Raw genomic sequence first — 56,197 nt, 5'->3', positions numbered from 1 at the left:
CTCGGTCGGCTGGCGGCCGCCCTGCGCGCTGCACCCGCGGCTGCCGCGGCCTACGGCGACGTCGAGTACGGTCGCTGGCAAGCGCTCGAGTGGCAGCCCGAGCACCGCTTCGCTGCGCCCTTTGACCGCTGGCGTCTGCTGTTCGAGAACTACCTGCCCATCCACGCGGTGCTGTTCCGTCGCCTACCCGGGCTGCGCTTTGACGAAGGCTTCCCGGTCTTCGAGGACTGGGACTTCTGGCTGCAGCTGGCCGAGCGCGGGCCCTTCGAGCATGTGCCCGGCATTGGCGCGCGCTATGTGGCCGGCGCGACGCAGGGCTCCGGCGTGTTCGAGGCGCACAGCCGCAACGAGGCGCAGCGGCAGGCGCTGTACGCCAAGTGGCTGGCGCGCCTGAGTGCGGCCGAGGCCGGCGCCCTGCTGGCCTATGTGCGCGAGCTTTACCAGGCGCATGGGCAGTTGCAGGGTGAACTGGCCACGGCCACCGCCGGCCATGCGGCCACCCGCCGGGTGCTGCAGGCGCGCGAGGCCGAGTTGGCCGATCTGCAGCAGGCGCGCACGGACCTGCAGGCCGTGCTGACTGCCCGCGAGCAGGAGATCCGCAATGCGCTGGCCGAGCAGGACAGCCAGCGCGCCGTACGCGCCGCGCGCGAAACCGAGATCGCCGCACTGCACAGCCACGCCCAGGCGCTGCAGGCCGAACTGAACCAACTCAAGGCGCTCACGCCCTGGCAGTCCTTCCAGGCTGCGCGGCGCCGCGCCAAGCCTTCCTGATCCACCATGGCCGCTGCCACGACGCCGACCTGCGTCTTCACCATCGTCTCGAAGAACTACCTGCATTACGCCCTCAACCTGATGGAGAGCGTGGCGCAGCACCTGCCGGCCGCGCAGCGCGTGGTGGTGCTGTGCGACAGCACGGAGGGCCTGGAGTCGCCCCCCGCGGGCATCGAGTTCCTCGGCATCGAAGACCTGGGCATCGCCCAGGTCGATCGCATGCTGTTCCAGTACACCATCCTGGAGCTGAATACGGCCATCAAGCCCTTCGCGTTTCGCAAGCTGTTCGAGCGCGAAGCCCTGGGCTCGGTCATCTACTTCGACCCCGACATCCAGCTCTTCAGCAGCGGTGCGCCCCTGCTTGCGCGCCTGCAGCAGGCCGATGTGGTGCTCACGCCCCACCTGGGCGCGCCGCTCGACGATGACCGCCACCCCTCGGATCTGTCGATCCTGCAGAGCGGCACCTACAACCTCGGCTTCCTGGCCCTGCGCCGCAGTGCCGATGCGCGCACGCTGCTGGACTGGTGGAGCGAGAAGCTGCGCCGCGACTGCGTGGTCGACATCCCGCGCGGACTGTTCACCGACCAGAAGTGGATGGACCTGGTGCCGGGCTTCTTCGAGCGCGTCTGCATCGAACGCCACCCGGGCTGGAACGTCGCCTACTGGAACCTCCAGCATCGCGCGGTGACGCAGGACGGCGAAGGCTTCAAGGTCAATGGCGAGCCGCTGTTCTTCTTCCACTTCTCGGGCTACAGCATCGGCAGTCGCGCCATCAGCAAGCACCAGGACCGCTTCGAGCTGGCGCAGTGCAGCGCCGCCACTCAGCAGCTGTTCGCGCAGTATGTCGAGCGCCTGGACCGCTTCGGCCGCAGCCGCTATGCCGCCATGCCGTACGCCTTTGCGCGGCTGGCCAATGGCATCAGCCTGCCCGATGTGGCGCGCAAGGTGCTGCGCCTGGAACTGCTCGATCAGGTGCCGCTGCCGGACCTGCGCACCCCGGCCGGCGCCGAGGCGCTGTGCACCGCCCTGCTGGCACCGGTGGATGGGCTGCAGCCGCCGCTCTCGCGCGTGGCGCTGCAGCTGCACCGGGACCGGGCAGATCTGCAATCGGCTTTTCCGGATGTGCGCGGCGCGCACCGCCAGGCCTACCTGAGCTGGTTTGCCGAGCGTGCGCCCATCGAGGCCGGCCTGCCCGACGCCTGGGTGCAGCCGGCCCCCGGCAGCCCGGCCGCCGCGCCCCGGCCCGTCGCCCCGGCGCCGGGCCGGCAGGGCGCCACCCTGTTCCGCACCGCCTACCGCCTGGCTTGGCAGAGCCGCAACCTGCTGCGCCCCTTCACCACCCCGGCGCTGCGCCACAAGGTGCGCAGCTACCTGGTGGGCCGCGCCTTCCCGCCTGCTGCCACCGCTCCTGCGGCGGCAGCGGGCGTAGCCACTGCCGTGCCTGCGGGGCTGAACCTGATCGGCTACGTCAAGGCCGAGAGCGGCGTGGGCGAGTCGGCCCGGGCCACGCTGCGCGCGCTGCGCGCCGTGGATTTCCCGCTGGCCGTGCGCGACTTCCAGGCCGGCAATGTCTCGCGCATGGGCGAGCAGGTGGAGGAAACCGCCCCAGCCGATCAGCCCTTTGCGGCCAGCCTCTTCCATATCAATGCCGACCAGCTGCCGCTGGCCCGCACCGTGATTGGCGAAGCGCTCTTCCAGGTGCCGCGGCGCATCGGCTACTGGGCCTGGGAGCTGGAGAACTTCCCGGCCGAGTGGTGCAACGCCTTTGCCCATGTCGACGAAGTGTGGGTGCCTTCCACCTTCTGCCAGCAGGCCATTGCGCAGCGCGCGCCGGTGCCCGTGCTGGTGATGCCGCACGCCATCGAGATCCCGGCGCAAGTCCGGCCCGAGCGCGCCCGCTTTGGCTTGCGCGAGGGCAGCGTGGCCTTCCTGGCCATGGCCGATCTGCTCAGCAGCGCCGCGCGCAAGAACCCGCTGGGTGCCCTGGAGGTCTATGTGAAGGCCTTCGAGGGCCGGCAGGACGATGTGCAGCTGGTGCTCAAGGTCAGCAATGGCGAGCGGGACCCGGCGGCGATGGCCGCGCTGCGCGCCCTGGCCGCGCGCGCCCCGGGCGTGCAGCTGATCGAGGGCTATCTGGATCGCCCCAGTCTCAATGGCCTGATCGAGTCGGTCGACTGTTTTGTCTCGCTGCACCGCTCCGAGGGCTTTGGCCTGGTGCTGGCCGAAGCCATGGCGCGCGGCAAGGTGGTGCTGGCCACGGCCTGGTCCGGCAATATGGATTTCATGACGGCGGAAAACTCGCTGCCGGTGCGCTACGAACTGGTGCCGCTGCAGCAGGACGAAGGCCCCTACCGCCGGGGCGAGCGCTGGGCCGAGCCCGATCTGGATGACGCCGCGGCCAAGCTGCGCCAGGTGGCCGAGGACGCCGCACTGCGCCAGCGCCTGGGGGCTCAGGCGCGCGTGGATTGCGAGCGGCAGCTTGCACCGGCCGTGGTGGGCCGCCGCATGCAGCAGCGCTTGCAGCTGCTGCTGAACCTGGGCGAAGGAGCCTGAGCCGATGGTGGACGTGGATGTCCTGATCCGCAGCTGCGGCCGGCCCAGCCTGGCGCGGGCGGTGCAGTCGGCCCTGGAGCAGGGCGGCGTGCGCGTGCAGGTGCGGGTGGTTCCGGCCAGTGGTGAGCCGCTGCAGGGCCTGGCCGAGCACCCGCAGGTGCAGGTGCTGCCCGTGCAAGGGCGCCTGACTCGCTCCGCCGCCGCCAATGCGCTGCTGCAGGCCGTGGAGGCGCCGCTGGCGCTGTTCCTTGACGACGACGACTGGCTGCTGCCCGGGCATCTGCAGCGCCTCGCAGAAGCCCTGCACGCGCACCCCGAGGCGGTGGCCGCGCACACCGGGGTGGAGGTACTGAGCGGCGAACCGCCCAAGCGCGTGCATGTTTACGAGCAGCCGGTGGACCCCACCCGCATGCAGCTGCAGAATCAGCTGCCCATCCACGCCGTGCTGTTCCGGCGCGCGGCGCTGGAAGCGGCACCGCCGCTGCGTTTTGACGAGACCCTCGACCATTTCGAGGACTGGGACTTCTGGCTGCGCCTGCTGGCGCGCGGAGGCCTGGTGCATGTGCCCGGCGTCAGCGCCGTCTACTGGCTGGATGCGCAGCAGGGCTCGGGCCATGCCACGCAGGGCGCGCAGCGGGCCGCGCAGCTGGAGGCCTTTGCCGCACGCCAGCTGTCGCGCTGGTCGCCCGCGCAGCTGCGCGAGCTGATCGAATGGCAGGGCCAGCGGGACGCGCAGCTCAGCGCCACCGAGCAGCGCGGCCAGGCCCTGGGCGCGGAGCTGCAGGCGCTGGCACAAAGCAGCGCGGCCCGCATCGCCGAGCTGGATGCCGAGCGGGTCCATGCCAGCCACCGGGCCGACGAGGCGCTGGAGCTGCTGGACAGCGAGCGGCGCGAGCTCAGCGCCCACCGCCGCGAGCTGCAGACCCTGCAGACCCTGCGCGAACGTCAGCTGGCCGAGATTGCCGGGCTGAACCGTGAGCTGGGCCAGGTGCAGCAGCAGCGCGATGCCTTGCTGAATTCGACGTCCTGGCGCCTCACCCGGCCCCTGCGTGCTGTCGGCAAGACCTTGCACTGGCTGCGCAGCGGGCGCGCGCGCCACCTGCTCGGTGGCCTGCGCCAGCGCGCCGCCAGCGCCTGGCGTCGCCACGGGCTGTGGGGCAATCTGCGCCGCGCCCCGCATTACCTGCGCCTGCTGCCGCGCCTGGTGCGCGATTACTCGCAGCCCGCCGGCGTGGTGGCGGCCAACCCCTTTGCCGTGGCGGCCCCCGTGCGCCCGCCGCTGCGCCTGCACCCCCAGCTGGTGGCGGACGAGCGCGTGCTGGCGGAGGTGCGGGTCTCGGTGGTCATCCCGGTGCTCAACGGCGGGCCCGAGCTGCTGCTGCTGGTGCGCAAGCTGCTGGGGCAGCAAGGCCTGGGCGGCGTGGAAGTGGTGGTGGTCGATTCGGGCTCCAGCGATGGCATCCCGGAACGCATCGAGGCCCTGGGTGTGCGCCTGGTGCGCATCCGCCCCGAGGAGTTCAGCCACAGCTACGCGCGCAATCTCGGCGCCGAGCACGCCACCGGCACACATCTGTTCTTCATGGTGCAGGACGCCTATCCGATCGGCGACCGCTGGCTCTACGGCATCGTGCGCTACCTGCTGGACCATGCCGAGCAGGGCGTGGTGGCGGCCTCCTGCGCCGAGTACAGCCGCGCCGACAGCGATGCGATGTACGACTGCAGCGTCAACACGCACTACCGCTTCCTGGGCTGCCTGGACGAGGACCGCATCGGCCACTTCATCGGCGACGACCACATGAGCCTGCGGTCGATGGGGCAGCTCAGCGACGTGTCCTGCCTGATCCCGCGCTCGCTGTTCCAGCAGTACCGCTACCGCGGCGACTTCGCCGAGGACCTGGACCTGGGCATCCGCCTCATCAAGGCCGGGCACAAGGTGGCCATGCTGGCCTCGCTCAAGGTCGTGCATTCGCACAACCGCCCCGCCTGGTACTACCTGAAGCGCACCTTCGTGGACGTGGTCTTTCTGGTCGATCTGTTCGAGGACTTCGAGCGCCCCGGCTGCCGCTCCCTGCGCGGGCTCATCGAAGGGATCGAGCTCGTGGCCCAGCGCCTGGCGGCTTGGCTGCCCGAGCTGCACGGGCTGGCGGATGGCCAATCCCCCAGCGAGGCGCTGCGCACCTGGCTGCAGGGCGCCCGCCACTGGCTGCCGCGGCCGCAGCAGGATTGGCAGACCCTGGACGACGCGCGCGTGGATGGTTTCGTGCGCCAGCTGCTGGCCGAGCATCGCCAGCAGCCCGCCGTCAAGCAGGCGGACCGCGAGCGCCTGCAGGAGCGCCAGCGCTTCGTCGACATGTTCATGTCGCGGCTGGAGCACTTCGGCCACTTCGCCGCGCCCATCTACACCGCCGCCGACACCCGCGTGCGCGAGGAATACGCCGCCGCCGCACTCAAGACCTTTGCCGCGAGCGTGGGCGCCGCGCTGGCCTTCTGGGTGCTGGACCGCCGCGCGACGCCGGGCTCCGCCTCGGAAGCCGAATGCGCCTGGGCGGAGCAGCTTTTCACGCAGCTAAAGGCAGGCGTCTGATGCGCATCCTCTTCGTCCTGCACCAGTTCTTCCCCGAGTTCCAGGGCGGCACCGAACGCGTGGCCCTGAACCTGGCCCAGATGGCCCAGCGCGCCGGCCACCATGTGCAGGTGCTGGCCTGCCGGGTGGCGCCGGCGCAGGCCTCGCCCCATGCCGGGCTGCCAGGCGCGCAAGCGCTGGTGGTGGAGGGCGTGCCGGTGCTGCTGCTGGACCGCCGCCGCCTGCCGGCCACGGCCGACCATGGCTTCGAGGTGGACGAGCCCCTGTGCGCCGAGCTGCAGACCTGGCTGGCCGAGCAGCGCTTTGACCTCGTGCACGCCCTGCACGGCATGCGCATGGCCACCGCGCTGGCGGCGGTGCAGCGCTGTGGCCTGCCGCTGGTCTGGACGCTGACCGACTTCTTCCAGGCCTGCTACCGGGTCAATCTCATCGACGTGGAAGGGCGCCCTTGTACGACCGGCCCGCAGGGCGGCGCCGCCTGTGCCCAGCGCTGCGCCACGCCGGCCTGGACGCCCCAGGGCCTGGCCGACCGCCACGCCCGTGCGCACGCCCTGCTGGCCTATGCGCAGGTGCGCGTGCTGCCCTCGGCCTTCGTGCAGCGCCAGATCGCACAGGCCTTCCCGGGCCTGGAGTGCCTGGTGCTGCCACATGGCGTGGATCTGCTGGCCATGGCCCACACGCCGCCTGTGCCGCGGCACGATGAACGCTTCAGCCTGGGTTTCATTGGCAGCCTGCAAAAGCCCAAGGGCGTGCAGCTGCTGCTGGCGGCGCTGGCGCTGCGGCCGGATGCGCCGCTGCGCCTGAGCGTGGCCGGTGCCTTCCATGGCGATGCCGCGTTCGAGGCCGGCCTGCGCGCCCAGGCCGCGGCAGACCCGCGCATCGAATTGCTGGGCCCGCTGGACGCCAAGGGCGTGCGCCACCTGCTGCAGGAGCTCGATCTGCTGTGCCTGCCCTCGCTGGTGCCGGAGACCTACTCGCTGGTGCTGCATGAGGCCGCCGCGGCCGGTGTGCCGGCCCTGGTGTCGGACCGCGGGGCGCCGGCCGAGCTGGTGCGCGAGCAAGGCAGTGGCGCGGTGGTGGACTCTGACGAGCCGCATGCCTGGGCCGCCGCCTTCGATGCCTGCCTGACCGAACCCGAACGCCTGCCGGCGTGGCGGCGCGCGGTGCGCCTGCCCATGCGCATCGAGGAAGAGGCCTTCCTGTACGAATCCCTCTACCGTCAGGCGGCCGGGCGGGCCTGAGGACCGCTGCGGCCCGCCCAGGCCAGCGCCGCCACCATCAGCAGCGGCACGGCAAAGCGCCCGTCGCGCAGGATCACGTTGAAGAAGCCCGCCGCCGCCATCGCGGCCCAGACCAGCAGGGCGGCATGCGAGCCCGGGCCTGCGCGCCAGGCCTGGCGCAGCACCTGCCACCACCAGGCCAGCAGCAGCGCCAGGCCGAACACCCCGCCCTGGGCCAGCACCAGCAGGTAGTCGTTGTGCGGGGTGCTGTTCTCGATCAGCAGGTAATGGGTGTGCGGCACGCGCTGGAACCACTCGCCCTGCCAGCTGGCTAGGCCGTGCCCGAGCAGCGGCTTCTCGCGGATCATCGACACGCTGGTCTCGATCATCAGCACGCGCAGGCCCCAGCTGGTGGGGGCGGTGGGGTCGAGCTGGTAATGCTGCAGCTCGTGCAGGCCCTCGGCAAAGCGGGCCCTCACACCGGGAGCGGCCTGCCAGGCCAGGGTGCAGGCAGCCAGGAAGGCGGCCGCGAAGCCCAGGCGCAAGCGAAGGCTGGGCAGGCGCTGCCAGCCCAGCAGGCCCAGCAGCAGGGGCAGCACCACCATGCCGCTGCGGCGGTCTTGCAGCACCACACCCAGCAACGCCAGCAGCCCCGCCAGGCCCCAGGCCCAGCGCGCCCGTGGTGTGGCGCTGCACAGGGCCTGATCCAGCGCCAGCGCGCAGCCGATGGCCAACAGCAGCGAGGTCAGGATGCGTGCATTGCCGTCGGCTTCGAAGGTGGTGACCCAGATGCCGCTGCCGGCCCAGGGCATGCCGAACACGGTGCCCCAGGCCACGCAGGCGCCGAGCACGGCGCAGGCCGCGCACAGATGCGCCAGCACGCGGCGCGCCCAGGGCCTGGGCAGGCCGTGGGCCAGCACCGGGGCGAACAGCAGCAGGCTGTACTGCCCGAGCTGGTTGACGATCTGCTTCTGCGGAGCCGGGCTCCAGGCCGCGGAAACCAGGCAGCCCAGCCAGAACAGCAGGGCGGCCTGCAAGGGCCGGTCCTGGCGCAGCAACTGCAGCAGACCGGCAGCGCCCAGGCGCCAGACGGCCCCCCCCAGCAGGATCAGCAGCAGCGGGTACTTGAGCCCGATGGGCAGGAACAGCACCCAGGCCACCAGGCCGGCGCCCACCCCGCGGAGCAGGTCGGGCCTCATGCCAGCCGCCGGGAGAGCAGGCCGACGCCGCAGCCGCGCAGCAGCGCCCCCAGCTTGGCCAGCTTCTGCGGTTCGGCCATCAGGATGCCGACCGCCTCGTAGCCCAGGCGCAGCAGGCACAGCCAGGCAAAGCCGGGCTCCCGCCACAGGCTGTGCCGGGCCAGCCAGAGCGTGTTGCGGGCGATCAGGTAGCGGCGCGCCGGGGAATGCCCGCCCGCCTGCAACTGCACGCCTAAGAGCTTGTAGACCCGGCGCTCACCGATGCGATGACCGAAGCTGTGACCGCCGTGCAGCATCACCTTCAAGCTGGCACGGTGCGCGCGCAGGCAGTACTCGGTGTCCACATGGTCGATGCGCAGGCCTTCGTCGTAGGGCCCGAGGCGCTGCAGCGCGGCCATGCGCCAGACCGACATCGAGTTGATGACGAAGGCCACCGCATGCAGACCTTCGACCTCGCGCGGCAGGTAGCGCAGGCGCCAGCGGCTTTCGAACTGCAGGTGCTTGCCACGCAAGCCGGTGGCGCGGTCGCGGTAGGCCGGTGCCACGGCCGCCACCTGCTCGTCGGCCAGCAGCTCCCGCACTGCGGGGTCGGCCAGCAGGGCCGGCAGCACGTCAACCTCCGAGTCCTCATCCACGAAGACGATCTGCTGGATGTCCGGCCGTTCGGCCCGCAGGCGTTCGATGGCGCGGTTGTAGGCGCCGGCCAGGCCGCCGCGGTTGGCGTTGGCAATGCGCAGCAGATGGGGGTGCGCGGGTAGCAAGGCCAGGGCAGGGTGGCCGGCCGGCGCGTTGTCCACCAGCACCACGACACCCAGCTGGGCGAGCAGGCGCTCGACGATGGGCCCGGGCTGGCTTTGCAGGTGGTAGACGACGAGGACCGCGGCGGTCGCGCCGGCCACCGGATCCTTCACGGGATCAGAGGCGGTTGATCAGCGCGGCCAGCGTGATGCCGATGTTGCCGAGCCGGGTCTGGCGGTGGATGCCGCTGCGGCGCAGGCCGGCCAGGCGTGCACCGACCCAGCGCTTGCGCACGGCGATGAACTCATCGAGCACCTGCTGGTTCTCGGGCGTCATCAGATGGCGCACGCGCTCCAGCGCGACCAGATTGCAGTCCACCCAGCCGCGAAAGCGACCCTGCAGCAGCTGCTTGATGCGCTTGAGCTGGGCCTTCGGGCTGATGTTCGAGCCGAACTGGTTGCCGCCATGCTGACGGTAGCGCACCGTGGGGTGTTCGTCGTAATGCACCTGGCCGCCGCAGCTGCTCACCAGCATGTAGGCCCACCAGTCATGGGTCACCGCCTCGACGTTCTCACCCGCGGTGCGCAGCAGCTCGCGCGCGGCGCGGTTGAAGACCATGGTGTTGCCACCGGCAATGCTCTGCACCAGCGCGTTCTTGAAGCTGGGCGGGCGCTGGAACAGCGGCGAGTAGCCGATGTGCTGGTTGCGCGCATCCACCAGCAGGGTGCGCGAACCGTACAGCGCCGGGATGTGGTCGGGCACCGTCTTCAGCCAGGCCACCGCGCGCTCCAGCTTGTCGGCCTCCCAGATGTCGTCCTGGTCGGCGTAGGCGAAGTAGTCGGCCTCGATGTCGGCGCGGCAGGTCAGCGAGAGGAAGTTCGCCGTCGAGCCCTCGGCCGGGCCGGCGTGGATGGAGATGCGGTCCTCGCCCCAGTGCGACTGGTAGTACTCCAGGATGTCGTGCGTGTAGTCGTTCGAGCCGTCATCCGACGCCCAGATCGACCAGCTCGGGTGGCTCTGGGTGGCGATGGAGTTCAGCTGCTCGGCCAGAAAATGCTGCGCCTGCATGGTGCACAGCAGCACCGCGACCTTGGGGGCCGGGGGGTGCTGGCGGTGCAACAGGGATTTGAGCGATACGAGCGGGATGACGCGCCGGAACTCTTCCCACGGGGAGAGCAGCTCCGCGACGGTCTGGCGTCGCGCGGCGGCATCGGCTCGTTGCACCAACTCAGGCGCCCGAGTTTTTTCTACTTGCCCTGACATGGCGCGGGAGTTTAGCGGCAGGGCTGTCGGCCGATGTGATGGCCAACACAAACCGACGATTCTCCGAGTCTGGTTACGCCTTGATACCCCCGGGCCTGCGGGGCGGGAGGACAAAAGTCACGGGCTTTGCGGGCGGTTCAGCGCAGCAACTCGGCGTAGGCGGCAAACACCTGGCGCTCGTCGAATTCCTGTTCCACCAGGGTACGGCTGGCCTGGCCCAGGGCCTGCAGGCGCTCGGGCGGGCAGGCGAGGGCGTCGCGCAGGGCCTGCGTCAGGGCTGCGCTGTTGCGTGGCGCGCACAGCCAGCCGTTCAGGCCGGGCCGCACCACGTCCCGGCAGCCGGGTACATCGGTGGCCAGCAGGGGCTTGGCCATGGCGGCCGCCTCCAACAAGCTGCGCGGCACGCCCTCGCGGTAGGAGGGCAGCACCATGCAGTCCGCGCGCGCCAATTCGGGCCGCACGTCGTCCACCTGCTCGATGTGCTGCACCCAGCCGGCCTGCAGCCAGGCCTGCAGTTCGGCGGCTGGAACCGCCGTGGGGTTGGCGGCGCGCGAGGAACCCAGCAGCACGAACTCGCAATCGGGCCGTTCCTGCTTCAGCACACGGGCGGCGGCCACGAACTCGTGCACGCCCTTGTCGCGCAGCAGGCGCGCCACCATCAGGAAGCGCCGGGCCGGGCCGTGGCGCGGGGCGGGCTGGAAGTGCTGCAGGTCCACGCCCGAGCCCGGCAGGCGCCGTGTTCGCGCCAGTTCCACCAAGCCCAGCCCGACGAAGACCGCGCGGTCATCCTCGTTCTGAAACAGCACGCAGGCGGCCCGGCCTAGGGCCAGGCGATACAGGGGCTTGACGAGTTGTGTCAGCAGGCCGGGCTCGATGAAAAGCCGCCCCAGGCCCGAGACATTGGGTAGAAAGCGCGTGCAGCTCGGCAGCGCCAGGCCGCCGTACAGATTGCCCTTGGGTGTGTAGCTCAGCAGTGCCTGCACTTGCAGCCGGCGTAGCAGCCCGCGCAACTTCACCAGCGAGCGCAACTCCTGCAGCGGCCGCGTGCCGCCCGCCGCCAGCTGCCAGGGGTGGAAGGCGAAGCCGGCGTCGGTCAGCCGGGTCTCGTAGCCGTCGGCTGGGGCGATGAAGATGACCTCATGGCCCAGCTCACGCAGATGACGGGCCAAGCCCAGGCGGAAGTTCTGCAGGTACCAGGCCGAGTTCGCCAGGATCGCCAGCCTCATCGCATCCACCGCTCATGCCAGGCCTGGAACATCAGCACGTCCCAGAGCCGGTATTGCCAGTTGCGCCGGCCGCTCAGGTGCTCCTGCCAGTGGCGCTGCACCCGCTCGGCATCCAGCAGACCGGTATGGTGCAGCCGCGTCGGTTCCAGCAGGGCCTCCGCCCAGTCGCGCAGCGGGCCGCGCAGCCAGGCGTCCAGCGGCACGGCAAAGCCCTGCTTGGGTCGATCGATCAGCGTGCGCGGCACCTGGCGGTAGAGCAGCTGGCGCAGCACCCATTTGCTCTGGCCCTCGCGCAGCTTCAGGTCCAGCGGCAACTGCCAGGCGAACTCGACGATGCGGTGGTCCAGCAGGGGCACGCGGGTTTCGAGGCCCACGGCCATGGCGGCGCGGTCCACCTTGACGAGGATGTCGTCGGGCAGGTAGGTCATCTGGTCGGCCAGGGCCATGCGGTCCACCGCCTCGGGCAGGGCGGGCAGTCGACCGGGGTCCAACCAGCTCGCCCCTTCCTGCGCACCCAGCACCAGGGCGCCGGGGTCGGGCCAGTGCGAGACCAGGGCGCGGTACATGGCCATGGCGTCCACCGCCGGCAGCACGGCCTCGGCGGCCTTGTGGAGCCGGTCGCCCAGGTTCGCGCGGCCGATCCAACGTCCCAGGCGGTCCAGCCGCGCCGGCGGCTGGCTCAGCACGCAGCGTGCCGCCCAGCGCCGCAAGCCCAAGGGCAGGCGCGCCAGATGGCGCCAGACCTTCGCCGCCAGTACATAGCGGTTGTAGCCGGCGAAGAGTTCATCGCCGCCATCGCCCGAGAGCGCCACGCGCACCTCGCGCTGCGCCAGGCGCGCCACCAGATGGGTGGGGATCTGCGAGGAATCGGCAAAGGGTTCGTCATAGAGCTGGGGCAGCTGCGGAATCAGTGCCAGCGCGTCGGCGCTGCTCACATAGAACTCGGTGTGTCGCGTGCCCAGATGCGCGGCCACGGCCTGAGCGTGCTCGGCCTCGTTCAGGTGCGCCTGCTCGAAACCGATGGCGAAGCTGTGCACGGGCCGCTCGCTCAGGGCCTGCAGGCGCGCCACCACGGTGGAGGAATCGACGCCGCCCGAGAGAAAGGCGCCCAGCGGCACATCGGCCACGCGCTGGCCCCGCAGGGCCTGATCCAGCAACTCGCCCAGACGCTGTACAGCGTCCTCCGGAGCCCAGGCTCGTTGGCCGGCAGCGGCAATCGCCGGCAGGTCCCAATAGCAGCCGGTCTGCGGAGCCTGGCCGGCGCGCAGGCTCAGCCAATGTGCCGGCGCCAGCTTGTGCAGGCCTTGGTAAATGCAATGGGTGCCCGGCACGACGTTGTGGCGCATGTAGAGCGCCAGCGCGCTGCGGTCGACCGCAGCCTGCCAGTCCGGGTGCTCGCGCAGGGCCTTGAGTTCGGAGCCGAAGACGAAGTCGCCGCCGGGCAGCTGGCCGTAGTACAGCGGCTTCTCGCCCAGGCGGTCGCGCGCGAGCTGCAGGGTCTGCTGCTCACGGTCCCAGAGCGCGATGGCAAACATGCCCACCAGGCGCGGCAGCGTGCCCTGCAGGCCCCAGCGCGCCACGGCCGCGAGCAGGGTTTCGGTGTCCGAGTGGCCGCGCCAGTCTTGCGCCGGCAGCTCGCGGCGCAGTTCCAGGTGGTTGTAGATCTCGCCGTTGAAGGCCAGCACATAGCGCCCGCAGCGCGAGGCCATGGGTTGGTGCCCGGCAGGCGAGAGGTCGACGATGGCCAGGCGCCGGTGCCCCAGGGCCATGCCGCCTTCCAGCCACAGGCCCTCACTGTCGGGGCCGCGGTGGGTCAGCGTGGCGGTCATGCGCGCCAGCGCGGCGCGCAGCTCGGGCTGCGGGCGCGTTTGCTGGGTCAGGAAACCGGTCAGGCCGCACATGCGTCAAAGACTTTCGTAAAGCGCCAAATAGCGCGGCCACACGGCCTGCTGGGGGAAGCGCTCCGTCACCTCGGCGCGCAGGCGTTCGCCCAAGCGCTGGCGCGCCTGCGGCCCGGCCTGCGCCCAGCGCAGCAGGGCCTGGGCCAGGGCCTCGGGGTCTTGCGGCGGCACCAGGCATTCGGGCGGCAGCAGCTGGTCGGCATCGCCGCAGCGCGTGCTGACGCAGGCGCAGGCGCAGGCCATGGCTTCGCCCAGCACATTAGGAAAGCCCTCGGCGCGCGAGCTCAGGCAGAACAGGTCCAGGGCGGAGAGGATTGCAGGGATGTCAGCACGGTTGTCCAGGCGCAGCACGGGCAGCTTCAAGCGCTCAATCGCGACCCCCAGCGCGGCGTCTTGCGGGATCCCACTGCCCACCAGCACGAAGCGCGCCGCCGGCCAGGCTTGGTGCAGGCGGGCGGCGGCTTGCAGGAAGTTGGCATGGTCCTTTTGCGGGTCCAGCCGGGCCACCAGGCCAACCAGCAGCTCGCCGTCGGTCACGCGCCATTCCCGCCGCAAGGTCTGGCGTGCCTCGGCATCGGGACGGAACGTCTGGGTATCGAAGCCGTTCGGGATCCAGTGGAAGCGCGCGGCGCGGTAGCCCTGCGCGACGTGGACGGCGATGGCGCTGTGCGCGTTGGTGACGATCGCCGACGGCCGGCCGGAAAGCCAGGCGCAGAGCCGGACCACAAGCCGCGTGCCAGGGCGGATGTCGGCCACGCCCAGCCCGGTCTGGCGCACGTTCCACACCAGGCGCCGAATGCCGGCCGGCCGCGCCAGCAGGGCGCCGAGCAGGTCGGCGTGGTACATCCAGGTCTGCAGCAGCGCGCCCTGGCGGTGCGCGCGCAGCCAGCGCCACAGCCCCAGCAGGCGCAACGGCCGGCGGCCCGAGAGCCCGAGCGCCTGCACCGCGAAGCCGGCCGCGCGCAGGCGCTCGCCCACCGGCCCCAGCCCGCCCAGGGACAGCACCTCCTGCGCGATCTCCGGGCTCTGTGCCCGCGCGCTGTGCAGCAGGCGCTCCAGCGCGGCTTCAGCACCGCCCTGGCCCAGGCCGCTGATGAGGTGCAGCACCCGCTCAACGCGCGCCATGGGCCTCCCTCAGCGCGGCCAGCAGCGCCGGGCCGATGCGCTCGCGCGAGTAATGCTGCTCGGCCACCTGGCGGCCCATTCGCCCCAGCGCGGCGCGCTGCTCGGCATCGCGCAGCAGGCCGTCCAGCGCCTGCACCCATTCGTCCGCATGGCGCGGCCCGAGGCCCAGCGCGCCCAGCGCCAGCACCTCGGCATTCATGCCCACCGGCGACACCACCACCGGCAGGCCGCAGGCCATGTAGCTCAGCATCTTGAAGCTGCACTTGCCGCGCGCCCAGGGGCTGTCGTCCAGCGGCATCAGGCCGATGTGGATGCCCTGCAGCTCCGCCACCTCGGTGGCGGCGTTCCAGCGCCGGAACTCCACCTGCTCGGGCGGCAGCGTGCGCCAGGGCGGCGGGGCATCGGCCACCACGCGCAGGCGGGCCTCGGGGTGGCGGCGCAGCACCTGGCCCAGCGCCCCTTCCAGCGCCAGCAGGTAGGCAAAGCCGCTGGAGCTGCCGCTCCAGCCGATCACCAGCGGGCCCTCGGCCGGCGGCGCCGGGCAAAAGCGCGTGGTGTCGATGGCGGTGGGCAGCACCCGCACCGGACCGAAGGATGCGAAATGCTCGGCCAGGAAGGCGTTGCCGCACAGGGTCAGCGCGGCGCGGCGGGCGATGGCGTTGGCGCTCTCTCCGCGCGGGCCCAGAAAGATCGCATCGTCAACGTCGAACACATAGGGCAGTCGCAGGGCGCGTTCGGTAGTGTGCAGGGTGGCGATCAGATGGCGCTGCAAGAAGCACAGGTCCACGTCACGCGTTTGGCGCACGCGCTGCCAGGAATCGGCCCACGCGCGCAGGCCCCAGGCCGGGCGGCGCCAGGCTTGCGGTGGCGGGTAGGCGCCATGGCGGGCGGGCAGCTCATGGGCCTCCAGACCCTGCGCGCGCAACCAGGCTTCATGCTGGCGCCAGCGGAAGCGCGAGCTGGGCACCTCCTGGCCCTGCGTCAGCGCGAGAACCGTCCTCAAGCCGGACATGGCTGCTCCTGCCGCCCGCCGAGCAGCCGTGGCAGTGCCCAGGCCACCAGGGCCAGCTTGGCCAGGAAGTTCAGCTGCGGCAGGAAGTTGTCCAGGAAGACCGAGAGCACCACGGCGGCGGCCAGATTGGCCCCCATGAGCTGCTGCAGCAGGCTGCCGCCCTGGCGGGCACGCTGATGGTGCTGGCCGGCCCACAGCCCGTAGGCCCAGAGCCCGGCCAGCGCGCCCGCCCAGCCGTAGCCCGGCAGCCAGGAGAAGTAGATCGAGTACACATTGCCCAGGCGTTCGCCCTCGCCGAAGGGCAGGTACTCCTGGTGCAGCGGGCCGGCCTCGCACCAGCCCAGGGGTTGCAACGCCAGGCAGGGCACGCGCAGCGGGTCCCAGCTGGGTACCAGCAGCTGCGGCTGCTCCCACCAGGCCGAAAAGAGGATGGGCCCCTGCAGCAGGTAGTCCGCCAGGTTCTTGCCCACGAGCGCGGCAATCTCGGCCGGGTCGCCGGCGAGGTCGATGCCTTCCTTGCCCACCAGCACCGCACCGGCGGCAAACAGGGTCAGGCCGATGCCCACGAGTACCAGCAGGCCGCGCAAACGCAAGCGCTCGGGCTGCAGCAGGCGCAGGTACAGCAGCACCAGCACCAGCAGCACCAGCGGCGCGCGCCCATTGGCCAGCAGATTGCCCGCCACCCAGGGCAGGGCGAGCAGGGCCACGCAGGTCCAGCTCAAGGCCCGCTGCAGCGCGCCCAGGGCCAGCAGGGGGATCAGGATCAGGCCCAGCACCAGGTAATTGCCGGCCACCGGGCCCAGCGTGGCCTCGCCGCTGACGGCCTGAACGCGCAGCTGGAAGGCCAGGGCGAGCAGGTCGTTGCTGCCGCCCATTGCGCCAATTGCCTGCATCTCGGCCCAGGCCAGCGGCAGGCCCAGGGCGTGCAGGGCCAGGCACAGCCAGGCCAGCCGGCGCCAGAACGTGGGCGCCAGCGGTGCGGGGGGAGCCTGCGCCGGTACCACCGCCGCGCCCTGCCAGGCGCCCAGGGCAAAACAGGCCGCACCGGCGAGATAGAGAAGTAGGGCGGGCGCCGCCACCGCGTGGTAGCCCCAGGCCTGCGCGGCGGCGATCAGCAGCAGCACGAGGCCCCAGACCGCCGGAAAGCCGACCGCCGGATGCAGGGCATCGTGCGTCAGCCGGCCCATCAGCCAGGCCAGCAGCAGCAGGTTCAGGCCGATCAGGGCCATGTCGGGGTGGGTGGGTTCAAGGGGCCGGGATTCTCGTTGCTGCCCGGATGAGCTGACGCAGGCCGGCGGCATCCAGCAGCCAGGCCAGGCCGCCGAACAGCAGCAGGCCCAGCGGCAGTTGCAGTGCCAGCGGCCCGCCCGGCAGGGCGCGCAGCAGGGCCGCCGCCGCCAGGGCGCACAAGAGCACCCGCAGGCCCGCGCCACCCAGTGCCGGCAGCAAACCGCTCTGCCGTGCCCGTGCGTAGGAAAGCGCGGCGCCCAGCAGCAGCGCCCCCAGCAGGGCCCAGGCGGCTCCCAGGGCACCCAGCCGCGGCACCAGCAGCAGGTGCCCGGCCACGCTCAGGCCCGCCACCAGGGCCGTGCTGGCCAGCGCCAGGCGGGTGCGCTGCAGCAGCTGGAAGGGCAGGTCGAACAGAAACAGGCGCAGGCCGGCCAGCGCAGCGGCCGTGGCCAGCCAGGGCATCAGGGCCGCCGCCGCCGGCGCCAGGCCGGGGCCGAACACCAGCGCGGCCAGGCCCGGCGCGGCGCCCCACACCAGGGCCAGAAAGGCGCCGGCCAGCAGCAGTTGCAGATGGGCCATGCGAGCCAGCAGCGGCAGTGCGCTGGCGGGTTCGGCCTCGTAGGCCTGCACGGCCTTGGGAAAGCCGGCCAGATAGACCACCGAAAGCAGCACGCCCAGGGTTTGCTGCATCAGATCGGCCGCCGCCGCGTAGCCGGCCAGCGCGACCGGGCCCTGCAGGCTGTGCAGGATCAGGCGGTCGGCGCTGTCCGTCAGTGCCAGCGCCGCAAAACCCAGCAGCTGCGGGCCCCCGTACTGCCACACCGGCCGTAGCAAGGCGGCCTGTGCAGGTGCGGCGCTGCGCAGACTGGGGCCTGCGAGCAGCGCGGCCAGCCAGGCCGCGGCCGCAAACGCCATCAGCACCCCCGACGCAGCCCCCGCCAGCCCGGCCAGGGCGATGAAGGCCAGGGCGCGCAGCAGGCTCAGGCGCCCGTAGCGCAGGGGCTCTCCGCTGGCATTGGCGCGTTGCAACTGGAAATTGAACAGACCCATGCCGGCCACCCCCAGCGCAAGGGCCAGGGCCTCCACCGCCCGTTCGGGCCGCCACAGCGCCGCCGCGGCGGCGGCCAGCAGGGGCAGCAGGGCCAGCCCGGCCCATAGGCGCAGCAGGGCGGCGTCCAGCGCCGGCCCCAGGCGGTGCAGGCGGCCGTAGGCGGTGTGCGCCCACTGGAACAGCAGCAGGGCGGCGCTGCCCACCAGGCTCTGGCCCAGCGCCCAGCGCCCATAGTCCTCGGCGCTCAGCCAGCGGCTCAATAGCGCCAGCGTGGCCAGGGCCAGCAGGCCGTTGAGGGCGCGCACGCCCAGATAGAGCAGGGTGTGCTTGAGCATGGGGGCCGCCATTCTGGAGGAGGTGGGGCGTCGGCCTGGGGCAAACCCGCTGCATAGAATTCCGCGCCACTGTCAGGCCGCCATCGGGGCGGCCTTGTTTTTCTCGTGCTCACTGAAGGACATCACGCCGCCATGCTGAACAAAGGCCTTGCTGCGCTGCTCATTGCCTGCGGCCTGATCGCATCGGCGGGCGCCCAGAGCACGCCCGAAGCCGCGCGTGATGCCACCTCGCTGGGCCCGGTGCGCCTGGTTCAGTCGCCACGCGCGCCGCTGCCGCCGGCCCAGGCCGCTTCCCAGCCCGGCGAGCGCCGCGCCGAGCTGCCGCGTTCCTTCAGCCCCTTCGAGCACTACGTCTCGCGCCTGGCCGATGGCCCCCGCCCGCCCGAGGAGCCGCAGCCCGAGCCCACGGTGCGTCGCTTCGGCGCCGACCTGCTCTGGGCCGCACCGGCACCCGAGCGCGACGGCGCGGTGCCCGACGACTATGTGCTGGGCCCGGGCGACGAGCTGCTGCTCGACCTGTGGGGCTCGGTGGAGGCCAGCCTGCGCCTGCGCGTCGGGCCGGGCGGCAGCGTCAGCATCCCGCGCGTCGGCGCCGTGTCGGTGGCGGGGCGCCGCTTTGGCGAACTGGCGCCGCTGCTGCGCCAGCGCGTGGCGCAAAGCTTCAAGCAGTTCGATCTGGCCCTGGGCATGGGCGAGCTGCGCAGCGTGCGCGTGCTCGTCACCGGCTTTGTGCAGCGCCCCGGCCAGCACAGCCTCTCGGCCCTGGCCGGCTTGAGCCAGGCGCTGGCCGCCGCAGGTGGCCCCAGTGCCGTGGGCAGCCTGCGCCGCATCGAACACCGCCGCGCCGGTAGCCTGCTGGCCAGCGTGGACCTGTACGAGCTGCTGCTCAAGGGCCAGGGCGCGGCCGAGCGGCGCATCCAGGCGGGCGACGTCATCCATGTGCCGGCGGCTGGGCCGCAGGTGGGGGTGATCGGCGCCGTGCAGCACCCGGCGGTGTTCGAGCTCAAGGGCGAGGAGACGGTGGCCGATCTGATCGGCATGGCCGGCGGCCTGGCGCCGGTGGCGAACCGCCAGCGTGCCGTGCTGCTGGCCCTGGACGGCGAGCAGCCGGTGCGCGAGCTGGACCTGGCCCAGGCCGGCCAGCAGCGCCTGCAGGCCGGCGAGGTGCTGCGCGTGCACAGCCTGGCCGAGCTGAACCGTCCCAGCCAGGCCCTGCACAAGCGGGTGCGCGTGGAAGGCGAGGTGCTGCGCCCGGGCGACTATGTGCTGCCGGCCGGGGCGACGCTGCGCGAGGCCCTGGCCGCCGCCGGCGGCCCCAGCGCCGAGGCCTATCTGTTCGGCACCGAACTGCGCCGTGAGGCGGTGCGGCGCCGCCAGATGGAGGGCTATGACCGCGCGCTGCGCGAGCTGGAGACCGAGTTCACGCGCGCCGCGGTGACACGAAAAGAGCGTCCGCCGCCCGAGGGCACGCCGGATTCGCGCGTGGCGCACCTGCGCCTGATCGAGCGCCTGCGCCAGGTCCAGCCGAGCGGCCGGGTGGTGCTGCAGTTGGCCCCCGAGGCCCGCGAGCTGCCGGCGCTGCCGCTGGAAGACGGCGACCAGCTCATCGTGCCCGGCCGCCGCCAGGCCATCAGCGTGTACGGCTCGGTCTTCAATGGCGGCAGCTTCGAGTACCGCGAGGGCACGGACCTGGGTCACTACCTGCAGCGCGCCGGCGGCCCCACGCGCGGGGCCGACAAGGACAGTCTGTTCGTGCTGCGCGCCGACGGCTCGGTGGCCAGCACGCGGCTGCAGAGCTTCTGGTCGCGCGAGGGCCTGCAGCAGCTGCCGGCGCTGCCGGGCGACACCCTGTTCGTGCCCGAGGACCTGGACCGCCTGCGCCTCAGCCAGGAGCTGAAGGACTGGGCGCAGATCCTGGCCCAGTTCGGCCTCGGCGCCGTGGCCCTGAAGAACCTGACCCAATGAGCGCCACCCCGCTGCAACTGCTGTGGAGCGAGGCGCGCCTGATCGTCGGCGGCGCGCTGGTGGCCGGCGTGCTGGCGGTGGCCGGCAGCTTCCTGGTGCCGCCCAGCTTCACCGCCCGCGCCGTGGTGCTGCCGCCCGCGCCTGCCTCGGCCATCGCCAGTGGCGCGCTGGCCTCGCTCGGCGCCCTGGCCGGCCTGGCCACGCAGGCCGGCGGCCGCAGCCCGGACCAATTTCTGGCCCTGCTGCAAAGCCGCACCGTGGCCGATCGCATGCTCGACCAGTTCGAACTGCAGAAGCTCTACGACAAGGAGCTGCGCGAGGACGCGCGCAAGCGCTTCTGGCAGAACCTGCGCGTGCAGCTGAACCGGCGCGATGGGCTGATCAGCATCGAAGTGGACGATCACGACCCCCAGCGGGCCGCCGCCATGGCTGCGGCCATGGTGGAGCAGCTGCGCCGCATGGCCAGCGAGGTGGCCGTGACCGAGGCCGCACAGCGCCGCAAGTTCTTTGAGGAGCGCCGCGCCGAAGCCGCCGCCCAGCTGCAGCAGGCCCAGGCCGCCCTGCAGCGCAGCGGCTTGGCGCCGGAAAGCCTGAAGACCGAGCCCAAGGCCACGGCCGAGGTCTATGCCAAGCTGCGCGCCGAACTGACTGCCGCCGAGGTGCGCCTGCGCGTGCTGCAGACCACCCTGGCCGACCAGGCCCCCGAGGTGCGCCAGCAGCGCTCGGCCATCGCCGGTCTGCAGGCCCAGTTGCAGCGCCTGGAAGCCGGGGGTGCCGCCGAGGCGGAGGGCGGCTATGTGAGCCGTTACCGTGAGTTCAAGTACCAGGAAGCCTTGTTCGAGCAGTACGCGCGCCAGTACGAACTGGCCCGCGTGGATGAGGGCCGCGAAGGCGGACTGCTGCAGGTCATCGACGCCCCCCAGGTGCCGGAACGCAAGTCCAGCCCCAAGCGCGCCTTCATCGGCGTGGGCGTGAGCACGGCCGTGGGCTTGGCGCTGGCCATCTACGTGCTGCTGCGCGGCCCGCGCCGCCGCCCGGCCTGAGCCATGGAAGCCCTGCTGGCCGCTGCCGCCCTGGGCCTGCTGGTGGCTGCCCTGGGCGCGCTGTTGATCGTGCGCTCGGCGCGCCTGCATGCCTGGTGGTCGGCCGACCATGACTTCAGCGGCCCGCAGAAGTTTCACGGCCGCGCGGTGCCGCGCATCGGCGGGTTGGCGCTGTGGGCGGGTTTTGTGGCGGCCTGCGCGGTCTGGTTGCCGCAGCGCCCGGAGCATCTGCCTTTGCTGGGTGGGTTATTGCTGTTTTCCCTGCCGGTGCTCGGCGGGGGTTTGTGGGAAGACCTGACCAAGCGCATCAGCCCGCGCCGCCGCATGGCCCTGCTGGCGGTGGGTGCCCTGGCTGCGGCCTGGGGGCTGGAGGCCACGATCATCCGCACCGACATCCCGGGCCTGGATTGGGTGGCCGCCTGGCCGGCCGGCGCCGTGCTGCTGGCCCTGTTCGTGGTGCTGGGCGTCAGCAACGCCATCAACATCATCGACGGCTTCAATGGCCTGGCCTCGATGTGCAGCGTCATCATGCTGGCGGGCCTGGGCGCCGTGGCGCTGCAGGTGGGGGACGGTGCGATCGCCGGCGCGGCCCTGCTGCTGCTGGCCGCCACGCTGGGCCTGTTCCTCTTGAATTACCCGCTCGGTCTCATCTTCCTGGGCGACGGCGGCGCCTATTTCCTGGGTTTCATGCTCAGCGAGCTCGGCATCCTGCTGCTGGTGCGCAACCCGCAGGTCTCGCCGCTCTTCCCGCTGCTGCTGTGCGCCTACCCGGTGGTCGAGACCCTGTTTTCGATGTACCGCCGGCGTGTGCTGCGCGGTCGGCCCATGGCCGCGCCCGATGGCGTGCACCTGCACAGCCTGATCTACCGCCGCCTGGTGCGCTGGGCCGTGGGCAGCCGCGACGCCCGCGAGTTGCTCCGACGCAACTCCCTGACGGCCCCTTATCTATGGGTGGCCTGCGCGCTGGCGGTGCTGCCGGCGGTGCTGTTCTGGCGATCTAGCGCGGCCCTGGGGATCTGCCTGCTGCTCTATGCCGGGGCCTATGTAAGCCTGTACTGGCGCATCGTGCGCTTCCGGGCGCCGCGCTGGCTGGTCCGACGGCCGGTGCTGGTCTGAAGGCAGTGCCGGGCGACAATGTCCGGCTATGACCCAAGAAGCAAACCCGGCGCCCCAGCGCTTTGACACGCTGCCGCTGGACCCCAAGCTGCTGCGCGCGGTGGCCGATTCCGGCTACACCGCCATGACCCCGATCCAGGCCAAGGCCATCCCCATCGTGCTGGATGGGCGCGATGTGATGGGTGCTGCCCAGACCGGTACCGGCAAAACCGCGGCGTTCTCGATTCCGCTGCTGCAGCGCATGCTCAAGCACGAGAACAGCAGCATGTCCCCGGCCCGCCACCCGGTGCGTGCCGTGGTGCTGGCGCCCACCCGCGAGCTGGCCGACCAGGTGGCGCAGAACGTGCTGTCCTACGCCAAGCACACGAATCTGCGTGTGGCCTGCGTGTTCGGCGGTGTCGACATCAAGCCCCAGGCCGCCCAACTGCGCGGCGGTGTGGAAGTGCTGATTGCGACGCCCGGCCGATTGCTGGATCACATCGAGGCCAAGAACTGCGCCCTGCACCAGGTCGAGTACGTGGTGCTGGACGAAGCCGACCGCATGCTCGACATCGGCTTCCTGCCGGACCTGCAGCGCATCCTGAGCTTCCTGCCCAAGAACCGCCAGACCCTGCTGTTCTCGGCCACCTTCTCGCCCGAGATCAAGCGCCTGGCCTCCAGCTACCTGCAGAACCCGGAGCTGGTGGAGGTGGCGCGCCCGAATGCCACGGCTACCAATGTCGAGCAGCGCTTCTACAGCGTGGGCGACGACAAGAAGCGCGCGCTGCTGCTGCAGCTTTGGCGCGAGCGCGGCGCCAAGCAGGCCATCGTGTTCATGAACAGCAAGCTCGGTGCCGCGCGGCTCACGCGCGCGCTGGAGCGTGACGGCATCAAGGCCAGCGCGCTGCACGGTGACAAGAGCCAGGACGAGCGCCTCAAGACCCTGGCCGCCTTCAAGTCCGGCGAGGTGGACCTGCTGATCGCCACCGATGTGGCGGGCCGCGGCCTGGACATCGCCGAGTTGCCCCTGGTCTTCAACTTTGACGTGCCGTTCAATGCCGAGGACTATGTGCACCGCATCGGCCGCACCGGCCGTGCCGGCGCGCTGGGCGTGGCCATCACTTTCATCTCGCCCAGCGATGCCCGCCTGGTGGCGGACATCGAGAAGCTGATCAAGCGCGAGATCAAGCCCGAGAGCGTGAACGTGGCCGACGAGGAACGCCCGCGCCGTCCGCGCAGCGATTGGAGCGAGCGCCCGGAGCGGACCGAGCGCACGGAGCGGACCGAGCGCGCGGAGCGTCCGGAACGTTCCGAGCGTCGCGACGAGTACCGCGCCGCGCCGCGCCGCGCCCCGACGGATCCCTTCTTCGACAAGCCCTACGAGCCCAGCGCGAACGCCGAACCGCCGGCCTGGGAGCGCGCGGCAGCCACGGCTGTCAAGCCCAGCGGCCCTTCGCGCTACATCAAGCCCAAGCGTCAGGTCGCTGCCCTGTTCGCGCCGCCCGCTCCGGTTCAGCCCGAGGCCAGCCAGGAAAAGATGGCCGGCTGATCGGTCGGCAGGGTCGAGGGCTGGCGCTTCCAGTCCGCGACCCGCGCCGTGCGCGTCCAAGCCAAAGGCGTGCACAGCGAGGCGCTGACCGACAGCAGGGTCTCACCCTGCAAGGCCTGCAGCAGGCCGTCCAGCAGGGCCTGATTGCGGTAGGGCGTTTCAATCGCCAGCTGGGTCTGCATTTCGCGGCGCGAGCGCTGCTCCAGCTCCTTCACCCGCGCAAGGCGTGCCGCCGCGTCCTGCGGCAGGTAGCCGACAAAGGCAAAACTCTGCCCTTGCAAGCCGCTGGCGGCCAGGGCCAGCACCAGGCTGCTCGAACCCGACAGGGTCACCACACCGAAACCCTCGCGATGCGCGGCGGCCACGAGCTGGCTGCCCGGATCGGCGACCGCCGGGAGACCGGCCTCGGACAGCAGGCCCACATCCTGCCCGGTGCGCAGCGGTGCCAGCAGCGGCTTCCAGTCCGGCACCGGCCCCTTGCCGCCCTTCGGCGGGCGCGGCAGTTCCTGGATCTGCAGCGATTGCAGCGGCTGCGCCAGCGGGAAGACCGCGTCGACGCGCTTCAGAAAGGCGCGCGCGGTCTTGGCGTTCTCGACCACCCAATGACTCAGGCGCGCGGCCTCGCGCAGGGTGCTGCGCGGCAGCAGGTCGTCGAGCGGCGCCGGTTCACCGGCAATGCCGAAATCCAGCGTGTTCGGAACGAGGAAGAGGCGGGCGCTGCTCATGCCGCGTCCAGGGGATCGATGCCGGCCTCGCGCAGCAAGCGGCCGAGCGCGATCAGGGGCAGGCCGATCAGCGCGGTCGGGTCGTCGGACTCGATCGCATCGAGCAGCGCGATGCCCAGGCCCTCGCTCTTGGCACTGCCGGCGCAGTCGATGGCGGGTTCGAGCGCGAGGTAGCGCGCGATCGCCGCGGACGAGAGCGTGCGAAAGCGCACACGCACCGGCACCAGCAGGCTGCGCTGCGAGCCGGGCCCGACCAGGGCCAGGCCGGTCTGGAACACCACGGTGCGGCCGCTCAGGCGCGCCAGCTGCGCCTGGGCGCGGGCGATGTCGCCGGGCTTGCCGATCGGCTCGCCGTCCAGGTCGGCCACCTGATCGGAGCCGATCACCCAGGCGGTGGGATGCAGGGCTGCCACGGCCTGCGCCTTGGCCAGGGCCAGGCGCTGGGCCAGCGCCGCCGGGGCTTCGCCGGGCAGCGGGGTTTCGTCGGTATGCGGGGCCTGCACCGTGAAGGGCAGGTGCAGGCGCTCCAGCAACTCGCGCCGGTAGCGCGAGGTCGAAGCCAGGATCAAGGGGACGGTCATGGCGGCATTTTTTCACCCCCACCTAAACTTCAGCCCATGCGAGCCGAATCGAACTGGAAACCCGAGCGACTGGACATCGAGGCCTTTGCCAAGCAAGGCGGTGCGGTGCAGGGCGAGTGGCCAGCGGGCAGCCTGGCGCGGTGGGTTGAATCCAATCTGACCGACCCGGACCTGGTGCCCGTGCGCTGGCAATTGCAGGGCGAGCGCCGCGAGCCCCTGGGCGGCAAACCCGAGATCTGGCTGCATCTGCAGGCGCAGGCCCAGGCGCATCTGAGCTGTCAGCGCTGCCTGCAGCCGGCGGCGTTTCCGCTCGAGATCGAGCGCAGCTTCCGCTTCGTGCAGGACGAGGCCACCGCCCTGGCGGAAGACGCGGACGCCGAGGAGGACCTGCTGGTGCTGAGCCGCAGCTTCGACGCGCGCGAGCTGATCGAGGACGAGCTGCTGCTGGCCCTGCCCCTGGTGCCCATGCACGAGGACTGCGAGCACCCGGCGCAGGGCTCGGTCGATGTCGAGGCGCCGCCCGAAGAGGCCGAGCGCCCCAACCCCTTCGCGGTGCTGGCCAGCCTGCGCAAGGGCGAGGGCGATTGAGTCGATCGGTGGTTCAACTTGCCCGGGCCTCGAATTTCTGGCTAGAATCGCGGGCTTTTGTCGCTGCCGCTCTTTGACGAGGTGCTGGCAGATTGGGCGTTCAGGTACTGGCTCAGCCGGAGCCGAACGCCGCCCGGGCTGGGCATCAGGTCCGCCCGTCACAGCATTGGAGCAATCATGGCCGTTCAACAAAACAAGAAGTCGCCTTCCAAGCGCGGCATGCACCGTTCGCACAACGCCCTGGTGAACCCGGGCACCGCCATCGAGCCGACCACCGGCGAAGTGCATCTGCGTCACCACATCAGCCCGACCGGCTTCTACCGCGGTCGCAAGGTGCTGAAGACCAAGGCCGACGCATCCTGAGGATCCCCGCCGGGACGAGCGCGCGCATGCGTGTCACCCCGGCCCCCGGTCCGAACCCCACCACGCCCGACGCCCCTGCAAAGGGTCGGCGGGCGTTGTGCTTTGCGCTCTTCAAGAGGCTTGATTCATATGCAACGCGTGCGCCTGGCCGTTGATTGCATGGGCGGCGATCACGGCCCTTCGATCACCCTGCCGGCCTGCCAGGCCTTTCTGGCCAATCACCCCCATGCCGAATTGCTGCTGGTCGGTCAGTCCGAGGCCCTGGCGGCCGCGCGTGACTGGCCGCGCTGCCGCGTGGTCGCCGCCAGCGAGGTGGTCAGCATGGACGACCCCGTCGAGGTGGCGCTGCGCCGCAAGAAGGATTCGTCGATGCGGGTGGCAATCAGCCAGCTGAAGGCCGACGACCAGGGGCAGACGGCGGCCGATGCCTGCGTCTCGGCCGGCAACACCGGCGCGCTGATGGCGCTGGCGCGCTATCTGCTCAAGACCATGGACGGCATCGACCGCCCGGCCATTGCCGCCTCGCTGCCCAACCAGAAGGGTGGCTTCACCACCGTGCTGGATCTGGGTGCCAATGTGGACTGCGGCCCCGAGCATCTGCTGCAGTTCGCCGTCATGGGCTCGGCCCTGGTCACTGCCGTCACCGAGAACCCGACACCCAGCGTCGGCCTGCTCAACGTCGGCGAGGAAATGATCAAGGGCAGCGAAGTCATCAAGCGCACCGGTGAGCTGCTGCGCGCCGCCGATGCCGCAGGCCAGATCCGCTTCCACGGCAATGTGGAAGGCAACGACATCTTCAAGGGCACGACCGACATCGTGGTCTGCGACGGCTTCGTCGGCAATGTGCTGCTCAAGGCCGCCGAGGGCCTGGGCAGCATGATCTCGACGCAGCTCAAGGGTGAGTTCGGCGCCAGCTGGAGCACCAAGCTGCGCGGCCTGGTGGCCTGGCCGGTGCTGCAGCGCTTCCGTGCGCGCGTGGATCACCGCCGCTACAACGGCGCAGCCCTGCTGGGCCTGCGCGGCCTGGTGTTCAAGAGCCATGGTTCGGCCGACGCCTTCGCTTTCGAGCGGGCGCTCGAGCGTGCGCATGAATCCGCCCGCCACGACTTGCTCGACGGCGTGCACGACCGCGTGGCCGCCGCCATGGGCAGCCTGGCTGCCCCCCATCCCTCCATCCCTGCATGACCACAGTCACTCTGCCGCGCTACGCGCGCATCCTGGGCACCGGCAGTCATTTGCCGGCGCGTCGCGTCTCGAATGAAGACCTGGCCGCGCAGCTCGCTGCCGACGGCATCGAGACATCGGACGCATGGATCACCGAGCGCACCGGCATCAAGGCGCGCTACTTCGCCGGGCCGGGCGAGAGCACCAGCGACCTGGCCCTGCCCGCTGCGCGCCGCGCGCTCGAGGCTGCTGGCATCGAGGCCGCGCAGCTCGACCTGATCGTCGTCGCCACCACGACGCCGGACATGGTGTTCCCGTCCACTGCCTGCCTGCTGCAGGCCAAGCTGGGCGTGGCTGGCTGCGCCGCCTTCGATCTGCAGGCGGTCTGCTCGGGCTTCCTGTACGCGCTTTCTGTGGCGGACGCCATGATCCGCGCCGGCCAGGCCCGCCATGCGCTGGTGATCGGCGCCGAGGTGTTTTCGCGTCTGCTGGACTTCAAGGACCGCACCACCTGCGTGCTGTTCGGCGATGGCGCCGGCGCGGTGGTGCTGGGCGCATCCGACGAGCCCGGCATCCGCGCCACCGCCCTGCATGCCGATGGCGCCCAGGCCGAGGTGCTGTGCGTGCCCGGCACGGTGCACGGCGGCAGTGTGGTCGGCCACCCGGTGGTACGCATGGACGGCCAGGCGGTGTTCAAGCTCGCCGTCTCGGCGCTGGACAAGGTGGCGCGCGAAGTCATCGAGCGCGCCGGCATTCCGGCCGAGCAGATCGACTGGCTCATTCCCCACCAGGCCAATCTGCGCATCATGAAGGGCACGGCCAAGAAGCTCGGCCTGCCCGAGGAGCGCATGGTGGTGACCGTGCAGGAGCATGGCAACACCTCGGCGGCCTCGGTGCCGCTGGCCCTGGATGAGGCCATCCGTGCGGGCCAGATCCGGCGCGGCCAGAACCTGCTGCTCGAAGGCGTCGGCGGGGGCTTCACCTGGGGCGCGGCCCTGATCACCTACTAAGAACAAGAACGGAGTTTGAGATGAGCACTCCCTTTGCATTCGTCTTTCCGGGCCAGGGCTCGCAGGCCGTCGGCATGCTCGACGCCTGGGGTGAGCACCCGGCCGTGCGCGCCACCCTGGCCGAGGCCAGCGAGGCGCTGGGCCTCGACATGGCCGCGCTGATCCAGCAGGGCCCGAAGGAACAGCTGGACCTGACCACGAACACCCAGCCGGTGATGCTGACCGCCGGCATTGCCTGCTACCGCGCGTGGCTGCAGGAAACCGGCCTGACGCCGGCCGCCGCCGCCGGCCACAGCCTGGGTGAGTACAGCGCCCTGGTCGCGGCCGGTGTGCTGACGCTGGCCCAGGCCCTGCCGCTGGTGCGCCTGCGCGCCCAGGCCATGCAGGAAGCCGTGCCGGTCGGGCAGGGCGGCATGGCGGCCATCCTGGGCCTGGACGCCGAGGCCGTGAAGGCCGGTTGCGCCGCTGCCCGTGAAGCCTCCGGCGAGGTCGTCGAGGCGGTCAATTTCAACGACCCGAAGCAGACCGTGATCGCTGGCAGCAAGGCCGGCGTCGAAAAGGGCATGGAAGTGCTGAAGGCCGCCGGCGCCAAGCGCGCGCTGCCGCTGCCGGTCTCCGCTCCGTTCCACAGCAGCCTGATGAAGCCGGCGGCCGAGCGCCTGCGCGTGGCGCTGGAAGCGATCGAGTTCAAGGCGCCCGGCTTCGCAGTCGTCAACAACGTCGATGTGGCGACGCCTACTACGGCGGCCGAGCTGCGTGACGCGCTCTACCGCCAGGCCTACCAGCCGGTCCGCTGGGTCGAACTGGTGCAGGCCCTCAAAGCCAGGGGCCTGAGCCATGTGATCGAGTGCGGCCCGGGCAAGGTGCTGGCCGGCATGGTCAAGCGCATCGACGCCAGCCTGTTGACCAGCACGATCTTCGACCCCGCCAGCCTGGCCGAGGCCCGCGCCCTGTTGGATCAGACCCCGGGAGCCCCCGCATGACGACGAAATCCATCGCGCTGGTCACCGGCGCCAGCCGCGGCATCGGCGCCGCCATCGCCCAGACCCTGGCCGAGCAAGGCCACAAGGTCATTGGTACGGCCACCACGGCCGAGGGTGCGGCCCGCATCGGCGAGGCGCTGTCCCCATGGGGTGGCCGTGGCGTGGCGTTGAACGTCAATGACGCGGCAGCCTGCGAGGCGCTGGTCGACGCCCTGGTCAAGGAAGAGGGCGGCCTGCACGTTCTGGTCAACAACGCCGGCATCACCAAAGACACCCTGGCCCTGCGCATGAAGGACGAGGACTGGGATGCGGTGCTGGACACCAATCTGAAGGCCGTGTTCCGTCTCTGCCGGCTGGCCATCAAGCCCATGATGAAGCAGCGCATGGGGCGCATCGTCAGCATCACCTCGGTGGTGGGTGCCTCCGGCAACCCGGGCCAGGCCAACTACGCCGCCGCCAAGGCCGGCCTTGCCGGTATGAGTCGCGCGCTGGCCCGCGAGGTGGGCAGCCGGGGCATCACGGTCAACTGCGTCGCGCCTGGCTTCATCGCCACCGACATGACGGCCGCCCTGCCCGAGCCCCAGCAGCAGGCCCTGCTGGCGCAGATTCCGTTGGCACGCCTGGGCGAGGCCAAGGAGGTCGCCGCGGCGGTGGCCTTCCTGGCCGGCCCCGGCGGTGGCTACGTGACGGGCAGTGAGCTGCACGTCAACGGCGGCATGTACATGTGCTGAACTGCACGAGCCCGGCCGCAAGGCGCGGGTTCACCCTTGGGTGTCCCAAAATTAGGGGCCCCGCCCTAAGCCCGTAGAATGGCGGGCTGTTTCTTTGCAAAACCCTCCCGGAGGAGTCATGAGCGATATCGAAGCCCGCGTCAAGAAAATCATTGCCGAGCAGCTCGGCGTGCCTGAGGCGGACGTCACCAACGAAAAGGCTTTCGTGGCCGATCTGGGCGCCGACTCGCTCGACACCGTGGAGCTGGTGATGGCTCTCGAAGACGAGTTCGGCATCGAGATTCCGGACGAAGAGGCCGAGAAGATCACCACGGTGCAACTGGCGATCGACTACGCCGTCAAGCACCAGAAGGCCTGATTTCAGGTTTTCCGCTGCGGGCAGACCTGGTCTGGCCCGCAACCCTGGGGCCGCAAGGCCCCTTTGACCATCTGCATTGCTGCTGAATCGCATGAGCCGTCGTCGCGTCGTTGTCACCGGTCTGGGACTGATCACTCCGGTGGGCAACACCGTTGCCGAGAGCTGGGCCAATATCCTGGCCGGGCGCTCGGGCATCGCCACCGTTACCCGTTTCGATGCGAGCAATCTGGCCTGCCAGTTCGCTGGCGAGGTCAAGGGCTTCCAGATCGAGGACTACATCTCGGCCAAGGAAGCCCGCAGCATGGATACCTTCATCCATTACGGGCTGGCCGCCGGCCTGCAGGCGATCAAGGACGCCGGCCTGGTCACGGGTGAGGCCTTGACCGAGGCCCAGGCCGAACGCATCGGCGTGATGGTGGGCTCGGGCATCGGCGGTCTGCCCAATATCGAAGAAACGCACAGCGAGATGCTGAACCGCGGCCCGCGCCGCGTATCGCCGTTCTTCGTGCCGGCCTCGATCATCAACATGATCTCCGGCCATCTGTCGATCCAGACCGGCTTCCAGGGCCCGAACCTGGCCGTGGTGACGGCCTGCACCACTGGGCTGCACAGCATCGGCATGGCGGCGCGCCTGATCCAGTACGGCGATGCCGACGTGATGGTGGCCGGCGGTGCCGAGTCCACGATCTCGCCGCTCGGCATCGGTGGTTTCGCGGCGGCGCGTGCCCTCTCCACCCGCAACGACGACCCGGCCACGGCCTCGCGCCCCTGGGACAAGGGCCGCGACGGCTTCGTTCTGGGTGAGGGCGCCGGCGTCATGGTGCTGGAGTCGCTGGAGCATGCGCAGGCGCGCGGTGCGCGCATTTATGCAGAGCTGGTCGGCTTCGGCATGGGCGCTGATGCGTACCACATGACCGCGCCGAACGTGGATGGCCCGCGCCGCTCCATGCAGGCCGCGCTGCGCGACGCCGGCTTGAACCCCGATGCCGTGCAGTACCTGAACGCCCATGGCACCTCGACGCCGCTGGGCGATGCAAACGAGACCAACGCGATCAAGATGGCCTTTGGCGAGCAGGCGCGCAAGATGGCGATCAGCTCTACGAAGTCGATGACCGGCCACCTGCTCGGTGGTGCCGGGGGCATCGAGTCGGTGTTCACCGTGCTGGCGATCCGCGACCAGATCGCACCGCCGACCATCAATCTGCACGAGCCCGACCCCGAGTGCGATCTCGATTACTGCGCCAACCAGGCGCGCGAGATGCGCATCGACGTGGCCGCCAAGAACAACTTCGGTTTCGGCGGCACCAACGGCACCCTGCTGTTCAAGCGCTTCTAAGGCCATTCGATGGCCAGCCGCCCCCTGCCTGGGTTGCGCTGGCCCCTGCCGCAGGGGGAGTGGCCCTGGCTGTGTTGCGAACTCGGTGTCTGGCAATTGCGCGGCCGTGCGGAGGAGGTGCAGGCTCTGGCGCGGGTTGACGTGGTTCTGGACCACAGCGACCGCCTGTACGTGCGCTTGCGCTGGCCTCGCGGCCCGGGGCTGAGAAGCTGGCTCTGGCCGGCGCAGTGCCATGTCTGGCTGACCCGCGCGCAACTGCCCTCGCAATGGTCGCTGCTGCGTGCCCAGCTCTGGCCCGGTCGGCGCCGGCATTGGCTGGGGGCGCCTTGAAATTCGCCGCCACCGCCGTCAACTTGCGCATGACGAGTGGGCGTTGAGGCCCCCGTGCCGGCATCATGTCCGCGCATTTCCTCCCTTGACTTCGCTTATGCCACCATGAAGCAGCTCGCCTTACGCACCAGTCTTGCCGCTTTCGCCCTTGCCCTGGGCCTGCAGACCCTCCCCGGCCCGGCCCTGGCCCAGCATGCAGGCTTACCGGACTTCACCGAACTGGTGGAAAAGGTGGGGCCGGCCGTGGTCAACATCCGCACCGCGGAGCGGGTCCGCAGCGCGCAGGGCCCCGAGCTGGATGCACAGATGTTGGAGTTCTTGCGCCGCTACGGCATTCCGATGCCGCGACGCCAGGGCCCGCGCGGGGGCGATGAGGACGAGGGCCCGCAGCGTCGTGGCGTCGGCTCCGGATTCGTGCTCGGTGCCGATGGGGTGGTGCTGACCAATGCGCATGTGGTGGACGGCGCCGACGAGGTCATCGTCACCTTGACCGACAAGCGCGAGTTCAAGGCCAAGGTGCTCGGCACGGACCGTCGCACCGACGTGGCGGTTCTGAAGATTGAGGCCACGGGCCTGCCGACGGTCAAGCTCGGCGAGGTCGGCAAGCTCAAGGTGGGCGAATGGGTGCTGGCCATCGGCTCGCCCTTCGGCTTTGACAACACGGTGACCGCGGGCATCGTCAGCGCCAAGGCGCGTGACACCGGTGACTTTCTGCCCTTCATCCAGACCGATGTGGCCATCAACCCCGGTAATTCCGGCGGTCCACTGCTGAACATGCGCGGCGAAGTGGTCGGCATCAATTCACAGATCTACAGCCAGTCGGGTGGCTTCATGGGCATCTCGTTCGCCATCCCGATCGATGAGGCGATGCGGGTGGCGGATCAGTTGCGCACCAGCGGTCGTGTGGTGCGGGGGCGCATTGGCGTCGGCATCGACGCCGTCAGCCGTGAAGTGGCGGAAGCCATCGGCCTGCAGCGCGCCTTTGGCGCCCTGGTGCGCAACGTCGAGGCCGGCGGGCCGGCGGAGAAGGCCGGCATCGAGGGCGGCGACGTGATCACCAAGTTTGATGGCAAATCGATCGAGCGCTCCACCGACCTGCCGCGTCTGGTCGGCGCGGTGCGGCCGGGCAGCAAGGCCAGCCTGCAGGTGTTCCGCCGCGGCGCCTTCAAAGATCTGCAGGTGGTGGTTGCGGAGCTCAAGGAGGGCAATCCGCGTGGCACGCCAGAGGCTGGTGAAGGCCCCCGCGTGGGTTCGGCCTTCGGCCTGAGCCTGTCCGATCTCACGGAGGCTCAGCGCAAGGAAATGCGCCTGCGCAATGGTGTGCGGGTGGATGGGGCCGAAGGGGCCGCGGCACGCGCCGGACTGCGTGAGGGCGATGTGATCCTGTCGGTTGACAATGCCGAAGTGAACAGCGCCCGGCAACTGCAGACCCTGCTGGGCAAGCTGGAAAAGGCCAAGGTGGTCAGCCTCGTGGTGCGGCGGGGTGATGTGACCAGCATCGTGCTAATCCGTCCTTCTCGCTAGTCATTCCAACCGGTTAAGCAAGTAATGGGCGCTAGTGAACTGGCGCCCACATCATTGAATGCGGAAAGGCCTGTTGATAAGCTGTGAATAAATGCCCTGTTGGCGACCTGCAACGGGGTTGATGCGGACCTGCGGGGAGTGGTCGCCTCGGGCCTTTTGGCTACAATGGCCTCCCCAACAAGCAGTTGCCATATGTTTTGTTGGAAGGCGCGTCTGCCCCTTGGACGTGCCTTTTTTTTAGCTTCGGCACGGTCCCGTCGGGACCTTCACGTCGCCTCGCGACATGAGCCTACGCTGCAAGCCCTGCGGGCTTGTGACTCCGAAGCGCGGCATAGACGACCCCAATGGATCACATCCGCAATTTTTCGATCATTGCCCACATCGACCACGGCAAGAGCACGCTGGCCGATCGGATCATTCAGCGCTGCGGCGGCTTGGCCGACCGCGAGATGGAGGCCCAGGTGCTCGACTCGATGGACATCGAGCGCGAGCGCGGCATCACCATCAAGGCGCAGACCGCTGCCCTGCAGTACAAGGCGCGCGACGGCAAGGTCTACAACCTGAACCTGATCGACACCCCGGGGCATGTCGACTTCAGCTACGAGGTCAGCCGCTCGCTGTCGGCCTGCGAGGGCGCGCTGTTGGTGGTCGATGCCAGCCAGGGCGTCGAGGCGCAGACCGTGGCCAACTGCTACACCGCGCTGGATCTGGGCGTGGAAGTGGTGCCGGTGCTGAACAAGATGGACCTGCCGCAAGCGGATCCAGAGAACGCCAAGGCGGAAATCGAGGATGTGATCGGCATCGATGCCGCCGATGCGATTCCCTGCTCGGCCAAGTCCGGCATGGGCATCGACGAGATCCTCGAAGCGGTCATTGCCCGCATGCCGCCGCCCAAGGGGGTGGTGGAGGCACCGCTGCGCGCCATGATCATCGACTCGTGGTTCGACAACTACGTCGGCGTGGTGATGCTGGTGCGGGTGGTGGATGGCACGCTGAAGAAGGGCGAGCGCATCCGCATGATGGCCACCAATGCCGTCTATCCGGCCGACCAGCTCGGCGTGTTCACGCCCAAGAGCGAGAGCCGCGAGCAGCTGAATGCGGGCGAGGTAGGTTTCATCATCGCAGGCATCAAGGAGCTGGCGGCGGCCAAGGTGGGCGACACGATCACCCTGGAAAAGAAGCTGCCGAACAACCTCGGCCCGGCCGAACAGGCGCTGCCTGGCTTCAAGGAAATCCAGCCCCAGGTTTTCGCCGGTCTGTACCCCACCGAGGCGAGCGAGTACGACCAGCTGCGCGACGCGCTGGAGAAGTTGCACCTGAATGATTCCTCGCTGCGCTTCGAGCCCGAGGTGTCGCAGGCCCTGGGCTTCGGCTTTCGCTGCGGCTTCCTGGGTCTGCTGCACATGGAGATCGTGCAGGAACGCCTGGAGCGCGAGTTCAACCAGGACCTGATCACGACCGCGCCTTCGGTGGTCTACGAGGTGGTGCTGGGCGACGGCGAGGTGATCGAGGTCGAGAACCCGAGCAAGATGCCCGAGCCGGGCAAGATCGCCGAGATTCGCGAGCCCATCGTCACGGTGCATCTGTACCAGCCGCAGGAATACGTGGGTGCGGTGATGACGCTGGCGAATCAGAAGCGCGGCGTGCAGATCCAGATGAGCTACCACGGCAAGCAGGTGCACCTGACCTACGAGATGCCGCTGGCGGAGATCGTGCTGGACTTCTTCGACAAGCTGAAGTCCGTCAGCCGCGGCTACGCCTCGATGGACTACGAGTTCAAGGAGTACCGCGCCTCCGACGTCGTCAAGGTGGACATGCTGATCAACGGCGACCGCATCGACGCGCTGGCCATCATCGTGCACCGCAGCCAGAGCCAGTACCGCGGCCGGCAGGTCGCGGCCAAGATGCGCGAGATCATTCCGCGTCAAATGTACGACGTCTCCATCCAGGCGGCGATCGGCGTCAAGATCATTGCCCGCGAGGACATCAAGGCCCTGCGCAAGAACGTGCTGGCCAAGTGCTACGGCGGTGACATCACGCGCAAGCGCAAGCTGCTCGAAAAGCAGAAGGCCGGCAAGAAGCGCATGAAGCAGATCGGCTCCGTCGAGGTGCCGCAAGAGGCCTTCCTGGCCATCCTTCAGGTGGAAGAGTGAATACCTTGGAATCTCGCTTGAGCGCCCTGACCGGCCTGCTGTACGCCGTCCTGGTGGCCTACCTGGCCGGCTGGTATCTGGACAAATGGACGGGCAACTTCTCGCTGCTGCTGTTCCTGATGTCGGTCGTGACGTTCTTCTACTGGGTGGCGGAGCGCTGGCACTTCCTGCCGCACCGTCAAGCCGCGGCAAGTGAACTGCTCAGGCAGGATCAGGAGCGCCGCACCAAGCTGGAGGCGCAGGGCATCAAGGTGGACAACCAGGATGTCCAGGCCGCGCAGCAGGCGGTGCTGCGCCAACCCTGGTGGCTGGACTGGACGGCCGGCCTGTTCCCGGTCATCTTGCTGGTCTTCGGCCTGCGCTCCTTCCTGTTCGAGCCCTTCAAGATTCCGTCTGGCTCGATGGTGCCTACCTTGCTGGTGGGGGACCTGATCCTGGTGAACAAGTTCCACTACGGCATTCGGCTGCCGGTGCTCAACAAGAAGATCATCGAGAACCATCCGGTGCAGCGCGGCGATGTGATGGTGTTCCGCTACCCCGAAGACCCGCGCATGGACTACATCAAGCGGGTGGTCGGTGTGCCGGGCGATGAAGTGGCGTGGCGCAACCAGCGGCTCTTTGTGAACGGCCAGGAAGTGGCGACCGAGGCCCAGGGCCCGTATTTCGATCAGGACAGCCTGCGCGAGCGTCCGCTCTACAAGGAAAAGCTCGGCGCGGTGGAGCACCAGATGCTGGTGGATCGCATGCAGCCGCTGCGCTTCTACATGGACAGCGCCAGAGGACCTTTCCCGCATGCGGACCAGTGCAGCTACACCATCGAAGGCGTGAGCTGCAAGGTGCCTGCCGGCCACTACTTCATGCTGGGTGACAACCGCGACAACTCGCGCGACAGCCGCTTCTGGGGTTTCGTGCCGGATGAGAACATCGTGGGCAAGGCGGTGGTGATCTGGATGAACTTCAGCGACCCGAAGCGCATCGGTCGTTTTCACTGAGCCAGCGCTTTTTGCGCTACCTTCTCCCTTCCTAATCTGACGGAGCGAACGAGATGCTGCGAACCCCTGGAACCCAGCGTGGAGTCACCCTGTTCGGCTTGCTGTTTTGGGGGATCTTCTTGGCCTTTGCCGGTGTGGTGGTCGCCAAGGTCCTTCCGACGCTGATCGAGTACTGGGAGACCAAGCGTGCAGTCACCAAGGTGGCGCAGGAGAGTCCGGCTACTGTTGCTGCAGCGCGAGTGGCTTTTGATCGGATCAAGGCGGTCGAGTATTCGATCAAGCTTGATCCGCAGGAACTGGTGATCACCAAAGAAAACGACAAGGTGCGCATCAAGTTCGCCTACGACCGCGAAATCGAGCTGGGCGGGCCGGTGTACCTGGTCATCAAGTACCAGGGGCAGTCGGAGTGAGGATTCCGTGATGGATCTGCAGGAGGCGCTGGGTTACCGCTTCCGTGACCCGCGCCTGCTGCAACGTGCGCTGACGCACCGCAGCCACAGCGCCCACCACAACGAGCGCCTGGAGTTCCTGGGTGATGCGGTCTTGAGTCTGGTCGTCAGCCAGTTGCTCTATGCCCGCGAAGCCGCGGCAGCCGAGGGTGCGCTGTCGCGCATGCGGGCGCATCTGGTGCGCGAGGAGAGCTTGCATGCACTCGCCCTGCAACTCGGCCTGGGTGCTTGCATGCGGCTGAGCGAAGGCGAGGCCAAGGCCGGTGGTGCGCGCCGGCCTTCCATCCTGGCCGATGCGCTGGAGGCCGTGATCGGCGCCGTGCATCTCGATGGGGGCTTCGACGCCGCAGAGCAGTTGGTGACACGCCTGTTCGCCCCCTTGTTGCTAGAAGACGCCAGCGCCGCACGCTGGGCCAAAGATGCCAAGACGGCGCTGCAGGAGTGGCTGCAAGGGCGCCGCCACCCCGTACCCAATTACCGCATCGTGGCCGCGCGCGGCCAAGCCCATGCCCAGACCTTCGAGGTCGAATGCGCCGTCGCTTCGCTGGCGGTGAGCGCAGTGGGCTTGGGCAGTTCGCGCCGCGCCGCCGAACAACAGGCCGCAGCGGCCTTGTTGGCGCGCCTGCAGGAGGGCGCAAGCTCATGACCGAAACCACCCCTACGCCGGGCGCTCAGCGCTGCGGACTCATCGCCATCGTCGGCCGACCCAATGTCGGCAAATCCACCCTGCTCAATGCACTGGTGGGCCAGAAGGTCTCCATCACCTCGAAGAAGGCCCAGACCACCCGCCATCGCATCACCGGCGTGCGCACGGTGGCCGAGAACCAGTTCGTGTTCGTCGACACCCCGGGCTTTCAGACCCGGCATGGCAATGCGCTGAACCGCAACCTCAACCGCACCGTCACCGGCGCGCTGGCCGATGTGGACTTGGTGCTGCTGGTCGTCGAGGCCGGGCGCTTCGGGCTGGACGACGCCAAGGTGCTGGCCCTGTGCCCCAAAGACAAGCCGGTGGTGCTGGTGGCGAACAAGCTGGATGCCGTGCACCGCCGCCAGGAGCTGCTGCCCTGGTTGAAGGACATGCAGGAACGCCACCCTTTCACCGAATACGTGCCGCTGAGCGCCAAGAAGGCGGCCGATGTCGAGCGCCTGTTCAGCATCCTGGCGCCGCACCTGCCGCAGCAGGACTGGTTCTTCGAGGAGGACGCACTGACCGACCGCAGCGAGCGCTTCCTGGCCTCGGAGCTGATCCGCGAAAAGCTGTTCCGCCTGACCGGCGACGAACTGCCCTACAGCTGCACCGTGGTGATCGACAAGTGGGAGGAGGAAGATGCCCCCCCGCCCAGTGCGACACCGGCCAAGGGCAAGCCTGTGTTACCCAAGCCGCCGCTGCGGCGCATCGCCGCCAGCATCGTCGTGGAGCGCGAGGCCCACAAGGGCATGGTGATCGGCGAGGGCGGTGAGCGGCTCAAGCGCATTGGCAGCGAAGCGCGCCAGGAGCTGGAGCGACTGACCGAGGCGCGCGTGTTCCTGGAGCTGTTCGTCAAGGTCCGCTCCGGTTGGGCCGACAGCGAAGAGCACCTGCGCTCCTACGGATACGAGTGAGCAAGATGGGCGCATTGAGCGCCTATGTGCTGCACAGCTACGACTGGAGCGATTCCAGCCTGGTGCTGGATCTGTTCACGCGCGAGCAGGGCCGCCTGGCCGTCGTGGCCAAGGGAGCCAAGCGCCCGACCTCGCAATTGCGCGCCGTGCTCTTGCCCCTGCAGCCCCTGCAGGTGCAGTTCACGCGCGGCAAGGGCCAGGAGCCCGCGGAGGTGCACACCCTGCGCAGCGCCGAGTGGCTGGGTGGTCACCCGCTGCCCCAGGGCCCGGCCCTGCTGGCCGGCTACTACCTGAATGAACTGCTGATGCGTCTGCTGCCGCGATCGCAGCCGCATCCGGGACTGTTCGAGCCCTATGCCGCCGCGGTGGCCGGTCTGGCCCTGAACCCCGAATCCACCGATACCTGGTTGCGCGCCTTCGAGCTGATGCTGCTGCACGAGCTGGGCTGGCTGCCCGATCTGGCGCAGGACAGCCTGCAGCAAGGCGAGTTGCGCGCCGGCCGCGCCTACGGCTTGTCGCCGGAGCTCGGTCTGGTGAGTGCTGCTGACGGGCTCGATGCGGCTGACTGGCAGGCCCTGGCGGCCGCACTGCCGGAGGGCGTCCCAGGACTGGTGCGCTGCCTGGCCGGCCTGGCGGAGCGCGCGGCGCTGAAGTCGTTGCTGCGTGGGGTGCTGCAATACCATCTTGGCCACCAGCCTTTGCGCAGCCGTCAGGTGCTGCACCAGGCCTACGAACTCCTGCCCCCCAGCTCACGTCGATGAACCCTTTGATGGCCCCGTTCGCGGCCGATGCGCGTTGCGCCCTGTCGGTCAATGTCAACAAGGTGGCGCTGCTGCGCAATACCCGGCACCTGGGCATCCCCAGCGTGCTGCGCGCGGCCGAGCTCTGCCTGCTGGCGGGCGCCCAAGGCATCACCGTGCATCCGCGCCCGGACGAGCGGCATATCCGCGCCAGCGACGTGCATGAACTGGCCCAGCTGATGAAGCAATGGCCGCAGGCCGAGTTCAACATCGAAGGCAACCCCACGCACAACCTGATGGAGCTGGTGCGCACGTTGCGCCCGCATCAGGCCACCTTCGTGCCCGACAGCGTCGAGCAGTTCACCTCCGACCATGGCTGGAACCTGCCGCAAGACGGCGCGCGCCTGGCGCCGCTGATTGCCGAGTGCCGCCAACTGGGCGTGCGGGTCAGCTTGTTCATGGACGCACTGCCCGAGGCCATGGTCCATGCGGCCGCCCTGGGCGCCGATCGGGTCGAGCTCTACACCGAACCCTATGCAGCGGCGCATGGCGGCCCCACGCAAGCCGTGCAACTGGCGCGCTACGCAGCCGCAGCCCAGGCCGCGCTGGCAGCCGGGTTGGGCGTGAATGCCGGACATGACCTGAACCGCGCCAATCTGACCGACTTCCTGCGCGCCGTGCCTGGTGTTCAGGAGGTGTCGATCGGTCATGCCTTGATTGCCGACGCGCTGGAGCTGGGCTACGCCGAGACGGTGCGCGATTACCTGCGCTGCATCCAGAACGCCTACCGCCCGCAGTGATCGTCGGCATCGGCACCGATCTTTGCGACATCACCCGCATTGCTGGGGTGCTGGCGCGGCAAGGGGAACGCTTTGCCGAACGTGTGCTGGGGCCGGAAGAGCTGAGCTTCTTTCGGGCGCGCCGGGCACGCTCCGAGGCACGCGGCGTGGCCTTTCTGGCCACACGCTTTGCGGTCAAGGAGGCGTTCTCGAAGGCGATCGGCCTGGGCATGCACCAGCCCATGAGCTGGCGCGCCTGCCAGACCCTGCCCGGGCCGGGCGGCGCCCCGCAGATCGTGCTCAGCGGCGCGCTGAAAACCTGGTTCGAAGCGCGCGGCTGGCAGGCCCTGGTCAGCCTGAGCGACGAGCGCGAGATGGCCAGCGCCACGGTGCTGGTGCAGCGCCTGCCCTGAGCCCCAAAGAAAAACCGCCCCGGAGGGCGGTTTTTCGCAGGCGCTGATCCGAATCAGGCGTCGAAAGGCAGACGCACCTGGTTCAGATCCTTGCGGGTCTCGACCAGCACCAGTGGCCCCTGATCCAGCATGGGAACCGGCGGGCGTTCGCGTGGCACTTGCACCGGCTTGGGCTCCGCTGCCATGGCGGCCTGCACGGCGGCCACCTTGTCGGTGTCCGAGTGCACCCACTGCAGGCCGGCTGCGTCGGCCAACTGCTGCAGTTCACCCAGCGGCAGCTCGAAGCGCGCTGCGGTGGGGGCCACAGGGGTCGGTGCGGCGGCAGGTGCGGCGGCGGGAGCTTTGGCCGGCTGTTCGATCGGTGCGGCGCTAGCGGGCGCTGCCACGTGGATGGGCTCCGCAACGTCCAGGGCTGCCGGTGCTGCTTCCTGCGGCGCGGCAGTCACCGCGCCGAGCTCGAGCTGCTGCGGGCTGGCGGATTCCACGCCAGCGTCAGCCACCGAAGCCTCGCGATCACGGCGCGGGCCGCGCCGGCGACGACGACGCCCTTCCTCCGGCTCGTGCCCTTCGGCCAGGTCATCGTTCGGGGTCTCGGCATCGGCTTCCACGGTGCCGAGCGCGGCATCCGGTGCCAAGGGCACGGTCTCGGCAAAGCCGTCGGCAGCGGCCTCGGTCGGCTGGCCTTCCTCGCCCTCGGCGCGGCCACGGCGGCGGCGGCGACGACGGCCCTGGCGTTCCTCGTTCAGGGAATTGGACGTGGGCTCGCCGTGCAAGGGCTCGATGCGCTCATCGGCATCCGGAGCCTTGCTGTCGACGAAGGCGGGCGGCGCTTCGTGCAGTTCTTGCGGCGTGGGCGGCAGCGGTGCGCTGGCGGCCAGTTGCTGGGCGGCTTCGGCGTTCTGCGCTTCGCTGTGCTCGCGGCGCTCGCCACGGTCACGGCGGCGGCGCTTGCCATCCTCGTTGCGGGGGCTGCCGTCGCGGTTTTCGCGCGGAGCCTGGGCCTCGCGGCTCTCGCGCGGCTCGCGGGCCTCCCGCGGCTCGCGGTGGTCGCGGCCCTCACGGGCGATCGCGTCGGACTTGGGCGGGCGGTTGTCGTTGCGGGTTTCGTCCGCGCTGCGCTCCACGCGCTTGCGCTCGCCGCCACGCTCGGAACGCTCACCGCGCTCCGCCTTGTCACCCCGCTCGCCGCGATCACCACGGCGGTTGCGGTCGCGGCCGCCACGGTCGCCACGCTCACCGCGCTCGGCCTTGGGCTTGTCGGCGGCAGGAACGGCCGGCGCCGGGGCGCTGACCGGCGGCACCAGGTCGGGGGCGCCGCCAAAGAGCTTCTTGATCCAGCCGAAGAAGCCGCCGCCCGCCGGGGCCGGCGCTGCAGCCACCGGGGCCGGGGCGGGAGCCATCACCGGGGCCGGCGCTGGCACGGGTGCGGCAGGGGCCGGTTGATCCGGCAGTACGCCCTTGATCAGTGGCTGCTGGCGCGGCTTGGCCGTTTCGCGGCGCGTGATGCTCACGTCCTCGCTCGGCTCCTCGATCATGGTGTAGCTGGCCTTGAACGCATCCAGACGAGGGTCGTCGTGGCGCAGGCGCTCCAGCTTGTAGTTCGGTGTGTCGAGGTGCGGGTTGGGGATCAGCAGCACGTTGACGCGCTGCTTCAGTTCGATCTTGGTGATCTCGGCGCGCTTCTCGTTCAGCAGGAAGCTGGTCACTTCCACCGGCACCTGCACATGCACGGCGGCGGTGTTGTCCTTCATGGACTCTTCCTGGACCATGCGCAGGATCTGCAGCGCCGAGCTCTCGGTGTCGCGGATGTGGCCGGTGCCATTGCAGCGGGGGCAGGTGATGTGGCTGCCTTCGCTCAGCGCCGGACGCAGGCGCTGACGGCTCAGTTCCAGCAGGCCGAACTTGCTGATCGAGCTGAACTGCACGCGGGCGCGGTCGTGGCGCAGGGCATCGCGAAGGCGGGTCTCCACCTCGCGGCGGTTCTTGCCCTCTTCCATGTCGATGAAGTCGACCACGATCAGGCCGCCCAGGTCACGCAGGCGGCACTGGCGGGCGATTTCGTCGGCGGCTTCGAGGTTGGTGCGGGTGGCCGTCTCTTCGATGTCCGAACCGCGCGTGGCACGCGCCGAGTTCACGTCCACCGACACCAGGGCCTCGGTGTGGTCGATCACGATGGCGCCGCCCGAGGGCAGGTTCACCGTGCGGCTGAAGGCCGTCTCGATCTGGTGCTCGATCTGGAAGCGGCTGAACAGCGGCGCGTCATCGCGGTAACGCTTCACACGGTTGGCGGTGTCCGGCATCACGTGGGCCATGAACTGCTTGGCCTGCTCGTAGATGTCGTCGGTGTCGATCAGGATCTCGCCCACGTCCGCGTGGAAGTAGTCGCGGATGGCGCGGATCACCAGGCTGCTCTCCTGGTAAATCAGGTAGGCGCCCTTGCCGCCCTTGGCCGCGTCGTCAATCGCGGTCCAGAGCTTGAGCAGGTAGTTCAGATCCCACTGCAGTTCGGCGGCCGAACGGCCGATGCCGGCCGTGCGGGCGATCAGGCTCATGCCCTTGGGGTAGTCCAGGCTCTCGAGGTTCTCCTTGAGTTCCTCGCGGTCCTCGCCCTCGATACGGCGGCTCACGCCACCGCCGCGCGGGTTGTTGGGCATCAGCACCACGTAGCGACCCGCCAGGCTGATGAAGGTGGTCAGCGCCGCGCCCTTGTTCCCGCGCTCTTCCTTTTCCACCTGGACCAGCAGTTCCTGGCCTTCCTTGATGACGTCGTTGATGCGCGCATCGCGCACCGCCACGCCTTCCTTGAAGTAGCTGCGGGCGATTTCTTTGAAGGGCAGGAAGCCGTGGCGGTCTTCGCCGTAATCGACGAAGCAGGCTTCGAGCGAAGGCTCGACGCGCGTGACGACGGCCTTGTAGATATTGCCCTTGCGCTGTTCGCGACCTTCGATTTCGGTTTCGAAGTCGATCAGCTTCTGGCCGTCAACGACGGCCAGGCGACGCTCTTCGGGCTGCGTCGCATTGATGAGCATGCGTTTCATCGGTTGTTCACTCTCCACGGGTCAGGCGCTGCCGGTTCGGGCAGCAACGACGCGCGTGCGGTGGAAAGAACCGAGAGGAAGGAATCGCCCTGGGCGACGCGATCAGCTGCTTGGGAAAAAGAAGCTTCGCGAGGCGTTGGCACGGGCACGCCCTCCGCCCCCGGCGAGCGCTGCGTGCCCAGCCCCTGCGGACCAGCGGCAACGCCCGGCCCGCGCGCGCTGAAGCGGGGCGCGGCGGTCGGGGCGGCGGCTGAAGGCCGGGGAGGGGGAGGCGGGGAGCATTCGCGGTGGAGTAGGAGAAACGCGCGAGGCGCGCCTGCCATGGAGGCGGCAGGCACACCGGAAACCTTGTTCGGGTGTCGACGGGTGCCAAATCGGGTTCGGCACGGCGCCAACGGGTTCAATCACACTGCACTGCCAGACAAGCTTTCTGCCGCCGGCGCCACCTTGGGGCGCGGGCCTGCCACAAAACCGGGCCTGGTGCATCACGGGTGTCATCAGCGCGGCGCATAAAATCTTGCGAATCAACGACTTACGACGCAAATGACGGGCCGCATTATAGAAGCCAAAGCCAGACGGCCAGTTGCGCAAAGCCCGAAACCCGCGCAAACCCCAATGCCCGCCGCCAAAGTGCGCCTGCAAACGGTGGATGAGGGCTCGGCCGGGCAGCGCCTGGACAACTACCTGCTGCGCGAGCTCAAGGGCGTGCCCAAAACGCATATTTATCGCGTGATCCGGGCTGGCGAAGTGCGCGTCAACAAGGGCCGCGCGCAGGCCGACACCCGGCTGGAGCTGGGCGATGTGGTGCGCATTCCGCCCGTGCGGGTGGCGGAGCGGCCGGCAGACGCCCTGGCCGAGTTGGCCCCGCCGCGCGAATTCCCGCTGTTGTTCGAGGACGAGCACCTGCTGGTCATCGACAAACCCGCCGGCGTGGCCGTGCACGGCGGCTCGGGCGTGAGCTTCGGCGTCATCGAGCAGCTGCGCCGCGCGCGCCCGCAGGCCAAGTTCCTGGAGCTCGTGCACCGCCTGGACAAGGAAACCAGCGGCGTGCTGGTGCTGGCCAAGAAGCGCTCGGCCCTGACCCATCTGCAGGACCAGTTCCGCGGCCGCGAGACCGGCAAGACCTACGCTGCCCTGGTCTGGGGCGATTGGCCGGAAAAGCTCAAGGTCATCGACGTCGCCCTGCACAAGTTCCTGGATGCCGACGGCGAGCGCCGCGTGCGCCAGGTCACCAGCAGCCACGATCCGGCCGCCGAGCAGGCCAAGCGCTCCATCACGCTGGTGAAGGTGGTGAAGCGTCTGGGCTGGGCGACCCTGTTGGACGTGACCATCAAGACCGGCCGCACGCACCAAATCCGCGTCCACCTGGCGGAGGCCGGCCATGCCATCGTGGGCGACCCGAAGTACGGTGACTTCGCGAAGAACAGGGACATGGCGCGCGGACCGCGGCGTTTTGAGCGCATGTTTCTGCACGCCCGTCGCCTGCAGTTCGCCCACCCCCAAACCACCGCGCAGCTGGTCTGCGAGGCGCCCCTGCCGACCGAGTGCCGGCGTTTGATCGAGACCGCATGAACCCCCGTTTTGAGCTGCTGGCCTTTGACTGGGACGGCACCCTGTTCGACTCCACCGCCTGCATCGTCAAGAGCATCCAGGCCGCGGCGCGCGAGTTCGGCCTGCCCGAGGTGCCGACCGAACGCGCGCGCCATGTCATCGGCCTGGGCTTGGAGCCGGCGTTGCAGATCGCCGTGCCCGAGTTGCCGCGCGAGCAGTACCGCGAGCTGGCGAACGCCTACCGCCGGCACTACTTCGCCACCGTGCATGAGGTGACCCTGTTCGAGGGCGTGCCCGAGCTGCTGCATGAACTGGCTGGCCGTGGCCACCGCCTCGCCGTCGCCACGGGCAAGAGCCGCCGGGGCCTGGATGAAGCCCTGCGTCAAGTGGGCCTGCACGATTTGTTCGAGGCCACGCGCACGGCGGATGAGACCGCCAGCAAGCCCAATCCGCAAATGCTGCACGAGCTGATGGACGAACTTGGCGTGCCCGCCCACGCCACCTTGATGATTGGCGACACCACGCACGACCTGCAGTTGGCCGCCAATGCGGGGACGGCGGCGTTGGCCGTGGGTTTTGGCGCCCACGGGCACGAGGAACTGCAGAGCCTGCGCCCGCTCGCCCTGGTGCACGACGTGCCGGCCCTGGCGCACTGGCTGCGCACCCATGGTTGAGCCGCTGCGCGTCTGCCCGAGCGACGTGCTGGAAGAGCGCGGCCTGGGCGTGCAGTGGGAGCTGCGCTACTGCGGCATGGAAGAGCGCGCCTTTGCACTGCGCATCGACGGCCAGGTCTACGCCTACCTGAACCGCTGCGCCCATGTGCCCACCGAGCTGGACTGGCAGCCCAACGAATTTCTGGACACCGAAAAGCGCTACATCCTCTGCGCCGTGCATGGTGCCGTCTACTCGCCCAAGACCGGCGCCTGTGTGATGGGCCGCTGCGGCCGCGCCGGCCTCATCCCGGTGCGCGTGGCCGAGTTCGACGGATTCGTGCATTGGTATCCTTCCGACACCCTTCAGCCGCCCCTTGAGCCTGCGGCCCCAGCCCCCGGAGAGCCGACGGCTCCTGCCCCATGAACCCGAACGATCCGCCGGTCCTGCCGGACCCCACCCCGGAGCCGGCCGAGATGCTGCGTGCCGCGGCCGCCGCTCCCGCCCCTGCGGCCGCACCCAGCCACGAAGCGCTGGCCCTGCAGCTGGCGCGCGACTACCTGGACGAGAAGCGGCGCGAGCGCCGCTGGCGCGTTGGCATGCGCCTGGCCTGGCTGCTGCTGGGGGTCCTGCTGCTGTGGCAGCTGTGGGCGCAGCAGAACCCGGCGGCCGTGTCCGGCACGCCGCACACCGCGCTGGTGGAGGTGCACGGCGAGATCGCGCCCGGTACCGAAGCCAGCGCCGAGGTGCTGGTGTCGGCTCTGAAGAACGCCTTCGCAGACCAGGGCGCGCGCGCCGTGGTGCTGCGCATCAACTCGCCCGGCGGCAGCCCGGTGCAGGCCGGCATCGTCTACGACGAGATCCGTCGCCTCAAGGCTCTGCATGGCAAGCCGGTCTATGCGGTGGTGGAAGACATCTGCGCCTCGGGCGCCTACTACATCGCCGCTGCGGCCGATCAGATCTTTGTCGACAAGGCCTCGATGGTGGGCTCGATCGGCGTGCTGATCGATGACTTCGGCTTCAGCGGCCTGATGGGCAAGCTGGGCATCGAGCGCCGCCTGATCACGGCGGGCGCGCACAAGGGGCTGCTCGATCCCTTCTCGCCCCTTCCCGAGAAGGAGCGTGCGCTGGCACAGGCCATGATCGACGAGGTGCACGAGCAGTTCATCGCCGTGGTGCGCGAGGGCCGTGGCAAGCGGCTCAAGGAAGACGGCGAGACCTTCTCCGGCCTGGTCTGGAACGGCAGCCGAGCGGTCGAGATGGGCCTGGCCGATGCCTTCGGCAACCTCGATCATGTGGCGCGCGAGGTGGTCGGGGCCGAAGAGGTGATTGACTACACCCCGCATGACAACGTGGCCGAACGCCTGGCCAAGCGTTTTGGTGCGGCGATGGGGGAAGGGGCCGTGAAGGCTCTGCGCCACAGCCCGAAGCTGCAATGAACTTCGACTGGGCCGCCGGCTACCCGAGCCAGCGCAGCCCGGTGTTCGGGCGTCGCGTGGTGGCCACCAGCCACCCGCTGGCGGCGCAGGCCGGCCTGCAGATGATGCTCCGCGGCGGCAATGCGGTGGACGCCGCGATCGCCAGCGCCGCCTGCATGACCCTCGTGGAACCCTGCAGCAACGGTCTGGGCTCGGACGCCTTTGCGCTGGTCTGGGCCGATGGCCACTTGCATGGCCTGAACGCCAGCGGCCCCGCGCCGGCGGGCTGGACGCCCGACTACTTCCGCGGCCACGCGAACATGCCGCAGCGCGGCTGGGACGCGGTGACGGTGCCCGGCGCCGTGGCCGGCTGGGCCGCGCTGCACCAGCGCTTCGGCTCGCTGCCCTTTGCTGACTTGCTGCAGCCGGCCATCGAGATCGCCGAGCAGGGCTACGCCGTGCCCGTGGGCGTGGCCGACAAATGGGCGCGCGCGGCCCAGGTGCCGGAGCTGGCCGGTGGCGCCGGCTTCGCCGAGGCCTTCCTGCCCCACGGCCGGGCGCCGCGGGTGGGGGAGCGCTTTGCCTTCCCCACCGCCGCACGCAGCCTGCGTCTGATTGCCGAGACCCGCGGCGAAGCCTTCTACCGCGGCGAGATTGCCGCGGCGCTGGAGCGCTTTGCGCGCGCCGGCGGCGGGCTGTTGCGCGCGGCGGATCTGGCGGCCTACCAGCCCGAGTGGGTGGCTCCGATCGCCACCGACTTCCAGGGCCACCGCGTGCATGAGATCCCACCCAACGGCCAGGGCATCGCCGCCTTGATGGCCCTGGGCATGGCGCGCCATCTGGACCTGGGCCGCCACCCGGTGGACGACTGGCGCACGCAGCACCTGCTGATCGAGGCGATGAAGCTGGCCTTTGCCGATGTCTATCGCTACGTGGCCGAGCCCGCCGCCATGCCCTTTGGCAGCGCTGCGCTGCTCGATGCTGATTACCTGCGCCACCGGGCGGCGCTGATCAACCCGCAACGTGCGCAGGACTTTGGCGCCGGCAATCCCGTCAAGGGCGGCACCATCTACCTGACGACGGCCGATGCCGGTGGCATGCAGGTCAGCTTCATCCAGAGCAACTACATGGGCTTCGGCTCCGGCCTGGTGCTGCCGGGCTACGGCGTCAGCCTGCAGAACCGCGGTGCCTGCTTCACCATAGAACCCGGTCACCCGAACCAGGTCGGGCCGGGCAAGCGGCCCTTCCACACCATCATCCCGGGCTTCCTGACCCGTGACGGTGCGGCCCAGATGGGCTTTGGCGTGATGGGCGGCAATATGCAGCCGCAGGGCCATTTGCAGACCCTGGTGCGCATGCTGGTCTATGGCCAGCATCCCCAGGCTGCCTGCGATGCCCCGCGCTGGCGCTTCAACCAGGGCCTGCACCTGAACGCCGAGCCGCATTGGCCGGCCGCCACGCTGCAGGGCCTGCAGGACGCCGGCCACCAGATCGGCGACATCCACGACAGCTACCAGGACTTCGGCGCTGGCCAGTTCATCTGGCGATTGGGTGAGCCACAAGGCAACCCGGCGGTGGACGGCTATGTGGCCGCCAGCGATCCGCGCCGTGACGGCGCGGCCGTGGCGTTCTGATCCGGCCTTCCAAATGACGATGGTCACGGTGGGGGCGAATCGCTACCATCCGCGCCTTCCACTCGCCATCCTTCCAGCCCATGACCAAGCTGCTTGACGCCACCTGAGGACCCGCTCCCTCACCCCCCGGCTGCATCCCTGCGGCTGTTGCGTCTTGCCTGCTTTGCTGGAGTTTCCCGATGTTGAACGCATGCCTCGCCTGGCTGCGCCAGCGCTTTGCGCTCCCTCCTGAGGACCTGTTGCGCGACCGCGTCTACCGGCGCCTCTGGACCTCGATCCTGATCTCCTCCCTGGGTGGCCAGATCACCCTGCTGGCCCTGCCGCTGACGGCGGCCGTGCTGTTGCACGCCAGCCCCACCCAGATGGGCCTGCTGACGGCGATGGAGATCGCGCCCTTCGTGCTGTTCTCGCTGCCGGGCGGCGTGTGGCTGGACCGCGTGCGCAAGCTGCCGGTCTACGTCGTCGGCGAGTTGTCCATGGGGCTGGCCCTGCTGACGGTGCCGATCGCCCATTGGATGGGCTGGCTGGGCATGGGCTGGCTGTATGGCGTGGCCTTTCTGCTCGGCTGCTGCTACACGATCGCCGGCAGCGCCGCGCAAATCGTGCTGACCCAGGTGGTGCCGCGCGAGCGCCTGGTGGAGGCCCATGCGAAGAACGCGCTGGCCAGCAGTGGCCCGGAAGTCGTAGGCCCCGCGGTGGCGGGCCTGTTGATCAAGCTGGTGGGCGCGCCACTGGCGCTGGCGGTGGATGCCCTGATGCTGGCGCTGTCGGCCGCCATCCTGAGGGGCATCCATGTGGTCGAGCACCTGAGCGAGCGCAGCGGGGCCGGTTTTCGGGAGGAGCTCGCCGTGGGCCTGCGCTTCGTGCGCAGCCAGCCGCTGCTGCCGGTGCTGGCTGCCACGGTGGGCGGCTGGCAGCTCTGCCACAACGCCGCGCTGGTGGTGCAGATCCTGTTTGCCACGCGCGAACTGGGCATGAGCAGTTCGGCCGTCGGCTTGAGCTACGTGGGCCTGGGCGTGGGCACGGTGCTGGCTTCGGTGTTCGGGCATCGCATCAGCGAGCGCCTGGGGCCCGGGCCCTGCCTCGTGACGGGAATCGCCATCTCGGCCCTGGGCTGGGGCGTGCTCGCTCTGGCGCCACTGGGGCCCTGGGGTGTGGCGGCCTTTGCCACCATGCTGAGCCTGTTTGGCGTCGGGGCGGTGCTGATCTTCATCAACTTCCTGTCCCTGCGCCAAGCCGTGACGCCGCAGCCCCTGCTGGGCCGCATGACCAGCACGATGCGCTGGCTGATCCTGCTACCCGCCGGACCCGGCGCCCTGCTGGGTGGCTGGTTGGGCGAGCACTTCGGCCTGCGCGCGGCGCTGGGCTTCGCTTGCGGCGCCGGCCTGCTGCTGGCGGCGGTGGCCTGGCGCAGCGCCACCATCAGCGGCGTGCGCGCCCTGCCCAAGATCGACCACGACGCTGCTGCCGCCGCAGCTTAAGGGCGGTCCAGGCAGGAATGGATCAAGTGCCGCCGTGGAACTGGCTTTGCCAGGCCACTGGTGGCGCCCCCTGGGGGGAGGCGGCCACTTGGGCCGCTTCGGGGGGGGGGCTTAAAACTTCTTGCCGATGCCGATGCTGAACAGCACGGGGTCGACCTTGAACTCGCCGACCTTGGTGCCCTTGGACTTCACATCGGTGCCGATCTGCACCTTCTTCACGTCGACGTTGAAGACCCAGTTGTCGGCCATCGGGACGTCAAAGCCGGCGCCATAGGCGAAGCCCACGCTGGTCTTCTTGATCGACGGGTCCAGCGCGGCGACCACAGCGGGGTTGAACTTGACCGACGAGAAGTGAGTCAGGTTCAGGCCGGCGCCCACATAGGGGCGGAAGCCCATGCCGGTGAAGTGGTACTGCAGCGAGAAGGTGGGCGGCAGGTGCTTCAGCGTGCCGATCTGGGCGTTGCCCGAGCGGATGTCGTGCTTCTGCGGGTAGGTCAGCACCAGCTCGGCCGCCAGATTGGGCGTGAAGAAGTAGCTGATATCGACCTCGGGGAAGGTCTTGTTGTTGACCGACAGGGCCAGCGGGGTGCTGTCCTTGTTGGCCGAATCCAGATGCAGGGCGCGGACGCGCACCAGCCAATCGCCTTGCGCCTGAGCCTGCGCCGGCACGGCAACGAGCAGGGTGGTGGCGGCCACGGTGGCCAGGGCGAAGAGGGCGACGTGCTTGCGGGACATGGTCAGTGACTCCGGGTGGGTTGGGAATGGAGCCATTGCACCGGTCGGAGCGCGGCCGCCGTTTGATCAGGGTCAACCCTGGGGTCGCGCTTTGTGCGTTGCAGCAAACGCTTTGCGCTGGATCAGATTGCGCAGGCCGCCTGTTGCCGCGCGGCCACGCTCAGGCGTCGCGCAAGTCCAACTGGTCGGTGATCAGCCCATCGATGCCGGCGGCCCGCAGGCGCCGCACTTCGGCCGCCTCGTTCACCGTGTAGCTGAGCGCCTTCAGGCCCTGGGCATGCAGGGCGGCGATGGCGGCGGCATCCAGGCTGGCGTGGTGGCACACCACCGCGCAGGCGTGCAGGGCCAGGGCCTGCTGTGGGGCATCGGCCTGCCAGCGCTCCAGCAGCAGAGCCAGCGGCCAGCCGCCATCGGCCGCGTGGGCGGCGCGCAGGGCTTCGGGATCAAAGGAGCTCAGCAGGGGCGGGCAGGGCGCTTGCCAATGCGTGCGAAGCCAGCGCGCCACACCGGTGCCCACGCGCTCGGATTGGCCGGGGCTGGGCTTGAGCTCCAGGTTCAGGGCCAGATCCCCGGCCACAGCCCGTTCGGCCAGGGCGGCCAGGCTGGCGGGCGGCTCGCCGGCGAAGGCGGGGGCGAGCCAGCTGCCCGCATCCAAGCGCTGCAGGGTGGCCCAATCCAGCGCGCAGGCCAGGCCCGCGCCATTCGTGGTGCGCTCCAGCGTGTCGTCGTGTAGCAGGAAGGGCACGCCATCGGCGCTGAGTTGCACATCGCATTCGAAGCCGCGAAAGCCGGCCGCCTGACCCACGCGGAAGGCGGCCAGGGTGTTTTCGGGGGCTTGCTTGCCGGCGCCGCGGTGGGCGATCCAGAAGGGGTAAAGCCAGGCCATGGGTGTCTCCATTCAGCTTTCGTCAGGGAAGCAGGCTGGGCGGCTACGCCTAGGCTCAGTGCCTGTAGGGCGAAGGCAGCTGAGCTAGTATCCCCAACCCCCTGACGCTGCCTCCCGCAGCGCCCCGAGGTCCCCGCCCATGAATGCAGCGTTGCCGCTGACCGCCCCGGTCGCCGCCCCCGAGATCGACGAGCAGGCCCCCGCACGCCTGCGCGAGATTCCTTACAACTACACCTCGTTCTCCGACCGCGAGATCGTGCTGCGCCTGCTCGGCCCGCGAGCCTGGGCCCTGGCCGAGCAGCTGCGCGGCCAGCGCAACACCGGCCGATCCGCGCGCATGCTGTACGAGGTGCTGGGCGACATCTGGGTGGTGCAGCGCAACCCCTACCTGGAAGACGACCTGCTGGCCAACCCGCGCCGGCGCGACGCCCTGGTGGAGGCGCTCTACCACCGCTTGCGCGAGGTAGATCGCCGCCGAGACCCCAGCAAGGACCCTGAGCGCGACGCCCTGGTGGGCGAGCTGCTCGACCAGGCCGGCCAGGCGGTGCAGCGCTTTGCCGCGCGCTTCCGCGAGGTGTGGGATTTACGCAAGCGCACGGCCAAGGTGCTGGGCAAGCACACCGCCAAGGACAACATCAAGTTCGACGGCCTCTCGCGCGTCAGCCACGTGACCGACGCGACCGACTGGCGCGTCGAGTACCCCTTCGTGGTGCTGACGCCCGACACCGAGGCCGAGATGGCCGGGCTGGTGGCGGGTTGCATCGAGCTGGGCCTGACCATCATTCCGCGTGGCGGCGGCACCGGCTACACCGGCGGCGCCGTGCCGCTGGTGTGGAAGAGCGCGGTCATCAACACCGAGAAGCTCGAAGCCCTGCGCGGCGTGGAGATGCTGCAGCTGCCGGGCCTGGACCGTGAGGTGGCCACCATCTACAGCGAGGCCGGCGTGGTGACCCAGCGCGTGGCCGACCTGGCCGAGCAACACGGCTTCGTGTTCGCGGTGGACCCCACCAGCGCCGAGGCCAGCTGCATTGGCGGCAACATCGCCATGAACGCGGGCGGCAAGAAGGCGGTGCTGTGGGGCACGGCGCTGGACAACCTGGCCTCCTGGCGCATGGTGACGCCGGACGCCAAGTGGCTGGAGGTGGTGCGCCTGAACCACAACCTCGGCAAGATCCACGACGTCGAGACGGCCAGCTTCGAGCTGCGCTACTTCGACGCCAGCGGCAAGACCCTGGAGCGCACCGAGCGCCTGGACATCCCCGGCAAGCTGTTCCGCAAGGAAGGCCTGGGCAAGGACGTCACCGACAAATTCCTCGCCGGCCTGCCCGGCATCCAGAAGGAGGGCTGCGACGGCCTGATCACCAGCGCCCGCTGGGTGGTGCACCGCATGCCCAAGGCCGTGCGCACCGTGTGCCTGGAATTCTTCGGCAACCCCAAGGACGCCGTGCCTTCGATCGTCGAGATCAAGGACTACCTGTTCGCTTCCACCAAGGAAGGCAAGGCCATCCTGGCCGGTCTGGAGCACCTGGACGACCGCTACCTGAAGGCGGTGGGCTACGCCACCAAGAGCAAGCGCGGCGGCTTCCCGAAGATGGTGCTGATCGGCGACATCGTGGGCGATGACGAGGCCGAGGTTGCGCGCGCCACTTCGGAGGTGGTGCGCATCGCCAACGCACGCAGCGGCGAAGGCTTCGTGGCGGTGAGCGGCGACGCGCGCAAGAAGTTCTGGCTGGACCGCAAGCGCACCGCGGCCATCGCCAAGCACACCAACGCCTTCAAGATCAACGAGGACGTGGTGATCCCGCTCGAGCGCATGGGCGAGTACACGCTCGGCATCGAGCGCATCAACATCGAGCTCAGCCTGCGCAACAAGCTGGAGCTGGTGGATCGCCTGCAGGCCTTCTTCCAGCAACCCCGCCTGCCTCTGGGGCGCAGCGACGACGCCAGCGAGATCGGCAGCAGCGAGCTGCTGGAAGACCGCGTGGTGCAGGCGCTCGCGCTGATCAACCAGGTGGGCGAGCAGTGGCAGCGCTGGCACGATGAGCTGGACCTCCCCAGAACGGGCGAGGCGAGCTTCTTCGAGCAACTGCAATCCGGCCAGGCCCGCGCCAGCTGGAAGCGCGAATTGCTCAAGCCCTTGCAGGCCCTGTTCAGCGGTGCGGCCTACGCGCCCATCATCGAAGGCATCCGCGCCATCCACCAGGAGGTGCTGCGCGGCCGCGTCTGGGTGGCGCTGCACATGCACGCCGGCGACGGCAATGTGCACACCAACATCCCAGTCAACTCCGACAACTACACGATGCTGCAGACCGCCCACGAGGCGGTGGGCCGCATCATGAAGCTCGCTCGCTCGCTCGGCGGCGTCATCAGCGGCGAGCACGGCATCGGCATCACCAAGCTGGAGTTCCTGACCGACGCTGAGCTGGCCGGCTTTGCCGACTACAAGCACCGCATCGACCCCGAGGGCCGCTTCAACCGCGGCAAGCTGCTGCGCCTGGGACAGGACAAGGAAATCCCCTTTGCCGATCTGACCAACGCCTACACGCCGTCCTTCGGCCTGATGGGCCATGAGTCGCTGATCATGCAGCGCTCGGACATCGGCGCCATCAGCGACTCGATCAAGGACTGCCTGCGCTGCGGCAAGTGCAAGCCGGTGTGCGCCACCCATGTGCCGCGCGCTAATCTGCTCTACAGCCCGCGCAACAAGATCCTCGCCACCTCGCTGCTGATCGAGGCCTTCCTCTACGAGGAGCAGACGCGGCGCGGCATCAGCGTGCAGCACTGGGAGGAGTTCGAGGACGTGGCCGACCACTGCACTGTCTGCCACAAATGCGCCAGCCCCTGCCCGGTCAAGATCGACTTTGGCGATGTGTCCATGAACATGCGCAACCTGCTGCGCAAGATGGGCCAGAAGAGCTTCCGCCCCGGCAATGCCGCGGCGATGTTCATGCTCAACGCCACCAACCCCGAGACCATCAAGCTCGCGCGCAGCGCCATGGTGGGCGTGGGCTTCAAGGCGCAGCGCCTGGCGCACGATGTGCTCAAGAAGTTCGCGAAGAAGCAGACCTCGGCACCGCCCAGCACCGTGGGCCCCGCACCGGTGCGCGAGCAGGTCATCCACTTCATCAACAAGAAGCTGCCCGGCGGCCTGCCCAAGAAGACAGCGCGGGCGCTCTTGGACATCGAGGACAAGGACTACGTCCCCATCATCCGCAACCCGGCCACCACGACGGCGGACACCGAGGCGGTGTTCTATTTCCCCGGGTGCGGCTCGGAGCGCCTGTTCAGCCAGGTGGGCCTGGCCACCCAGGCCATGCTCTGGCACGCCGGCGTGCAGACCGTGCTGCCGCCCGGCTACCTGTGCTGCGGCTACCCGCAGCGCGGCAGCGGCCAGTTTGAGAAGGCGGAGCAGATGATCACCGACAACCGGGTGCTGTTCCACCGCGTGGCCAACACCCTGAACTACCTCGACATCAAGACCGTGGTGGTGAGCTGCGGCACCTGCTTCGACCAACTGCAGGGCTACCGTTTCGAGGACATCTTCCCCGGCTGCCGCATCGTCGACATCCACGAGTACCTGCTGGAAAAGGGCATCAAGCTGGAAGCCGGTGGCGCCTACCTGTACCACGACCCCTGCCACAGCCCGATGAAGCAGCAGGAGCCGATGAAGACCGTCAAGGCGCTGGTGGGCGAGCAGGTGCTGCAGAGCGCGCGCTGCTGCGGCGAATCGGGCACGCTGGGTGTGACGCGCCCCGACATCAGCACGCAGATCCGCTTCCGCAAGGAAGAGGAGCTGCGCAAGAACGCCGCGCAAATTGCGCCGCAGGGCGGTGACGTCAAGATCCTGACGAGCTGCCCGAGCTGCCTGCAGGGCCTGAGCCGCTATGGCAATGACCTGCAGAACGGCTTGCTGGAGGCCGACTACATCGTGGTCGAGATGGCCAACAAGATCCTGGGCGCGAACTGGATGCCGGAGTACGTGGCCAAGGCGAATGCGGGCGGGATTGAGCGGGTGCTGGTCTAAGGGCCGGGCTGTGGCCGGTTGCCGTGGCGCGCCAGGATGCGCGCCAGGCTGCCATCGCGCGCCATCGCAGCCAGTGCCTCGTTGTAGCGCGCCACGAA

The 56,197-nt window shown here is 69.5% G+C and carries 48 protein-coding genes (2 of these 48 only partly in view); 33 read left to right on the top strand and 15 right to left on the bottom strand.

From position 1 onward, the window contains the following. The 4 genes in view from I7X39_RS13995 to I7X39_RS13980 are tightly spaced (at most 6 nt apart) and all read left to right on the top strand, a layout consistent with a single transcriptional unit that may run on beyond the window. A protein-coding gene (locus tag I7X39_RS13995) for a glycosyltransferase (protein WP_198111784.1) crosses the window boundary here: on the top strand, window positions 1–771 show its 3' portion. Its footprint begins 285 nt before the window's first position; only the last 771 of its 1,056 coding nucleotides appear in the window; the start codon falls outside the window, past its left edge; its stop codon occupies window positions 769–771. Between the two features lie 6 nt (window positions 772–777). Then, complete coding sequence (locus tag I7X39_RS13990) at window positions 778–3,324, top strand: glycosyltransferase (RefSeq protein ID WP_198111783.1); 2,547 nt, start codon at window positions 778–780, stop codon at window positions 3,322–3,324. Window positions 3,325–3,328: 4 nt separating this feature from the next. Beyond that, a complete protein-coding gene (locus I7X39_RS13985) occupies window positions 3,329–5,908 on the top strand; it encodes a glycosyltransferase family 2 protein (protein ID WP_198111782.1) in 2,580 nt (859 codons plus the stop codon). Then, window positions 5,908–7,149: a glycosyltransferase gene (locus tag I7X39_RS13980; protein WP_198111781.1), complete on the top strand. Its 1,242-nt coding sequence runs from the start codon at window positions 5,908–5,910 to the stop codon at window positions 7,147–7,149. Before I7X39_RS13985 ends, I7X39_RS13980 begins: the two co-directional genes overlap by 1 nt. On the opposite strand, the gene I7X39_RS13975 is transcribed toward I7X39_RS13980, so the two are convergent. The 9 genes from I7X39_RS13975 to I7X39_RS13935 form a co-directional block, all read right to left on the bottom strand. Further along, on the bottom strand, window positions 7,128–8,327 hold the full coding sequence (locus I7X39_RS13975) for an O-antigen ligase family protein (RefSeq protein ID WP_198111780.1): 1,200 nt from the start codon (window positions 8,325–8,327) through the stop codon (window positions 7,128–7,130). The two genes, I7X39_RS13980 and I7X39_RS13975, sit on opposite strands and share 22 nt — an antisense overlap. Next, window positions 8,324–9,238, bottom strand: a complete 915-nt coding sequence (locus tag I7X39_RS13970; protein WP_198111779.1) for a glycosyltransferase family protein — start codon at window positions 9,236–9,238, stop codon at window positions 8,324–8,326. The genes I7X39_RS13975 and I7X39_RS13970 overlap by 4 nt, the downstream gene beginning before the upstream one ends. Window positions 9,239–9,242: 4 nt before the next feature. After that, the gene (locus I7X39_RS13965; RefSeq protein ID WP_310739923.1) at window positions 9,243–10,289 is read right to left on the bottom strand and encodes a glycosyltransferase family 2 protein; all 1,047 of its coding nucleotides are present in this window, start codon (window positions 10,287–10,289) and stop codon (window positions 9,243–9,245) included. 176 nt (window positions 10,290–10,465) lie between these two features. Further along, window positions 10,466–11,554 carry a glycosyltransferase family 4 protein gene (locus I7X39_RS13960; RefSeq protein ID WP_198111777.1) on the bottom strand — a complete coding sequence of 363 codons (1,089 nt, stop codon included), beginning with the start codon at window positions 11,552–11,554 and terminating at the stop codon, window positions 10,466–10,468. Beyond that, window positions 11,551–13,455: an asparagine synthase (glutamine-hydrolyzing) gene (gene asnB, locus I7X39_RS13955; protein WP_198111776.1), complete on the bottom strand. Its 1,905-nt coding sequence runs from the start codon at window positions 13,453–13,455 to the stop codon at window positions 11,551–11,553. Before asnB ends, I7X39_RS13960 begins: the two co-directional genes overlap by 4 nt. Before the next feature lie 3 nt (window positions 13,456–13,458). Next, entirely contained in the window at window positions 13,459–14,580 is a 1,122-nt protein-coding gene (locus I7X39_RS13950; protein WP_198111775.1) for a glycosyltransferase, read from the bottom strand. Next, complete coding sequence (locus I7X39_RS13945; RefSeq protein WP_198111774.1) at window positions 14,567–15,592, bottom strand: glycosyltransferase family 4 protein; 1,026 nt, start codon at window positions 15,590–15,592, stop codon at window positions 14,567–14,569. Before I7X39_RS13945 ends, I7X39_RS13950 begins: the two co-directional genes overlap by 14 nt. Further along, a complete protein-coding gene (locus I7X39_RS13940; RefSeq protein WP_198111773.1) occupies window positions 15,580–16,821 on the bottom strand; it encodes a hypothetical protein in 1,242 nt (413 codons plus the stop codon). The genes I7X39_RS13945 and I7X39_RS13940 overlap by 13 nt, the downstream gene beginning before the upstream one ends. Window positions 16,822–16,837: 16 nt before the next feature. Beyond that, window positions 16,838–18,208, bottom strand: coding sequence for a polysaccharide biosynthesis C-terminal domain-containing protein (locus I7X39_RS13935; RefSeq protein WP_198111772.1), 1,371 nt, complete (start codon window positions 18,206–18,208; stop codon window positions 16,838–16,840). Window positions 18,209–18,340: 132 nt separating this feature from the next. Between I7X39_RS13935 and I7X39_RS13930 the strand changes: the two genes are divergently transcribed. From I7X39_RS13930 to I7X39_RS13915, 4 genes are read left to right on the top strand one after another with little or no spacing between them, the layout of a single operon-like run. Continuing rightward, window positions 18,341–20,173 (top strand): SLBB domain-containing protein, encoded by a 1,833-nt coding sequence (locus I7X39_RS13930; RefSeq protein WP_198111771.1) that lies wholly within the window; start codon window positions 18,341–18,343, stop codon window positions 20,171–20,173. After that, window positions 20,170–21,216, top strand: a complete 1,047-nt coding sequence (locus I7X39_RS13925) for a Wzz/FepE/Etk N-terminal domain-containing protein (RefSeq protein ID WP_198111770.1) — start codon at window positions 20,170–20,172, stop codon at window positions 21,214–21,216. The genes I7X39_RS13930 and I7X39_RS13925 overlap by 4 nt, the downstream gene beginning before the upstream one ends. Before the next feature lie 3 nt (window positions 21,217–21,219). After that, window positions 21,220–22,332, top strand: coding sequence for an MraY family glycosyltransferase (locus I7X39_RS13920; RefSeq protein ID WP_198111769.1), 1,113 nt, complete (start codon window positions 21,220–21,222; stop codon window positions 22,330–22,332). A 28-nt stretch (window positions 22,333–22,360) separates the two neighbouring features. After that, on the top strand, window positions 22,361–23,860 hold the full coding sequence (locus I7X39_RS13915) for a DEAD/DEAH box helicase (protein WP_198111768.1): 1,500 nt from the start codon (window positions 22,361–22,363) through the stop codon (window positions 23,858–23,860). Here the strand turns inward: I7X39_RS13915 and I7X39_RS13910 are convergent. Further along, window positions 23,824–24,585 (bottom strand): SAM-dependent methyltransferase, encoded by a 762-nt coding sequence (locus I7X39_RS13910; RefSeq protein WP_198111767.1) that lies wholly within the window; start codon window positions 24,583–24,585, stop codon window positions 23,824–23,826. The genes I7X39_RS13915 and I7X39_RS13910 overlap by 37 nt on opposite strands. Further along, window positions 24,582–25,166 (bottom strand): Maf family nucleotide pyrophosphatase, encoded by a 585-nt coding sequence (locus tag I7X39_RS13905; protein WP_198111766.1) that lies wholly within the window; start codon window positions 25,164–25,166, stop codon window positions 24,582–24,584. Before I7X39_RS13905 ends, I7X39_RS13910 begins: the two co-directional genes overlap by 4 nt. 36 nt (window positions 25,167–25,202) lie before the next feature. Between I7X39_RS13905 and I7X39_RS13900 the strand changes: the two genes are divergently transcribed. The 18 genes from I7X39_RS13900 (at window position 25,203) to acpS (ending at window position 40,681) form a co-directional block, all read left to right on the top strand. Beyond that, a complete protein-coding gene (locus tag I7X39_RS13900) occupies window positions 25,203–25,754 on the top strand; it encodes a YceD family protein (RefSeq protein ID WP_198111765.1) in 552 nt (183 codons plus the stop codon). 177 nt (window positions 25,755–25,931) lie between these two features. After that, window positions 25,932–26,117, top strand: a complete 186-nt coding sequence (rpmF, locus tag I7X39_RS13895; protein WP_198111764.1) for a 50S ribosomal protein L32 — start codon at window positions 25,932–25,934, stop codon at window positions 26,115–26,117. 129 nt (window positions 26,118–26,246) lie between these two features. Further along, window positions 26,247–27,302, top strand: a complete 1,056-nt coding sequence (gene plsX / locus I7X39_RS13890) for a phosphate acyltransferase PlsX (protein ID WP_198111763.1) — start codon at window positions 26,247–26,249, stop codon at window positions 27,300–27,302. A gap of 11 nt (window positions 27,303–27,313) precedes the next feature. Then, window positions 27,314–28,291, top strand: a complete 978-nt coding sequence (locus tag I7X39_RS13885; RefSeq protein ID WP_198111876.1) for a beta-ketoacyl-ACP synthase III — start codon at window positions 27,314–27,316, stop codon at window positions 28,289–28,291. Window positions 28,292–28,311: 20 nt separating this feature from the next. Further along, on the top strand, window positions 28,312–29,274 hold the full coding sequence (gene fabD / locus I7X39_RS13880; RefSeq protein WP_198111762.1) for an ACP S-malonyltransferase: 963 nt from the start codon (window positions 28,312–28,314) through the stop codon (window positions 29,272–29,274). Continuing rightward, window positions 29,271–30,005, top strand: coding sequence for a 3-oxoacyl-ACP reductase FabG (gene fabG / locus I7X39_RS13875; RefSeq protein ID WP_198111761.1), 735 nt, complete (start codon window positions 29,271–29,273; stop codon window positions 30,003–30,005). The genes fabD and fabG overlap by 4 nt, the downstream gene beginning before the upstream one ends. 118 nt (window positions 30,006–30,123) lie before the next feature. Continuing rightward, complete coding sequence (gene acpP / locus I7X39_RS13870; RefSeq protein WP_058936430.1) at window positions 30,124–30,363, top strand: acyl carrier protein; 240 nt, start codon at window positions 30,124–30,126, stop codon at window positions 30,361–30,363. A 91-nt stretch (window positions 30,364–30,454) separates the two neighbouring features. Then, window positions 30,455–31,699, top strand: coding sequence for a beta-ketoacyl-ACP synthase II (gene fabF, locus I7X39_RS13865; protein ID WP_198111760.1), 1,245 nt, complete (start codon window positions 30,455–30,457; stop codon window positions 31,697–31,699). 9 nt (window positions 31,700–31,708) lie between these two features. After that, window positions 31,709–32,029 (top strand): hypothetical protein, encoded by a 321-nt coding sequence (locus tag I7X39_RS13860; protein ID WP_198111759.1) that lies wholly within the window; start codon window positions 31,709–31,711, stop codon window positions 32,027–32,029. Between the two features lie 105 nt (window positions 32,030–32,134). Beyond that, entirely contained in the window at window positions 32,135–33,553 is a 1,419-nt protein-coding gene (locus I7X39_RS13855) for a DegQ family serine endoprotease (protein ID WP_198111758.1), read from the top strand. Window positions 33,554–33,897: 344 nt separating this feature from the next. After that, window positions 33,898–35,706 carry a translation elongation factor 4 gene (gene lepA, locus I7X39_RS13850; RefSeq protein WP_198111757.1) on the top strand — a complete coding sequence of 603 codons (1,809 nt, stop codon included), beginning with the start codon at window positions 33,898–33,900 and terminating at the stop codon, window positions 35,704–35,706. A 17-nt stretch (window positions 35,707–35,723) separates the two neighbouring features. Next, window positions 35,724–36,698, top strand: a complete 975-nt coding sequence (lepB, locus tag I7X39_RS13845) for a signal peptidase I (RefSeq protein WP_198111756.1) — start codon at window positions 35,724–35,726, stop codon at window positions 36,696–36,698. A 53-nt stretch (window positions 36,699–36,751) separates the two neighbouring features. Beyond that, complete coding sequence (locus tag I7X39_RS13840; RefSeq protein WP_198111755.1) at window positions 36,752–37,108, top strand: DUF4845 domain-containing protein; 357 nt, start codon at window positions 36,752–36,754, stop codon at window positions 37,106–37,108. A gap of 10 nt (window positions 37,109–37,118) precedes the next feature. After that, window positions 37,119–37,793: a ribonuclease III gene (rnc, locus tag I7X39_RS13835; protein ID WP_198111754.1), complete on the top strand. Its 675-nt coding sequence runs from the start codon at window positions 37,119–37,121 to the stop codon at window positions 37,791–37,793. Continuing rightward, window positions 37,790–38,749, top strand: coding sequence for a GTPase Era (gene era, locus I7X39_RS13830; protein ID WP_198111753.1), 960 nt, complete (start codon window positions 37,790–37,792; stop codon window positions 38,747–38,749). The genes rnc and era overlap by 4 nt, the downstream gene beginning before the upstream one ends. 5 nt (window positions 38,750–38,754) lie before the next feature. Continuing rightward, the gene (gene recO / locus I7X39_RS13825; RefSeq protein WP_198111752.1) at window positions 38,755–39,510 is read left to right on the top strand and encodes a DNA repair protein RecO; all 756 of its coding nucleotides are present in this window, start codon (window positions 38,755–38,757) and stop codon (window positions 39,508–39,510) included. Beyond that, window positions 39,507–40,289, top strand: a complete 783-nt coding sequence (locus I7X39_RS13820) for a pyridoxine 5'-phosphate synthase (protein WP_198111751.1) — start codon at window positions 39,507–39,509, stop codon at window positions 40,287–40,289. Before recO ends, I7X39_RS13820 begins: the two co-directional genes overlap by 4 nt. Beyond that, window positions 40,286–40,681 (top strand): holo-ACP synthase, encoded by a 396-nt coding sequence (acpS, locus tag I7X39_RS13815; protein WP_198111750.1) that lies wholly within the window; start codon window positions 40,286–40,288, stop codon window positions 40,679–40,681. Before I7X39_RS13820 ends, acpS begins: the two co-directional genes overlap by 4 nt. Window positions 40,682–40,734: 53 nt before the next feature. Here the strand turns inward: acpS and I7X39_RS13810 are convergent, their stop codons facing one another. Then, on the bottom strand, window positions 40,735–43,719 hold the full coding sequence (locus tag I7X39_RS13810; protein ID WP_198111749.1) for an Rne/Rng family ribonuclease: 2,985 nt from the start codon (window positions 43,717–43,719) through the stop codon (window positions 40,735–40,737). A 615-nt stretch (window positions 43,720–44,334) separates the two neighbouring features. On the opposite strand from I7X39_RS13810, the gene I7X39_RS13805 reads away from it, so the two are divergent. The 6 genes from I7X39_RS13805 to I7X39_RS13780 all read left to right on the top strand — a co-directional run bounded on the left by I7X39_RS13805 (window position 44,335) and on the right by I7X39_RS13780 (window position 50,454). Beyond that, entirely contained in the window at window positions 44,335–45,291 is a 957-nt protein-coding gene (locus I7X39_RS13805) for an RluA family pseudouridine synthase (protein WP_232351956.1), read from the top strand. Next, window positions 45,288–45,944, top strand: coding sequence for an HAD-IA family hydrolase (locus tag I7X39_RS13800; protein ID WP_198111747.1), 657 nt, complete (start codon window positions 45,288–45,290; stop codon window positions 45,942–45,944). Before I7X39_RS13805 ends, I7X39_RS13800 begins: the two co-directional genes overlap by 4 nt. Continuing rightward, complete coding sequence (locus I7X39_RS13795; protein WP_198111746.1) at window positions 45,937–46,347, top strand: Rieske (2Fe-2S) protein; 411 nt, start codon at window positions 45,937–45,939, stop codon at window positions 46,345–46,347. Before I7X39_RS13800 ends, I7X39_RS13795 begins: the two co-directional genes overlap by 8 nt. After that, complete coding sequence (locus tag I7X39_RS13790) at window positions 46,344–47,360, top strand: S49 family peptidase (RefSeq protein WP_198111745.1); 1,017 nt, start codon at window positions 46,344–46,346, stop codon at window positions 47,358–47,360. Before I7X39_RS13795 ends, I7X39_RS13790 begins: the two co-directional genes overlap by 4 nt. Then, window positions 47,357–48,973 carry a gamma-glutamyltransferase family protein gene (locus tag I7X39_RS13785; protein ID WP_198111744.1) on the top strand — a complete coding sequence of 539 codons (1,617 nt, stop codon included), beginning with the start codon at window positions 47,357–47,359 and terminating at the stop codon, window positions 48,971–48,973. The genes I7X39_RS13790 and I7X39_RS13785 overlap by 4 nt, the downstream gene beginning before the upstream one ends. Before the next feature lie 179 nt (window positions 48,974–49,152). Further along, window positions 49,153–50,454 (top strand): MFS transporter, encoded by a 1,302-nt coding sequence (locus I7X39_RS13780; RefSeq protein ID WP_198111743.1) that lies wholly within the window; start codon window positions 49,153–49,155, stop codon window positions 50,452–50,454. A 111-nt stretch (window positions 50,455–50,565) separates the two neighbouring features. Here I7X39_RS13780 and I7X39_RS13775 read toward each other — a convergent pair whose 3' ends face one another. Together I7X39_RS13775 and ugpQ are read right to left on the bottom strand one after the other, a co-directional pair. Continuing rightward, window positions 50,566–51,189, bottom strand: a complete 624-nt coding sequence (locus I7X39_RS13775; RefSeq protein WP_198111742.1) for an OmpW/AlkL family protein — start codon at window positions 51,187–51,189, stop codon at window positions 50,566–50,568. Window positions 51,190–51,349: 160 nt separating this feature from the next. Then, complete coding sequence (gene ugpQ, locus I7X39_RS13770; RefSeq protein WP_198111741.1) at window positions 51,350–52,075, bottom strand: glycerophosphodiester phosphodiesterase; 726 nt, start codon at window positions 52,073–52,075, stop codon at window positions 51,350–51,352. 139 nt (window positions 52,076–52,214) lie between these two features. Between ugpQ and I7X39_RS13765 the strand changes: the two genes are divergently transcribed. After that, window positions 52,215–56,099: a DUF3683 domain-containing protein gene (locus I7X39_RS13765; RefSeq protein ID WP_198111740.1), complete on the top strand. Its 3,885-nt coding sequence runs from the start codon at window positions 52,215–52,217 to the stop codon at window positions 56,097–56,099. Here I7X39_RS13765 and I7X39_RS13760 read toward each other — a convergent pair. Beyond that, a protein-coding gene (locus tag I7X39_RS13760) for a substrate-binding periplasmic protein (protein ID WP_198111739.1) crosses the window boundary here: on the bottom strand, window positions 56,096–56,197 show its 3' portion. The gene runs 687 nt beyond the window's last position; 102 of the gene's 789 nt are visible here — the last part of the coding sequence; the start codon falls outside the window, past its right edge; its stop codon occupies window positions 56,096–56,098. The two genes, I7X39_RS13765 and I7X39_RS13760, sit on opposite strands and share 4 nt — an antisense overlap.

The sequence above is a fragment of the Inhella proteolytica genome, assembly GCF_016093275.1.
Lineage (GTDB): Bacteria > Pseudomonadota > Gammaproteobacteria > Burkholderiales > Burkholderiaceae_C > Inhella > Inhella proteolytica.
Note: the sequence above shows the minus strand (reverse complement) of the source record. Positions and strands in the feature narration are given on the sequence as shown.

What these genes read in the sequence shown, in the direction of transcription:
- I7X39_RS13990 (WP_198111783.1), top strand. Translation starts at nt 778, where the DNA reads ATGGCCGCTGCCACGACGCCGACCTGCGTCTTCACCATCGTCTCGAAG.
- I7X39_RS13985 (WP_198111782.1), top strand. Translation starts at nt 3,329, where the DNA reads ATGGTGGACGTGGATGTCCTGATCCGCAGCTGCGGCCGGCCCAGCCTG.
- I7X39_RS13980 (WP_198111781.1), top strand. Translation starts at nt 5,908, where the DNA reads ATGCGCATCCTCTTCGTCCTGCACCAGTTCTTCCCCGAGTTCCAGGGC.
- I7X39_RS13975 (WP_198111780.1), bottom strand. Translation starts at nt 8,327, where the DNA reads ATGAGGCCCGACCTGCTCCGCGGGGTGGGCGCCGGCCTGGTGGCCTGG.
- I7X39_RS13960 (WP_198111777.1), bottom strand. Translation starts at nt 11,554, where the DNA reads ATGAGGCTGGCGATCCTGGCGAACTCGGCCTGGTACCTGCAGAACTTC.
- asnB (WP_198111776.1), bottom strand. Translation starts at nt 13,455, where the DNA reads ATGTGCGGCCTGACCGGTTTCCTGACCCAGCAAACGCGCCCGCAGCCC.
- I7X39_RS13950 (WP_198111775.1), bottom strand. Translation starts at nt 14,580, where the DNA reads ATGGCGCGCGTTGAGCGGGTGCTGCACCTCATCAGCGGCCTGGGCCAG.
- I7X39_RS13945 (WP_198111774.1), bottom strand. Translation starts at nt 15,592, where the DNA reads ATGTCCGGCTTGAGGACGGTTCTCGCGCTGACGCAGGGCCAGGAGGTG.
- I7X39_RS13940 (WP_198111773.1), bottom strand. Translation starts at nt 16,821, where the DNA reads ATGGCCCTGATCGGCCTGAACCTGCTGCTGCTGGCCTGGCTGATGGGC.
- I7X39_RS13935 (WP_198111772.1), bottom strand. Translation starts at nt 18,208, where the DNA reads ATGCTCAAGCACACCCTGCTCTATCTGGGCGTGCGCGCCCTCAACGGC.
- I7X39_RS13930 (WP_198111771.1), top strand. Translation starts at nt 18,341, where the DNA reads ATGCTGAACAAAGGCCTTGCTGCGCTGCTCATTGCCTGCGGCCTGATC.
- I7X39_RS13925 (WP_198111770.1), top strand. Translation starts at nt 20,170, where the DNA reads ATGAGCGCCACCCCGCTGCAACTGCTGTGGAGCGAGGCGCGCCTGATC.
- I7X39_RS13920 (WP_198111769.1), top strand. Translation starts at nt 21,220, where the DNA reads ATGGAAGCCCTGCTGGCCGCTGCCGCCCTGGGCCTGCTGGTGGCTGCC.
- I7X39_RS13915 (WP_198111768.1), top strand. Translation starts at nt 22,361, where the DNA reads ATGACCCAAGAAGCAAACCCGGCGCCCCAGCGCTTTGACACGCTGCCG.
- I7X39_RS13910 (WP_198111767.1), bottom strand. Translation starts at nt 24,585, where the DNA reads ATGAGCAGCGCCCGCCTCTTCCTCGTTCCGAACACGCTGGATTTCGGC.
- I7X39_RS13905 (WP_198111766.1), bottom strand. Translation starts at nt 25,166, where the DNA reads ATGACCGTCCCCTTGATCCTGGCTTCGACCTCGCGCTACCGGCGCGAG.
- I7X39_RS13900 (WP_198111765.1), top strand. Translation starts at nt 25,203, where the DNA reads ATGCGAGCCGAATCGAACTGGAAACCCGAGCGACTGGACATCGAGGCC.
- rpmF (WP_198111764.1), top strand. Translation starts at nt 25,932, where the DNA reads ATGGCCGTTCAACAAAACAAGAAGTCGCCTTCCAAGCGCGGCATGCAC.
- plsX (WP_198111763.1), top strand. Translation starts at nt 26,247, where the DNA reads ATGCAACGCGTGCGCCTGGCCGTTGATTGCATGGGCGGCGATCACGGC.
- fabD (WP_198111762.1), top strand. Translation starts at nt 28,312, where the DNA reads ATGAGCACTCCCTTTGCATTCGTCTTTCCGGGCCAGGGCTCGCAGGCC.
- fabG (WP_198111761.1), top strand. Translation starts at nt 29,271, where the DNA reads ATGACGACGAAATCCATCGCGCTGGTCACCGGCGCCAGCCGCGGCATC.
- acpP (WP_058936430.1), top strand. Translation starts at nt 30,124, where the DNA reads ATGAGCGATATCGAAGCCCGCGTCAAGAAAATCATTGCCGAGCAGCTC.
- fabF (WP_198111760.1), top strand. Translation starts at nt 30,455, where the DNA reads ATGAGCCGTCGTCGCGTCGTTGTCACCGGTCTGGGACTGATCACTCCG.
- I7X39_RS13860 (WP_198111759.1), top strand. Translation starts at nt 31,709, where the DNA reads ATGGCCAGCCGCCCCCTGCCTGGGTTGCGCTGGCCCCTGCCGCAGGGG.
- I7X39_RS13855 (WP_198111758.1), top strand. Translation starts at nt 32,135, where the DNA reads ATGAAGCAGCTCGCCTTACGCACCAGTCTTGCCGCTTTCGCCCTTGCC.
- lepA (WP_198111757.1), top strand. Translation starts at nt 33,898, where the DNA reads ATGGATCACATCCGCAATTTTTCGATCATTGCCCACATCGACCACGGC.
- I7X39_RS13840 (WP_198111755.1), top strand. Translation starts at nt 36,752, where the DNA reads ATGCTGCGAACCCCTGGAACCCAGCGTGGAGTCACCCTGTTCGGCTTG.
- rnc (WP_198111754.1), top strand. Translation starts at nt 37,119, where the DNA reads ATGGATCTGCAGGAGGCGCTGGGTTACCGCTTCCGTGACCCGCGCCTG.
- era (WP_198111753.1), top strand. Translation starts at nt 37,790, where the DNA reads ATGACCGAAACCACCCCTACGCCGGGCGCTCAGCGCTGCGGACTCATC.
- recO (WP_198111752.1), top strand. Translation starts at nt 38,755, where the DNA reads ATGGGCGCATTGAGCGCCTATGTGCTGCACAGCTACGACTGGAGCGAT.
- I7X39_RS13820 (WP_198111751.1), top strand. Translation starts at nt 39,507, where the DNA reads ATGAACCCTTTGATGGCCCCGTTCGCGGCCGATGCGCGTTGCGCCCTG.
- I7X39_RS13810 (WP_198111749.1), bottom strand. Translation starts at nt 43,719, where the DNA reads ATGAAACGCATGCTCATCAATGCGACGCAGCCCGAAGAGCGTCGCCTG.
- I7X39_RS13805 (WP_232351956.1), top strand. Translation starts at nt 44,335, where the DNA reads ATGCCCGCCGCCAAAGTGCGCCTGCAAACGGTGGATGAGGGCTCGGCC.
- I7X39_RS13800 (WP_198111747.1), top strand. Translation starts at nt 45,288, where the DNA reads ATGAACCCCCGTTTTGAGCTGCTGGCCTTTGACTGGGACGGCACCCTG.
- I7X39_RS13795 (WP_198111746.1), top strand. Translation starts at nt 45,937, where the DNA reads ATGGTTGAGCCGCTGCGCGTCTGCCCGAGCGACGTGCTGGAAGAGCGC.
- I7X39_RS13790 (WP_198111745.1), top strand. Translation starts at nt 46,344, where the DNA reads ATGAACCCGAACGATCCGCCGGTCCTGCCGGACCCCACCCCGGAGCCG.
- I7X39_RS13785 (WP_198111744.1), top strand. Translation starts at nt 47,357, where the DNA reads ATGAACTTCGACTGGGCCGCCGGCTACCCGAGCCAGCGCAGCCCGGTG.
- I7X39_RS13780 (WP_198111743.1), top strand. Translation starts at nt 49,153, where the DNA reads ATGTTGAACGCATGCCTCGCCTGGCTGCGCCAGCGCTTTGCGCTCCCT.
- I7X39_RS13775 (WP_198111742.1), bottom strand. Translation starts at nt 51,189, where the DNA reads ATGTCCCGCAAGCACGTCGCCCTCTTCGCCCTGGCCACCGTGGCCGCC.
- ugpQ (WP_198111741.1), bottom strand. Translation starts at nt 52,075, where the DNA reads ATGGCCTGGCTTTACCCCTTCTGGATCGCCCACCGCGGCGCCGGCAAG.
- I7X39_RS13765 (WP_198111740.1), top strand. Translation starts at nt 52,215, where the DNA reads ATGAATGCAGCGTTGCCGCTGACCGCCCCGGTCGCCGCCCCCGAGATC.